Source organism: Salinivibrio sp. HTSP (genome assembly GCF_003390965.1).
GTDB classification, from domain to species: Bacteria; Pseudomonadota; Gammaproteobacteria; order Enterobacterales; family Vibrionaceae; genus Salinivibrio; species Salinivibrio kushneri.
The window spans coordinates 1-57,671 of record NZ_PXUD01000032.1 but is presented as its reverse complement, the minus strand read 5'-3'; the positions used below and the strand labels follow the sequence as shown (position 1 = coordinate 57,671).

General features: G+C 49.9%; 48 protein-coding genes (1 of these 48 running past the window's edge). 26 read left to right on the top strand and 22 right to left on the bottom strand.

Annotated features, from left to right (window positions below):
* On the top strand, positions 1 to 46 hold the final stretch of the coding sequence (locus C7A19_RS07045) for a DUF406 family protein (protein WP_077486834.1). Its footprint begins 251 nt before the window's first position; the window shows 46 of its 297 coding nt (coding positions 252-297); its start codon lies beyond the left edge, outside the window; the stop codon is at positions 44 to 46.
* Positions 47 to 127: 81 nt separating this feature from the next.
* Here the strand turns inward: C7A19_RS07045 and C7A19_RS07040 are convergent, their stop codons facing one another.
* Positions 128 to 742 carry a DNA-J related domain-containing protein gene (locus C7A19_RS07040; RefSeq protein ID WP_077486833.1) on the bottom strand — a complete coding sequence of 205 codons (615 nt, stop codon included), beginning with the start codon at positions 740 to 742 and terminating at the stop codon, positions 128 to 130.
* Positions 743 to 1,139: 397 nt separating this feature from the next.
* Between C7A19_RS07040 and C7A19_RS07035 the strand changes: the two genes are divergently transcribed.
* Positions 1,140 to 1,913: an EAL domain-containing protein gene (locus C7A19_RS07035; RefSeq protein ID WP_116644544.1), complete on the top strand. Its 774-nt coding sequence runs from the start codon at positions 1,140 to 1,142 to the stop codon at positions 1,911 to 1,913.
* A 128-nt stretch (positions 1,914 to 2,041) separates the two neighbouring features.
* Positions 2,042 to 3,442, top strand: a complete 1,401-nt coding sequence (locus tag C7A19_RS07030) for a multicopper oxidase family protein (protein WP_077658979.1) — start codon at positions 2,042 to 2,044, stop codon at positions 3,440 to 3,442.
* Between the two features lie 79 nt (positions 3,443 to 3,521).
* Here the strand turns inward: C7A19_RS07030 and C7A19_RS07025 are convergent, their stop codons facing one another.
* Positions 3,522 to 5,477: a methyl-accepting chemotaxis protein gene (locus C7A19_RS07025; protein WP_116644543.1), complete on the bottom strand. Its 1,956-nt coding sequence runs from the start codon at positions 5,475 to 5,477 to the stop codon at positions 3,522 to 3,524.
* A gap of 240 nt (positions 5,478 to 5,717) precedes the next feature.
* On the opposite strand from C7A19_RS07025, the gene C7A19_RS07020 reads away from it, so the two are divergent.
* Complete coding sequence (locus C7A19_RS07020; protein WP_077457262.1) at positions 5,718 to 6,065, top strand: carboxymuconolactone decarboxylase family protein; 348 nt, start codon at positions 5,718 to 5,720, stop codon at positions 6,063 to 6,065.
* 72 nt (positions 6,066 to 6,137) lie between these two features.
* Here C7A19_RS07020 and gcvT read toward each other — a convergent pair whose 3' ends face one another.
* Entirely contained in the window at positions 6,138 to 7,265 is a 1,128-nt protein-coding gene (gene gcvT, locus C7A19_RS07015) for a glycine cleavage system aminomethyltransferase GcvT (protein WP_201264070.1), read from the bottom strand.
* A gap of 52 nt (positions 7,266 to 7,317) precedes the next feature.
* A complete protein-coding gene (locus C7A19_RS07010) occupies positions 7,318 to 7,920 on the bottom strand; it encodes an XRE family transcriptional regulator (RefSeq protein ID WP_069361010.1) in 603 nt (200 codons plus the stop codon).
* Positions 7,921 to 8,500: 580 nt separating this feature from the next.
* Between C7A19_RS07010 and C7A19_RS07005 the strand changes: the two genes are divergently transcribed.
* The 4 genes from C7A19_RS07005 to gcvP all read left to right on the top strand — a co-directional run bounded on the left by C7A19_RS07005 (position 8,501) and on the right by gcvP (position 14,647).
* On the top strand, positions 8,501 to 9,901 hold the full coding sequence (locus C7A19_RS07005) for an L-serine ammonia-lyase (RefSeq protein WP_116644542.1): 1,401 nt from the start codon (positions 8,501 to 8,503) through the stop codon (positions 9,899 to 9,901).
* 26 nt (positions 9,902 to 9,927) lie between these two features.
* Positions 9,928 to 11,226, top strand: a complete 1,299-nt coding sequence (locus C7A19_RS07000) for a serine hydroxymethyltransferase (RefSeq protein WP_116644541.1) — start codon at positions 9,928 to 9,930, stop codon at positions 11,224 to 11,226.
* Positions 11,227 to 11,392: 166 nt separating this feature from the next.
* Entirely contained in the window at positions 11,393 to 11,770 is a 378-nt protein-coding gene (gene gcvH, locus C7A19_RS06995) for a glycine cleavage system protein GcvH (protein WP_116644540.1), read from the top strand.
* A gap of 15 nt (positions 11,771 to 11,785) precedes the next feature.
* Positions 11,786 to 14,647, top strand: coding sequence for an aminomethyl-transferring glycine dehydrogenase (gcvP, locus tag C7A19_RS06990; RefSeq protein WP_116644539.1), 2,862 nt, complete (start codon positions 11,786 to 11,788; stop codon positions 14,645 to 14,647).
* A gap of 190 nt (positions 14,648 to 14,837) precedes the next feature.
* Here gcvP and C7A19_RS06985 read toward each other — a convergent pair whose 3' ends face one another.
* The gene (locus C7A19_RS06985) at positions 14,838 to 15,272 is read right to left on the bottom strand and encodes a hypothetical protein (protein ID WP_116644538.1); all 435 of its coding nucleotides are present in this window, start codon (positions 15,270 to 15,272) and stop codon (positions 14,838 to 14,840) included.
* 196 nt (positions 15,273 to 15,468) lie between these two features.
* On the opposite strand from C7A19_RS06985, the gene C7A19_RS06980 reads away from it, so the two are divergent.
* A complete protein-coding gene (locus C7A19_RS06980; protein ID WP_106406585.1) occupies positions 15,469 to 15,642 on the top strand; it encodes a DUF6435 family protein in 174 nt (57 codons plus the stop codon).
* Here the strand turns inward: C7A19_RS06980 and C7A19_RS06975 are convergent.
* Positions 15,639 to 17,450: an ABC transporter transmembrane domain-containing protein gene (locus C7A19_RS06975; protein WP_116644537.1), complete on the bottom strand. Its 1,812-nt coding sequence runs from the start codon at positions 17,448 to 17,450 to the stop codon at positions 15,639 to 15,641. The two genes, C7A19_RS06980 and C7A19_RS06975, sit on opposite strands and share 4 nt — an antisense overlap.
* Positions 17,451 to 17,560: 110 nt before the next feature.
* On the opposite strand from C7A19_RS06975, the gene C7A19_RS06970 reads away from it, so the two are divergent.
* The 3 genes from C7A19_RS06970 (at position 17,561) to arfB (ending at position 20,558) form a co-directional block, all read left to right on the top strand.
* Positions 17,561 to 19,183, top strand: coding sequence for a methyl-accepting chemotaxis protein (locus C7A19_RS06970; RefSeq protein ID WP_116644536.1), 1,623 nt, complete (start codon positions 17,561 to 17,563; stop codon positions 19,181 to 19,183).
* A gap of 163 nt (positions 19,184 to 19,346) precedes the next feature.
* Positions 19,347 to 20,042: a pirin family protein gene (locus C7A19_RS06965; protein WP_116644535.1), complete on the top strand. Its 696-nt coding sequence runs from the start codon at positions 19,347 to 19,349 to the stop codon at positions 20,040 to 20,042.
* 102 nt (positions 20,043 to 20,144) lie between these two features.
* Positions 20,145 to 20,558 carry an alternative ribosome rescue aminoacyl-tRNA hydrolase ArfB gene (arfB, locus tag C7A19_RS06960; protein WP_116644534.1) on the top strand — a complete coding sequence of 138 codons (414 nt, stop codon included), beginning with the start codon at positions 20,145 to 20,147 and terminating at the stop codon, positions 20,556 to 20,558.
* A 14-nt stretch (positions 20,559 to 20,572) separates the two neighbouring features.
* Here the strand turns inward: arfB and C7A19_RS06955 are convergent, their stop codons facing one another.
* The 3 genes from C7A19_RS06955 to C7A19_RS06945 form a co-directional block, all read right to left on the bottom strand.
* Complete coding sequence (locus tag C7A19_RS06955; RefSeq protein WP_077486821.1) at positions 20,573 to 21,703, bottom strand: HlyD family secretion protein; 1,131 nt, start codon at positions 21,701 to 21,703, stop codon at positions 20,573 to 20,575.
* Positions 21,703 to 22,086 (bottom strand): DUF3302 domain-containing protein, encoded by a 384-nt coding sequence (locus C7A19_RS06950; RefSeq protein WP_116644533.1) that lies wholly within the window; start codon positions 22,084 to 22,086, stop codon positions 21,703 to 21,705. The genes C7A19_RS06955 and C7A19_RS06950 overlap by 1 nt, the downstream gene beginning before the upstream one ends.
* Before the next feature lie 144 nt (positions 22,087 to 22,230).
* Positions 22,231 to 22,752, bottom strand: coding sequence for a gluconokinase (locus C7A19_RS06945; RefSeq protein WP_116644532.1), 522 nt, complete (start codon positions 22,750 to 22,752; stop codon positions 22,231 to 22,233).
* Positions 22,753 to 22,874: 122 nt separating this feature from the next.
* On the opposite strand from C7A19_RS06945, the gene C7A19_RS06940 reads away from it, so the two are divergent.
* The 3 genes from C7A19_RS06940 to C7A19_RS06930 all read left to right on the top strand — a co-directional run bounded on the left by C7A19_RS06940 (position 22,875) and on the right by C7A19_RS06930 (position 27,222).
* Positions 22,875 to 23,483: a bifunctional 4-hydroxy-2-oxoglutarate aldolase/2-dehydro-3-deoxy-phosphogluconate aldolase gene (locus C7A19_RS06940; RefSeq protein ID WP_116644531.1), complete on the top strand. Its 609-nt coding sequence runs from the start codon at positions 22,875 to 22,877 to the stop codon at positions 23,481 to 23,483.
* A 160-nt stretch (positions 23,484 to 23,643) separates the two neighbouring features.
* Complete coding sequence (locus C7A19_RS06935) at positions 23,644 to 25,569, top strand: RecQ family ATP-dependent DNA helicase (protein WP_116644530.1); 1,926 nt, start codon at positions 23,644 to 23,646, stop codon at positions 25,567 to 25,569.
* A gap of 225 nt (positions 25,570 to 25,794) precedes the next feature.
* Positions 25,795 to 27,222, top strand: a complete 1,428-nt coding sequence (locus C7A19_RS06930) for a sensor domain-containing diguanylate cyclase (protein ID WP_077520576.1) — start codon at positions 25,795 to 25,797, stop codon at positions 27,220 to 27,222.
* 3 nt (positions 27,223 to 27,225) lie between these two features.
* Here the strand turns inward: C7A19_RS06930 and C7A19_RS06925 are convergent, their stop codons facing one another.
* Together C7A19_RS06925 and C7A19_RS06920 are read right to left on the bottom strand one after the other, a co-directional pair.
* The gene (locus C7A19_RS06925) at positions 27,226 to 27,411 is read right to left on the bottom strand and encodes a DUF2798 domain-containing protein (RefSeq protein ID WP_255565871.1); all 186 of its coding nucleotides are present in this window, start codon (positions 27,409 to 27,411) and stop codon (positions 27,226 to 27,228) included.
* Between the two features lie 287 nt (positions 27,412 to 27,698).
* Positions 27,699 to 28,946, bottom strand: a complete 1,248-nt coding sequence (locus C7A19_RS06920; RefSeq protein ID WP_077658966.1) for an aromatic amino acid transport family protein — start codon at positions 28,944 to 28,946, stop codon at positions 27,699 to 27,701.
* A 462-nt stretch (positions 28,947 to 29,408) separates the two neighbouring features.
* Here C7A19_RS06920 and C7A19_RS06915 point away from each other — a divergent pair, with 462 nt between their 5' ends.
* Positions 29,409 to 29,612 (top strand): nucleoside hydrolase, encoded by a 204-nt coding sequence (locus C7A19_RS06915; protein ID WP_116644529.1) that lies wholly within the window; start codon positions 29,409 to 29,411, stop codon positions 29,610 to 29,612.
* An 87-nt stretch (positions 29,613 to 29,699) separates the two neighbouring features.
* On the opposite strand, the gene C7A19_RS06910 is transcribed toward C7A19_RS06915, so the two are convergent.
* From C7A19_RS06910 to C7A19_RS06900, 3 genes are all read right to left on the bottom strand, one after another.
* Positions 29,700 to 31,283, bottom strand: a complete 1,584-nt coding sequence (locus C7A19_RS06910) for a S8 family peptidase (protein WP_116644528.1) — start codon at positions 31,281 to 31,283, stop codon at positions 29,700 to 29,702.
* 373 nt (positions 31,284 to 31,656) lie between these two features.
* Complete coding sequence (locus C7A19_RS06905; protein WP_077658964.1) at positions 31,657 to 32,160, bottom strand: hypothetical protein; 504 nt, start codon at positions 32,158 to 32,160, stop codon at positions 31,657 to 31,659.
* A gap of 149 nt (positions 32,161 to 32,309) precedes the next feature.
* Entirely contained in the window at positions 32,310 to 33,746 is a 1,437-nt protein-coding gene (locus tag C7A19_RS06900) for a coniferyl aldehyde dehydrogenase (protein WP_116644527.1), read from the bottom strand.
* A gap of 321 nt (positions 33,747 to 34,067) precedes the next feature.
* On the opposite strand from C7A19_RS06900, the gene C7A19_RS06895 reads away from it, so the two are divergent.
* Positions 34,068 to 35,063, top strand: a complete 996-nt coding sequence (locus C7A19_RS06895) for a chemotaxis protein (protein WP_069360967.1) — start codon at positions 34,068 to 34,070, stop codon at positions 35,061 to 35,063.
* Positions 35,064 to 35,173: 110 nt separating this feature from the next.
* Here C7A19_RS06895 and C7A19_RS06890 read toward each other — a convergent pair whose 3' ends face one another.
* Positions 35,174 to 36,556, bottom strand: a complete 1,383-nt coding sequence (locus C7A19_RS06890; RefSeq protein ID WP_198534734.1) for an amino acid carrier protein — start codon at positions 36,554 to 36,556, stop codon at positions 35,174 to 35,176.
* Between the two features lie 402 nt (positions 36,557 to 36,958).
* Between C7A19_RS06890 and C7A19_RS06885 the strand changes: the two genes are divergently transcribed.
* From C7A19_RS06885 to C7A19_RS06875, 3 genes are all read left to right on the top strand, one after another.
* Positions 36,959 to 37,939, top strand: a complete 981-nt coding sequence (locus tag C7A19_RS06885) for a rhodanese-related sulfurtransferase (RefSeq protein ID WP_069360965.1) — start codon at positions 36,959 to 36,961, stop codon at positions 37,937 to 37,939.
* Positions 37,940 to 38,066: 127 nt separating this feature from the next.
* The gene (locus C7A19_RS06880; protein WP_116644526.1) at positions 38,067 to 39,704 is read left to right on the top strand and encodes a diacylglycerol kinase family protein; all 1,638 of its coding nucleotides are present in this window, start codon (positions 38,067 to 38,069) and stop codon (positions 39,702 to 39,704) included.
* Between the two features lie 170 nt (positions 39,705 to 39,874).
* Positions 39,875 to 40,726: a DMT family transporter gene (locus C7A19_RS06875; RefSeq protein WP_116644525.1), complete on the top strand. Its 852-nt coding sequence runs from the start codon at positions 39,875 to 39,877 to the stop codon at positions 40,724 to 40,726.
* Between the two features lie 88 nt (positions 40,727 to 40,814).
* On the opposite strand, the gene glpD is transcribed toward C7A19_RS06875, so the two are convergent.
* The 4 genes from glpD to C7A19_RS06855 form a co-directional block, all read right to left on the bottom strand.
* Positions 40,815 to 42,356: a glycerol-3-phosphate dehydrogenase gene (gene glpD / locus C7A19_RS06870; RefSeq protein ID WP_077485218.1), complete on the bottom strand. Its 1,542-nt coding sequence runs from the start codon at positions 42,354 to 42,356 to the stop codon at positions 40,815 to 40,817.
* 306 nt (positions 42,357 to 42,662) lie between these two features.
* On the bottom strand, positions 42,663 to 44,186 hold the full coding sequence (gene glpK, locus C7A19_RS06865; RefSeq protein WP_116644524.1) for a glycerol kinase GlpK: 1,524 nt from the start codon (positions 44,184 to 44,186) through the stop codon (positions 42,663 to 42,665).
* Positions 44,187 to 44,307: 121 nt separating this feature from the next.
* Complete coding sequence (locus C7A19_RS06860; protein ID WP_116644523.1) at positions 44,308 to 45,171, bottom strand: MIP/aquaporin family protein; 864 nt, start codon at positions 45,169 to 45,171, stop codon at positions 44,308 to 44,310.
* 281 nt (positions 45,172 to 45,452) lie between these two features.
* Complete coding sequence (locus tag C7A19_RS06855; protein ID WP_116644522.1) at positions 45,453 to 46,151, bottom strand: riboflavin synthase subunit alpha; 699 nt, start codon at positions 46,149 to 46,151, stop codon at positions 45,453 to 45,455.
* A gap of 152 nt (positions 46,152 to 46,303) precedes the next feature.
* On the opposite strand from C7A19_RS06855, the gene C7A19_RS06850 reads away from it, so the two are divergent.
* Together C7A19_RS06850 and C7A19_RS06845 are read left to right on the top strand one after the other, a co-directional pair.
* Positions 46,304 to 48,478: a TonB-dependent receptor gene (locus tag C7A19_RS06850; RefSeq protein ID WP_116644521.1), complete on the top strand. Its 2,175-nt coding sequence runs from the start codon at positions 46,304 to 46,306 to the stop codon at positions 48,476 to 48,478.
* Positions 48,479 to 48,642: 164 nt separating this feature from the next.
* Positions 48,643 to 49,656 (top strand): 2-hydroxyacid dehydrogenase, encoded by a 1,014-nt coding sequence (locus tag C7A19_RS06845; protein WP_116644520.1) that lies wholly within the window; start codon positions 48,643 to 48,645, stop codon positions 49,654 to 49,656.
* Between the two features lie 96 nt (positions 49,657 to 49,752).
* Here C7A19_RS06845 and yiaY read toward each other — a convergent pair whose 3' ends face one another.
* On the bottom strand, positions 49,753 to 50,901 hold the full coding sequence (yiaY, locus tag C7A19_RS06840) for an L-threonine dehydrogenase (protein ID WP_116644519.1): 1,149 nt from the start codon (positions 50,899 to 50,901) through the stop codon (positions 49,753 to 49,755).
* Positions 50,902 to 51,186: 285 nt separating this feature from the next.
* Here yiaY and C7A19_RS06835 point away from each other — a divergent pair, with 285 nt between their 5' ends.
* Positions 51,187 to 51,825 (top strand): OmpA family protein, encoded by a 639-nt coding sequence (locus tag C7A19_RS06835; RefSeq protein ID WP_116644518.1) that lies wholly within the window; start codon positions 51,187 to 51,189, stop codon positions 51,823 to 51,825.
* Between the two features lie 48 nt (positions 51,826 to 51,873).
* On the opposite strand, the gene C7A19_RS06830 is transcribed toward C7A19_RS06835, so the two are convergent.
* Entirely contained in the window at positions 51,874 to 53,430 is a 1,557-nt protein-coding gene (locus tag C7A19_RS06830; protein WP_116644517.1) for a cryptochrome/photolyase family protein, read from the bottom strand.
* A gap of 143 nt (positions 53,431 to 53,573) precedes the next feature.
* On the opposite strand from C7A19_RS06830, the gene C7A19_RS06825 reads away from it, so the two are divergent.
* Entirely contained in the window at positions 53,574 to 54,152 is a 579-nt protein-coding gene (locus C7A19_RS06825; protein ID WP_235614273.1) for a hypothetical protein, read from the top strand.
* A gap of 89 nt (positions 54,153 to 54,241) precedes the next feature.
* Positions 54,242 to 54,904: a glutathione S-transferase gene (locus tag C7A19_RS06820; protein ID WP_069360954.1), complete on the top strand. Its 663-nt coding sequence runs from the start codon at positions 54,242 to 54,244 to the stop codon at positions 54,902 to 54,904.
* Positions 54,905 to 54,956: 52 nt separating this feature from the next.
* On the opposite strand, the gene C7A19_RS06815 is transcribed toward C7A19_RS06820, so the two are convergent.
* Positions 54,957 to 55,577, bottom strand: coding sequence for a glutathione S-transferase family protein (locus tag C7A19_RS06815; protein ID WP_069360953.1), 621 nt, complete (start codon positions 55,575 to 55,577; stop codon positions 54,957 to 54,959).
* A gap of 321 nt (positions 55,578 to 55,898) precedes the next feature.
* Between C7A19_RS06815 and C7A19_RS06810 the strand changes: the two genes are divergently transcribed.
* Positions 55,899 to 57,506, top strand: a complete 1,608-nt coding sequence (locus tag C7A19_RS06810; RefSeq protein ID WP_116644516.1) for a peptide ABC transporter substrate-binding protein — start codon at positions 55,899 to 55,901, stop codon at positions 57,504 to 57,506.
* Positions 57,507 to 57,671: the final 165 nt, after the last annotated feature.

Sequence of the window (57,671 nt, the reverse complement as noted above, 5' to 3'; positions counted from 1 at the left end):
AAAGCTGATCTTTGAATTGCGCAGTCGTGGGCTGAATAACGCGTAAGTATTACACGAAAACCACAAGCATGTCAGCGGTTAAAGCAACAGGGTGCTTTCTCACACCCTGTTGCTTGCTGACAGCCATTTATAAGCGCAAGCTTTGCCAAGCTTCACACATCTCACGGAAAGTGGTTGCATCTCCTTCGGGCCGATCTGGGTGCCACTTGAGCGCCATTTTGCGCCACTGACGCCGAATTTCATGCTCACTGGCATTCTCATCCAAACCCAACACTTTTAACGCCTTATTGCGCTCCAACATCGCCTCGCCCGACGCCTCATTGCCGATATGACGCTGGTAGTGCTTCCAAAACGAAGACAACAGTTCTTTAACGTCATCTTGGCTGGCGTCATAGTTATTCCAGTCCATGTAGTAATCACGCAACGGATCCTGGTAATCAATTTCTTTGGCCACAAAGCCACTGTTGCCAACCCGCCATTGTAGCTGGATATCCATTGACTCAACCTGCAACCACTGCTGCGGCAACAACATTTCTTGTAGTTGATACAAGGCATTCATGATCAGGAAGTTGCGTTTAAATAAATCAAGGTGGGGGTCAGCATCAAGCTGGGCCATCATGGTGTCTTTTTGCAGCTCACCTAATAGATGGTGCACTTTCCAACTTTGTCGCGTTGATTCTAGAATACTGAGTATTGGCCAAATCAGGGGGTTGTCTATTTCATCCCGTTTTTCAGCAAGCATGACGTTCATCCTCTGTCACTGGCCAGCTACCTTGAACCGGCATCTCGTGGGGTTGGTTGTAAAGCCACCTTATTAAGGTATAAACCAATTCTGGCTATTTTGTAGCAAATATTGGGAAGTCCCTTTTCGCGGCACGCATTTTTAAGCGTGCTTTCCGCCATCATAATGACACTTCCAACGTTGCCGGTTAAATATTAAGCATATCCGGTGCCAACTTATGACGAAAAAGAGACCGTTTTGGCCCATTTAAGCCCAGTCTGATCGGTTTATATAGAATGCTCACGACTAGGCCTGTACCTTAAACCGTGCAAACCCCATAATTTTTGTCATCTCATTCGCATTCTGCCCAGAACTCCATTAATCTCTCTACAAGGACAGACTAAATAACCACTTTTCTATGACAGCATCTTCAACACAATGTGAGGCCTGCAGGGATGCGCAGGCACTCGCATTCGATTTCACCATGGCATTCCAACCCATTATTCGGCTTTCCACGCATTCCATTTATGCTTACGAGGCGCTTGCCCGAGGCAAGGACGGTAGCGGCGCGGGCAGCGTGTTTAAGCATGTTAACGCAGAGAATCAGTATCAATTTGATCAAACCTGTCGGATCAAGGCAGTCAAACTCGCGGCCGAACTATCTATCCCTTGTTATCTCAGCATTAACTTTATGCCCAATGCCGTGTACGAGCCAGAGCGCTGTATCCGCACCACGCTGAAAGCCGCGAATGACTATAATTTCCCACTCGAACGGATTCTGTTTGAGTTCACCGAAGGGGAAGAAATCCTTGATTACAGTCATATTCAGCGCATTATTCGTTATTACCGCTCACAAGGCTTTTTAACTGCAATTGACGATTTCGGTGCCGGTTACTCCGGCCTTACCGCGCTTGCCAGCATTAACACCCATATGATTAAACTGGATATGGCGCTTGTGCGAGATATTGACACTGACGTCACCAAGCAAACCATTGTGCGCCACAGTGTCGCCATGTGCCACGAGCTAAGTCGTCAAATTATTGCCGAAGGTGTTGAAACAGAAGCCGAGCTTCAATGCCTGATTGATTTAGGCGTCGACTTCTTTCAAGGCTATTACATTGCTAAGCCAGGTTTCGAAAGCTTACCGCCTATCAATCAAGTACCTGGGCTCGAAGCCTTCCACTGTCAATAAGCTGACGGCTCAACGAGTCTTGGCACTCGCTGTTTTAACTGCCTCACAAACACAATTGATAATCTTTCTCAGCAACCATTTTTCGAGGTACACTGTTACGCAATGACGGCGTTGAAAAGGTATTAAGAATGAATGGTGAATCACTGAACGCGCGTGGCCTCTCCCGGCGTCAATTTTTACGAACGACCGCAGCGGTGGCAGCCCTTTCCACTTTGCCTGCTTGCTCCTTAGTCTCTGCCTCTCGGCAAAACGGGCAGTGGGAATACCATTTAAGCGCTGAGCCCAGTCAGGCTGAGTTGGTTCCTGAGCATCAGACCGATGTACTGGCCTTCAATGGCGAGACGCCAGCCCCCACTATACGCTGCCGCCAAGGTGAGCCAGTGACCATTCACTTCACCAATAACCTCAATGAACCCACCACCATTCACTGGCATGGGCTACGCATTCCCATTGAAATGGACGGTGTTCCTTTCTTGTCCCAAGCGCCTATTCAGCCCGGTGAAACCTTTACCTATCGTTTTACCCCACCGGATGCCGGCACCTTTTGGTACCACCCGCATATGAACTCAGTGGTGCAGTTGGGTAAAGGGCTGGTCGGTGCGATTGTGGTCGAGGAAGCCACACCGGTTGTGTTTGATGAAGAGCACACACTGACACTCAAACACTGGCATCTTGATCGTCAAGGTAACTGGAAAGATCTCGCTATCCCTCGCTATAGCGCGCGTATGGGCACGCCTGGCGAGTGGGGCACCGTAAATGGTATTCACCATCCCGAATACACACTGCAAGAAAAGGCAACCACACGATTGCGCTTAGCCAACGTGGACAATACACTCACCTATCCCATTCAAGTGCGCGGCGCAGAAGCCTGGATAATCGCTATCGATGGTAACCCGATTGCCACACCACGCCGCTTGGAGACGCACAAGATAGCCCCAGGGATGCGGCTAGATATTGGTCTGATAGCACCCAATGCTGGTGAAACAGTTGAAATAATGCACATGAAAGGTGACTTTCCTTTCTTGCTGGCAAGCTTTACCGCCACACCGTCAACGTTAACAGAGAAGCCCCTACCCACTCTGCCGCTCAATCCCGTTGCAAAACCAGATTTAGAGAATGCTGAAACCCGTCATTTTGTGTTTGAGTGGGCTGGCGCCATCACGCCTGCTGATAAGCAAGGGAAGGGAAAACACGAGTTTTGGTTGATGAATAAACGCGCCTGGGAAGGAATGAGTAAAGGTAATATTCCTGAGCCGATCGCCAAACTGGAACGCGGAAAGACCTATATCTTCGATTTAAAAAATGTCACCCAGTACCATCACCCTATTCACCTGCACGGACACACCTTTACTGTGCTGGAAATGGATGGCAAACCAGTCACACCATTTCACACTGACACCGTGTTGTTGGGTAAAAATGGCCACGCCAAGGCAGCGTTTGTGGCCGATAATCCGGGCCGATGGATGTATCATTGCCATGTTATTGAGCACATGAAAACGGGTCTGATGGGGTTTGTCGAAGTCACCTAACGAACAAATCACACACATGAAAAACGGCGAGCACTTGGCTCGCCGTTTTATGTCGTCACTCGGTTTTCACCCGCTGCGATTAACTGTCCTTTTCCGTTTTAAAACGATTAACTAACTCTGATAGCTCTGAGGCCACCATACGCAGCTCGGCAGCTGTGGCATTGGTTTGCTCTGCCGTTGATGCTGCACTGTTGGCACCTTCTAGCACACTGGTCACATTCTGATTAATATCTTCCGATACTGAGTGCTGCTCCTCGGTGGCCGTGGCAATTTTTGCCGCCATGTCGTGAATTTGCCCTACCAAACTTTGGATGGTGTCAAAGACGCTCAAGGCCTCTTCCGTCGCCTCCGTGGTGGTTTGTGAGTGCTCAACACTGCCTTTCAGCTTCTCGGAAAGCTGATTCGTGCGCTGGGTTAAGGCCTGCAACAGCTCATCAATCTCTTCCGTTGATTTGGTGGTTTTTTGTGACAGCACCCGTACCTCGTCGGCCACCACGGCAAAGCCTCGCCCATGATCACCCGCACGCGCTGACTCAATCGCCGCATTAAGCGCAAGCAAATTGGTTTGTTCGGCAATGCCTCGAATGGTATCTAGCATGGCGGTGATATTATCGTTCTCTTTGGTCAGCTCAGCCATCGCGCTATCCGCTTCGTTTAGCGTGGTGGCCATTTCTTGCACCGCTGCGCGCGTATTATTCATCAAGGTCATGCCACGATCGACCTCCGACTGACACTGCTGGGCAGAATCCGCCGTTTGATTGCAGTTTTGAGAGACTTCGTTGGCGGTGGCCACCATTTGGTGGAAGGCGGTGGCGATTTGTTCTAACCCTGAGCGCTGTTGGTGACTGGCGCCGTCCAGCTGTTCAGCAAATTGAGTGGTTTGATCGGCATGAGACGACAGCGTGGTGGATCTGTCCTTGATACCGACGATCAACTCTTGAATCACATCCACAAACTGATTAAAGGCACCCGCCGTTTTACCCAACTCATCCTGGCTGCGAACCGGTAAACGCTTGGTCAAATCACCATCACCGCTTGCCGCATCACTCAGCCCATCACTGACGGCAATGATAGATGCAGATATACGTTGAATCATAAAGTAACCAAGCACACCAAACACGACAACAAGGATCAGACTGATGGATAAAATAACGGTTTGCAGCCGGGTAACCTGGCCTAGAACTTCTTGCTGCGGCACAACCCCAATCAAACGCCAGCCACTTTCTGGTGCTTTGTATTGGTTGACAAAGTAATCTTCACTACCAAAAGAGACGGCGGTAAGTGACTCGCTAAAATTGCCGCCGCTGTAAACACTGTCGACACTCTGGGCAGGTTCAAAGTTATTGTCTGGGTTGTTCGGGTCAGCAAGCACCGTGCCTGTGTCTTCCACCAGCACAATATACCCCGACTCACCGAGGGTGACGTCACCTAACATATTTGTCAGTGCTTCTAGCGTGACGTCCACACCAATCACACCACTCAGGCCGTCTTGGGCTTGAAATTCCATGACATAATCAAGGAGGGGGGCACCCGTCGTCGCGTCTTGATAGGCAGGCACCCTAACTGGGTCATTTCCGCTTCCCTGGCCCGTCTGGTACCAAGGACGCTGACGAGGATCATAGTTGCCAGACTCCCCTTGCGGCCACTGAATGTACCCACCATCACTTAGCCCAAGGAACACATACGCAAAATCTTCTCGTGACTCGCCCATCGCCTCTAGTAACCCATACGCCCGTGCCTCAGCAGGACTATTTTGCTTGGAGGTCATGGCTTTAGTCGATCCCATGTATTTGGTGACAGAGCTGTCTAAACGTTGAAGGGCGTCGCTGTTACCCAGCATCTTGGCGTTTGCCGCCAACCCTTCTAAGTAAAATTTAAACGCGTTGCCGATGTGCTGCATTTCTTTGTACGAGCTTTGCTCATAGCTTTGCAACGTACTCGTTCGGAACTGATAGAGTGATACAATAGCGACGATAAGTGTGGGCAGGATAACGCCTGTCAGGACGACAACGAGTAAGCGCTTTTTAATACTCATACTGACCTCCGTCAGTGACAGCACATAGGAACATGTTGGTCAAAAGGTTAAGTGTGTTGTTTTAAATTAGAACAACCATTAATGACAATCTAATAAATAACTTATTTTCTCTCTCTTTTACCACGAAACGGTATCGAGATGATTGCTTTTTTAGACAAATGCAGTGGCTAGGCAGACACGGATTGCATGATGGCCAAAAAGCCATTACATTAGACAAGACTAAATTAAAAGGGCAACTTCATGACCAAGAAAAACTATCAGGAAATCAATCAGCAACAACTGGCGCTCAATAAACAATTTAAAGCACACAGCAGTGACACCCTGTCCGCATTCGGACAGCTGCATCGGGCAGCAATGGCTGAAGGTGATCTCGATGTAAAAACCAAAGAGTTGATTGCACTAGGGATTGGTATTGCCGCGCGCTGCGATGGCTGTATTGGTGCCCACGTGGCCGCCGCCCTCAAACATGGCGCGACCAAGCAAGAATGCGTAGAGGCCATTAACGTCGCGATCGTAATGGGTGGCGGCCCGTCATTGATATACGGCTCTCAAGCACTGGAGGCGGTCGAGCAACTGAGTGAAGCGTAGCACTTGAAATAAACAACATAAAAAAGCGCAGTCGCTGCCAACTGCGCTTCTTCATCTATATAAGCTACCGATTTAGCCGCGATAATACCGCTGCGGTACAAAGGGCATTTTTTCGACTGTCATGGGCAGTTTTTTGCCACGTACTTCCGCGTATACCTCGGTGCCGGGGATAATAAACTCAGGTGGGAGGTAACCCATCGCCACGGGCATCCCTTTAGTAGGGCCAAAGGTGCCGCTGGTGACTACGCCAATTTCATTATCGTCTGCATCAAATAGCTTGCTGCCTTCACGCACAGGGGCTTTGCTTTGGCCCACCAGCCCAATGCGCTTGCGGCTCACCGCTTTGGTCGCAATTTGTTCAAGGATTTTCGCCTCACCGGGGAAGCCACCCGCACGCTCACCATCCGCACGACGCACTTTACTAATGGCCCAAATCAAGGTTGCTTCAACCGGCGTCGTGGTGGTATCCAGATCGTGCCCATACAGGCAAAGGCCGCACTCAAGGCGTAGTGAGTCACGCGCGCCGAGCCCAATCCATTCCACCTCATCGTGGGCTAACAGGGCTTTGGCGAGTGACTCTGCATGTTCGGCCGGTACAGACACTTCAAACCCATCTTCGCCGGTGTAACCTGAACGACTCACCACGCAGTGAATGCCATCAATCTCAACAGGCTGAATGTCCATGAACACCATGTCATTCACCTTCGGGTTGAATGTCGCCAGCACTTGCGCCGCCTTCGGGCCTTGAAGCGCCAGTAAGGCGCGATCTTCAACCACCTCGACAGAGACATCCCCTTTCAAGTTGTCGCGCAGGTGCTGAATGTCTTGTGCTTTGCAGGCCGCGTTGACTACCAGAAAGAGGTGATCGCCGAGGTTGGCAATCATTAAGTCATCCAAAATGCCGCCCTGCTCATTGGTGAATACGGCATAGCGTTGTTTACCTTGAGGGAGATCCAACACATCAACTGGGACGAGCGCTTCCAATGCTTTGGCCGCGTCCGTGCCATGAAGACGAATTTGCCCCATATGGGAAACATCAAACAACCCTGCATGCTCACGGCAATGAAGGTGCTCTTTGCGCACACCCAGCGGATACTGAACTGGCATGTCATAGCCAGCGAACGGAACCATTTTTGCGCCCATATCAAGGTGCAGGCGGTGTAACGGGGTCGTGAGTAACTCTGCCATTATTCTCTCCATATTGTGCCCGCAGGCATCTTGCCCACGTTAAGCAATGCGTTTATGTGGTTAGTTAAGACGCTGTTACCCATAAGATCAGTGCATCGTCATCACTGACGGAAGCTAGCATGTGCCCCATGGTGGCGTCGTAATATACGCTGTCACCCTCATTGAGAGTGATCGCTTCATAAAACTCAGAAAAAAATTGGATGCTGCCTTCCAGCACCAATAAAAACTCTTCCCCGTCGTGTCGAATCCAGTCGCTATAATCCTCAAACGCACGTGCCCTGACCCGCGACTTAAACGGCATCATCTTTTTGTTGCTTAGCTGTGTTGCCAATAACTCATGTTCGTAGGTACCCGTAGGGTGTGCTTTTCCTTGACCCGCTAGCGTCACATCTCGCCGACCTGTTGCTTGCCGCTTTTTTGGTGGGGCAAACAGTTGCGGAATATCGATATCCAAGCCGTGCGCGAGTTTCTGCATCGCTTGGAAAGTCGGGGATATCTGTTCATTTTCAATTTTGGATAAGGTTGAACGCGCCAAGCCAGTGCGCTGGCTTGCCTCCTCAAGCGTCAGCCCAAGCCCGACCCTGACGGCTTTTAAACGCGGGCCCAGCCGCAATGGTGCAATGGGTTCGCGCGCGTCACCCTCGCGTTGCGATCGCTCAACCTGCATCGACGGGTACACATCCTGTGTTGATTGGTCTGTTGTCACCTGCTTTCGCCTCTATCGGTTGTCCCGCTGTATTTGCCGCTTTAACACTTTTAACAAAAAAGTTTCCTATCGGAAAATACCGATATCATAAACGTGACCTAGCCAGCGAATTGATCAAGGACGCCAACCTGTCACTCTCACCCGGCACCTTGAGTCCATCATGCTCTTCCTCGTAAAAACAAGGTATTACAGAGATATTAATTAACCATTCACTTAATAAAAAGCGAGTATATTCCCCGGCGTTACTGGCATTGATTTGCAATTTACCCTCGCTTAGGATAAAAAGGCAAACGTTTGCGCCGTTGTTAGATAGTATCAACAGGAGGAGGTTTTGTCTCCAGGATCACAACATAGGTTTCTTATTGGAAATTTATTTTGCGGAAAAGTGAACGCTTAGGTACGTTAACAAAATGTTTAAATCAACAGTAAGCGCAATCATCGCCAATCTGTTGAATGCTACGTGAAGCAATGTCGGCATCGTCGATGTCAGGACAACAATAATCAAGACAACAACGTACCTTACTGATTGAGGAGACAGGCCATGAGTCACAGCATGTTTGACCTGTTTAAGATAGGCGTCGGGCCATCTAGCTCACACACCGTTGGTCCGATGGTGGCCTGCGCACGCTTTAGCCACTATGCGGCGCAAACACTGTCCATGACCGAGATCGATAGCGTCAGAGTCGACCTGTATGGCTCGCTGGCGTTAACCGGCAAAGGCCATGCGACTGACGTGGCGTGTGTCATGGGCCTAATGGGCGAAATGCCTGCCACCATCGAGTCAGATGAAATCGATACCATGACCAAAATGGTCAAAAATGGTAGCGAGCTTCCTTTTACAGGGCGCCACTATATTCGATTTAACTGGGAGGTAGATATTGCCTTTCACTATGACAAGGTGCTGCCCGAGCACCCCAACGGCATGACGGTAAGCGCCTTTAACAAAGCAGGAGAGTGCCTTGCTCACAAAACCTATTTCTCGGTAGGCGGTGGTTTTGTGGTGGAAGAAGGCGAAACCGATGCCCTGGCGACCGATTTCACTCCACCGTATCCATTTGAGAGTGCAGCGGAATTACTTGAGCAATGTACAAAGACGAATATGACCATCAGCGAGCTGATGTTTACGAACGAGGTCGCACGCGCCCAATACCACGATAGTCACGCCACACGTGACACGGTTAACCAGGGACTGGATCATATCTGGCAAGTGATGCGTGAGTGCATCGACAGAGGCATTAAACAAGGTGGCGTACTGCCAGGCGGTTTAAACATTAAGCGACGTGCCAAAGGCATGTACGACGCCATTCACGATAAACAAGCCCATGGGTTACCGACAGATACCAATGATTGGGTCAACCTGTTTGCCATGGCGGTCAATGAAGAGAATGCCGCCGGTGGCCGCGTGGTCACCGCCCCGACCAATGGCGCCGCGGGTGTGATCCCTGCCGTGCTTGCTTATTACGATAAGTTTGTCTCGCCCAATAACCCAGATGGCATCCGTACCTTTATGGCCACCTCCGCGGCTATCGGCTCTTTGTACAAGACCAATGCCTCTATTTCGGCAGCAGAAGTCGGTTGTCAGGGAGAAATTGGCGTGGCGTGCTCGATGGCAGCGGCAGGATTAGCCGCCGCTATGGGCGCAAGCAACCAACAAATTGAAAATGCGGCAGAAATCGGCATGGAGCATAACCTCGGCCTTACGTGTGACCCGATTGATGGCCTGGTGCAAGTCCCTTGCATAGAACGCAACACCATGGGCGCCGTAAAAGCGATTAACGCGACCCGATTAGCCATGGGTGGCGACGGCGAGCATCACGTCTCGCTTGATAGCGTAATTAAAACCATGCATGAGACCGGGCTCGACATGATGAGTAAATACAAAGAAACCTCACAAGGTGGCCTCGCCACCAATGTGATCCCGATTAACGTCGTGGCCTGTTAGCCACCATCGCCAATAAGGAAAGCGCAATGAAACCGAGCTACCCAAATGTAGAATTGGAGCAGTTTTTCTCCACCAACTTATCGGAGTCCGATGGTGCCGTGATGTCGGCCGTGCAGGCCGAGCACAAACGTCAACAACAGCAGATTGAGCTGATCGCCTCAGAAAACATCGTCTCGCAAGCCGTGATGCAAGCGCAAGGCACCTGCCTAACCAATAAGTACGCCGAGGGCTATCCGGGCCGTCGCTATTACGGCGGCTGCGAGCACGTCGATGAAGTCGAAGCCATCGCCCAGGCCCGCGCCAAACAGCTGTTTAGCTGCGAGTATGTCAATGTTCAGCCGCACTCTGGCGCACAAGCCAACGGCGCGGTGATGCTGGCGCTGCTGCAACCTGGCGACACCATTTTAGGTATGTCTCTCGATGCCGGGGGGCACCTCACCCACGGGGCGCGCCCAGCACTATCGGGTAAGTGGTTTAATGCCGTGCAGTACGGCGTGAGTAAAGATAGCCTAGAGATTGATTATGATGAAGTCGCGGTGCTGGCTCGTGAGCATCAACCTAAGATGATCATCGCTGGTGGCAGCGCGATCCCGCGTCCGATTGATTTTGCCCGTTTCCGCGCGATTGCCGATGAAGTTGGCGCGTACCTGATGGTTGATATGGCGCATATCGCTGGCTTGGTTGCTACTGGCGCCCATCCCTCGCCACTACCTCATGCGCATGTGGTCACCACCACTACCCATAAAACCCTGCGTGGCCCGCGCGGTGGCATGATCCTGACCAATCACGAAGACATCAACAAAAAGATCAATTCGGCGGTGTTCCCCGGCCTGCAAGGCGGTCCGTTGATGCACGTGATTGCGGCTAAAGCCGTCGCATTTGGTGAGGCGCTAGAGCCTGAGTTTAAATTGTATATTGATCAAGTCGTTGCTAACGCCAAAGTCTTGGCCGAAGTACTACAAACACGTGGCTGTGACATTGTCACCGGCGGCACCGATACTCATCTGATGTTGGTTGATTTGCGCCCGAAAGGTCTTAAAGGCAATCAAGCGGAGCAGGCGCTCGAGCGCGCTGGGATCACCTGTAACAAGAACGGCATCCCCTTTGATACCGAAAAACCCATGATCACCTCCGGCATTCGCCTCGGCACCCCCGCGGGCACCAGCCGCGGTTTTGGTACCCAGGAGTTCCACCAAGTTGGTCAATGGATTGGGGACGTGCTCGATGCCTTAGTCGAGGCACCAGAAGGCAACGCCGAGGTTGAGGCACGCGTGCGTAAAGAAGTACAGCAGCTGTGTGCCCGTTTCCCGCTTTATCGCCAATAAATAGCGACCCGACGCCATAAACAGTCTTGCAACGACTTAGCCAATACCATTGACACGCACGTAATCAAGACACAGGAGGCGGTATCTTCATCCACAAACCGCCTCATTTTACATTGTAAATCGCTCAACGATTGAGCAGCTCGTATTTAAAGCAGGAGAGTAACAAATGGACGCGACACTGAAGTATTCCGAAAGCCATGAGTGGGTCAAAGACAATGGCGATGGCACTGTCACTATGGGGATCACCGATCATGCCCAAGGCCTACTTGGCGATGTCGTGTTTGTCGATCTACCTGAGGTGGGTGACAGTACTGAAAAAGGTGAAGGCTTTTCATTGGTGGAGTCGGTAAAAGCCGCATCAGATATTTATGCGCCGGTTGATGGTGAAGTGGTCGCCATTAATGAAGATCTAGAAGATAGTCCAGAACTGGTCAACGAAGAACCTTTTGAGGGCGGCTGGATTGCCAAGATTAAGCTGGCAGACGACACCAACTTGGATCATCTGATGGACGCGGACGCCTATACCGCCACAATCGACGACTAATTCAGGACGAATACCATGACGCAGACTCGTTTACTCGATAGCCTGGTGGCCGATAATGATTTTATCGCGCGCCATAATGGCCCAAATACCCAACAGCAAGATGCCATGCTGGCGGCGATCAATGCCACCAGCCTTGAGCATGTGATTGAAGAAACCGTTCCTGCGGATATCCGTTTGCCAAAGCCGCTTAATCTGGGCGCGCCGAAAAGCGAAACCCAGATGCTGGCGGAACTGAGCGACATTGCCGCGCAAAATACCATTAAGCGCAGCCTGATCGGCCAAGGTTACTATCACACACATACTCCACCGCCTATTTTACGCAATGTGTTGGAAAACCCGGGCTGGTATACCGCTTACACGCCTTATCAGCCCGAGATCTCGCAAGGCCGACTCGAATCCTTGCTGAACTTCCAGCAAATGGTGATGGACTTAACGGGGATGGATTTAGCCAACGCGTCGCTGCTCGACGAAGCCACCGCGGCTGCGGAAGCCATGACCCTGTGTAAGCGTGGCGGCAAGCACAAAGGCAACGCCTTTTTTGTTGCCAGCGACGTGCATCCACAAACCTTGGATGTGATTAAAACGCGCGCCAACTTCTTAGGCTTTGACATCATTGTTGATGACACGGACAAGCTGGATCAGCACGATGTATTTGGCGCCCTACTCCAATATCCCGGCACCACGGGTGAAGTGCGCGATCTCAGTGCGCTTATCGCGGAAGCGCAAAGCAAGAAGACGCTGGTCGCGGTTGCTACCGATCTGCTTTCACTCACTTTGCTTAAAGCGCCGGGTGAAATGGGCGCGGATGTGGTGATTGGCTCCGCACAACGCTTTGGTGTGCCTATGGGTTACGGTGGCCCACACGCGGCCTTTATGGCGACACGTGACAAGCTCAAGCGCACCATGCCAGGCCGCGTGATTGGCGTATCGGTCGATAGCAAAGGCAACCAAGCCTTGCGCATGGCGATGCAAACGCGCGAGCAACATATCCGTCGTGAAAAAGCGACTTCCAATATTTGTACCGCCCAAGCCTTGCTGGCCAACATGGCCGCTTTTTACGCGGTCTACCACGGTCCCGACGGTTTGAAGAAGATTGCCCGCCGTGTGCATCATCTGACCGCGCTGTTCGCCAAATCGGTACAAGCGGCCGGGTTGAGCCTCGCGCACGACAGCTTCTTCGATACCGTGACGTTTAACACGGGCGAGCAAACCGATGCCTTGTACCAACAAGCGCAAGATGCTGGTTTTAACTTGCGTAAACTGGATGGCCAACTTGCCGCGAGCTTTGATGAAGCGAGCACGCTGGCAGAAGTCAATCAATTGCTTACCGCACTCACCGGTCAAGGCAATGCAGAAGCCGTGGCGAGCGACATTGAAGCTGATGAATTGGCCGCGATCCCTGTCGTATGCCGCCGCAGTAGCGCGTACCTAACGCACCCTGTCTTTAACCGCTATCACAGTGAAACCAAGCTGATGCGGTATATGAAGGCGCTGGAAAACAAAGACTTTTCCCTCACCCACGGCATGATCCCGCTAGGTAGCTGTACCATGAAGCTAAACGCCGCGGCCGAGATGATCCCTGTCACTTGGCCAGAGTTTGGCGCCCTGCACCCGTTTGTGCCATTGGAGCAAGCCAAAGGCTATCAAACACTGGGCAAATCACTGCGTGACATGCTGTGTGAAATCACCGGCTACGACGAGATCTCTATGCAGCCGAACTCAGGCGCGCAAGGAGAGTATGCGGGCTTAATCGCGATTCAGCGCTACCATGAAAGCCGAGGCGACAGTCACCGCAACGTGTGCTTGATCCCAAGCTCCGCGCACGGCACCAACCCTGCCTCCGCGGCGATGGTCTCAATGAAAGTGGTGGTAGTTGGCTGTGATGACGATGGCAACATCGACATTGACGATCTGAAAGCCAAGATCGACAAACACCGCGATGCGCTCTCGTGCATTATGATCACCTACCCATCGACACATGGTGTGTACGAAGAAACCGTGCAGCAAGTGTGCGAGCTGGTGCACGAGGCAGGCGGCCAAGTTTACTTGGATGGCGCCAATATGAATGCGCAAGTGGGGCTGACCACGCCGGGTTACATTGGCTCAGACGTCTCGCATCTCAACCTGCACAAAACCTTCTGTATTCCACACGGTGGTGGCGGCCCAGGTATGGGGCCGATTGGCGTGAAATCGCACCTTGCGCCTTTCCTTCCCGGCCATGTCGAGCAAGGCGACGAATTTGCCGTCTCGGCTGCACCAATGGGTAGCGCCTCGATTTTGCCTATTTCATGGGCGTACATCGCCATGATGGGTGAACAAGGCCTGACGCGCGCGACCGAGTTAGCGATTCTCAGTGCCAACTATGTGATGGAGCGTTTGCGTCCCTACTACCCCGTGCTTTATCGCGGCAAAAACGGACGCATTGCGCACGAATGTATTATCGACATTCGTCCGCTCAAAGAGGCATCCGGTATCAGCGAAGAAGACATCGCCAAACGCTTGATGGATTATGGCTTCCACGCGCCGACCATGTCGTTCCCCGTCGCGGGCACCCTGATGGTTGAGCCGACCGAAAGTGAAAGCCAAGAAGAATTGGATCGCTTTTGTGATGCCATGATTGCCATCCGCGAGGAAATTGCCAAGGTGCAAGACGGTGAGTGGACGCTGGAAGACAACCCATTGGTCAATGCGCCCCATACCCAAGCAGATCTGATGGCTGACGATTGGTCTCACACCTATTCACGTGAGCTAGCTTGCTTCCCATCTGCACATAACAAGGCAAGTAAATACTGGCCATCGGTCAACCGTGTCGATAACGTCTACGGTGACCGCAACCTGATTTGCTCTTGCCCTAGCATTGAAAACTATATGGATTAGTAATCCGTTCCGCTCACGGAAAGAGTGATGTTAAAGGCGAGCCGCTCGGCTCGCCTTTTTATTTTAGAGACGCGAAGCAAAGCTTACACTAGACCACATGGGACAGGAACGGGTGCGCATAACATTGACCTTGCGTTGATGAGTCAATCTCGGTCAGGTGCCGTGTCGCGCGATACAAGAAGGATCAAGACTAGAAGTTAAACACTCGTACGTCTTCGTTGCGCATAATCCGGCTGATCTGTGGTGGCTTAGCCACTGAAATCCCGGATCGCAAGGCTGCTTTTCCTTTGTCGCTGTTAGGTAAAAATAATGCGCACACACTCACATTAGCGCCGCCTTGTTTCAGCTTCATCATTAGTTGTTCTGGGGTAACGTTTTTAGGCTTTAATGGCGCGTTTTCAGTATCTTTAAACGCTAATTCACCGGCTTTCCCACACAGCAACACATCAACATGCGTCCCTTGGGCCTGCATCGTATTCGCTAATACCATAGCCATTCCTTGTGTTTGCAATTCGCCACTGTTAACCATTACCAACGCTTGTTCCACCGAATCCGTCGATGCTTGAGCGGACCCCGTGAGCAAACCTAGTCCAAATAGGCTGCCGATTATTCGTTTCTTGTTCATGATGCACTCCTTTTTATAACTCATTAAAACATTAGCACATCCTAATAATTGGCATCGTTTGAATCCAACATTGTGTTAACCCACTAGAAAAAGCGTGATGCTGAATGCAATCAATTTACATACAACCAATAAATCGGTCATCTAAGTGGAGGTTGACTTCGTACCGAAAACTATTATCTATCTATAGGGATCCACTATGCTCTCATTTTTAAAGCCGAATCCAGTTAAAAAGCTAAAAAAACAGTACGACGCCAAACAACAACAAGCCTTTGAGGCCCAGCGCAATGGCGATATCAGAGGTTACTCACTACTCACCGAAGAAGCGGAAAAGATTGACCAACAAATCAAAGAATTGGAAAACAACGCTTAGCCATTTGAGACATGGCTAAACTGCCGTTTTACCAAGCGTTGATACAGAGGGCAGCGCGCCAGCAGGTCGGTATGGCTGCCTACATCCACCAACTTACCTTGATCCATCACTACAATGCGGTCAGCATGCTGAATGGTCGATAAGCGGTGAGCGATAATCAAGGTGGTGCGATCCTGCATTAAAGCCGCCAAGCCTTGCTGCACCGCATGCTCACTTTCACTATCCAGCGCGCTGGTCGCTTCATCGAGCAATAAAATACGCGGATCTTTGAGAATCGCACGGGCAATCGCGATTCGCTGGCGTTGGCCGCCCGAAAGCCGCACGCCCCGTTCACCTAGAAAGCTGTTGTAGCCGTCCGGCAATTGCTGAATAAACCCATCAGCGTGCGCTTGGATCGCCGCCTCTTTGACGGCTTGCTCACTGGCGTCTGGCCTGCCGTAGCGGATGTTACCTATCACATCATCGCTAAACAGAGCGGGTTGTTGTGGCACCAATGCCATTTGTTGGCGCAACGCTTGCGGGGATAAGCGACGAATATCTTGCCCGCCCAGCCTAATCGCGCCTGACTGCGGATCATAAAAGCGTTGCAGTAATTCAAATACGGTGGTTTTTCCCGCCCCCGACGGTCCGACTAAGGCGACGACTTCACCGGGCTGAATCACAAGGCTCAACGCATCAATCGCTGCTTGATGGGGACGCGTGGGATAATGAAAATGTACCGCTTCAAAGCGAATATCATTGCTTAGTGATTGGGCATCGACACTCGGCGAGGTGGCGGGAGTTCGAATATGGCTTTGCACGTGCAACAGTTCCACCAAACGCTCCGTCGCGCCTGCCGCGCGCTGCAACTCTCCCATCACTTCCGACAAGGTAGCCATCGAAGAGGCAACCATGATGGCGAAAAACACAAACGCACCCAGATCCCCTGCTGACATAGTACCTTGAATCACATCGCGACCGCCAACCCACAACATGCCAGTAATGGCGCTGAACACAATCACGATCACGCCGGAAATAAGAATGGCTCGTTGTTTGACGCGCTCGCGTCCGATCTGATAGGCGCGTTCCACCTCTTGACCAAATGCGGCTTTGGCGTGATCTTCTACCGCGAAGCTTTGCACGGTTTTAATATTGGTGATGGCTTCACCGGCATAACTGCCCACATCCGCCATTGAATCTTGGCTTTGCCGCGACAACGCTCGCACACGACGGCCATAAATCAAAATCGGCACCAGAATAAAGGGCACGGAGGCCAGCACAATCAAGGTCAGTTTAATATTGGTGGCAAACAGCATGATGATGGCGCCCACACACATCAACGCACTACGCATCGCCATGGAGAAGGAGGAGCCGATGATGTTTTGCAGCAAGCTGGTATCTGTGGTGATCCGCGACATGATTTCGCCACTGCCGTGGGTTTCAAAATAGCTCGGATGTAGGCCAATCACATGATCAAACACCGCTTGGCGAATATCGGCACTGACCCGTTCACCCACCGATGACACCAGATAGAACCGGAAAAAGGTACCTATCGCGATCAATACCGTGATCAGCAAAATAAACTTTACCGCATTCCCCAGCTCAACCAGTGATTGCTGTGCAAAGCCTTGGTCGATCAAAAGGCGAACGCCGTGTCCGACCGAGAGCGTCAATGAAGCGGTAAACACTAAGGCCAGCAATGCCGCGCTCACTTGCCAGCGGTAAGGGCGAATAAACGCAATCAGCTCCCACAAAACGGTCAGATTTTTACTGTTGCGATTCACGGTAGATTGTTTCGATGAGGTACTCGTTGCGGTTTGATTTGCCATCACTTCACTCGTGCTAGGTTTGCATATTCAAGGCACATTACACTTTAACTGTCTACGCTTAAATGAACATGATTATACGCCTAGTACTGTGACAATCAGGAACATAAACTATGAAAAATTTAAGTGTTGTAAAAAAGATATGGCTCAGCTTTACCGCCGTTTTTATCGTTTTTATCGCAGTAGCTGCCATGCTTATGGTTGGCTTATCGACACTAAGTAAAGATATCTCCCTGCTTTCAGACAAAAGCTTACCCTCGGTATCATTATTAAAGGGGATTCAAGTTAACATTACTAAAGTGCGCAAAGATGAGTTTTCACTCCTCCCCAATAGCAATAACCCTAAAATATCGCAATGGCTCGACGATTTAGACCAATGGCGAGCGGACGTCCAAACAGGGATAAAAGCCTACGAATCTCTAGATTTAACCCAAAAAGAAAAACAATCCTTTGATGTTTTCAAAACCACGTGGAATCAATACATTAAGGAAACAAAATCCTACAATCAGCTTTTAAGTAATAATGATCCTGACGCAGCCAATGACGTTGTTTTATCCAGTTTCGATACCTATTCAAAAGCATTAGAAAGTTTAGATAAGACACTCGAGCTCAACGACGAGATTGTGCAGACAATCGGTGAAGAGGCACAACACGCAGCCTCCTCCGCTCAAATTAACGCGGCCATAGGCACAGGCGTCATTGTTTTAGTTATTGTTGGTTCCTCAGTCATGCTTGCGCGTATCATCTCTCGCCCAATTGATAAAGCACTCGCGTTTGCCTCGAATATTGCCAAAGGGCAGCTCAACAACAAATTTGATGAAAAGGACTTGTCTAAAGATGAGCTTGGTAGCCTACTCAAAGAATTGGTGACGATGCAAAACAATCTTCACGGATTGGTATCAGAAATTAACGATTCTACTATTCAGTTAACTGCCGCCGTTGAAGAAGTGAGTGCGATTTCATCTCAAAATGCGTCAGGTATGCAAAACCAGCAGCAAGAGCTTGGATCGGTGGCGTCTGCGATGACCCAGATGCAAGCCGCTGTCAGTGAAGTGGCACAAAATACCGAAGAAGGCGCAACATCAGCGCATTCGGCAGCAGATATAGCAAAAAAAGGGAGTGGTTCATTAGCCGATGCGATTAGCATTATTGAACGCGTATCTGGATTGATGCAAGACTCAGAGACGTTAACAGAGCAACTTAAAACAAGCTCCGAAGACATTAATGTCGTAGTTGATGTGATTCGTGGTATTGCCGAGCAGACTAATTTACTTGCTTTGAATGCGGCGATAGAAGCAGCCCGTGCCGGTGAGCAAGGCCGAGGGTTTGCTGTGGTAGCCGATGAGGTTCGCTCACTGGCACAGCGCACTCAAGAATCGACCGAGCAAATTGTTAATACCATCGAGACACTGCAAATAAACACGACTAAGGTCCGCGAATCCAGCCATGAATGCCAAGCAGGCATTACGCAATGTGTAGAAACGGTCAGCGATACCGGCGAACAAATGCGGGAAATTGAAGTCTCTGTTGATGATATCGCCCAACGCAGTACCCAAATTGCTACCGCCTGCAGTGAGCAAAGCTCTGTCTCTAACGAGCTTAACCGCAGCGTTGAGAACATTAATAGTGCCTCAACGGAAATGGCCGAGGGGGCAACGCAAACAGCGATTGCCTGTGACCAAATCAGCAATCTTGCGCATAACTTAAAAACACGCATGGAAACATTTAAGCTTTAGTACATTATCTGATGCGTGCTATTTCTCCTGCACGATACTCGTTCAATGTTTTAGAACAAGATGCACAAGATTACGCCGTGTTCGCACGGCGTTTTTGTTTCTACACTGCATCTATTGTTCAGCGTCACCGCTGTTCAACATCGAATCAGTGAGGAGAAGCGTTATGATTACAGTACGTCATGCCAGCGATCGCGGTCAGGCTAACTTTGGTTGGCTACAAAGCCGCCATACCTTTTCATTTGGTAGCTATTACGATCCCCATCATATGGGCTTCTCTGCACTACGTGTGATCAATGATGATATCGTCTCGCCCGGCGCGGGCTTTGATACTCATGGACACCGTGACATGGAAATCATCAGTCTGGTGCTAGAAGGAGCAATAGAGCACAAAGACAGTCAAGGCAACCGGCAAACTTTACCCGCTGGCGAGTTCCAGCTGATGTCGGCTGGGCGTGGTATTTATCATAGTGAATATAATGCCTCGTCATCCCAGCCATTGCGCTTTTTACAGATTTGGATTGAACCTAGCGAAAGAGGCGGAGAGCCGGGCTATCAGCAAAAAGATTTTGGCAACCAACCCGGCTTTACCGTCATTGCGACGCCAACGGGTGAGAATGGCTCGTTAAAAATAAAACAAGAGGCACGTTTGCTGCAACTTGTCTTGGCGCCGAGTGAGTCTGTTACCTTCGCTTTGGGGACAGGACGCAACGCCTATGTGCATCAAGTCGCGGGCACGCTCGACGTTGAAACGACATCTCTGGGCCCCGGCGATGGCGCAAAAATTGAAGATATCCATCATCTAACCTTTAGCAATAAGAGCAACGAAACCAGTCAAGCACTGGTATTTGATTTACCCTAAAGTGTCGATTAGCGACTCAAAAAGACTCGGCCTGCTGGCTTATTTGCGCCACAGGCCTAATGCTATGTACACTGCGCGCCTCTTGTTAATATTTGAGGCCGTATGCTGACTCTATCCAACAAAGTAGCGATTCCCGACAGTGAAATTGAGCTCACGGCCATCCGCGCCGCTGGGAAAGGCGGACAAAACGTCAATAAAGTGTCGAGTGCCATTCATTTGCGCTTTGATATTCACGCCTCGTCACTGCCTGATGCCTACAAAACACGCTTAATGACGCTGTCCGATTCACGCATCTCCAAAGACGGCGTCGTGGTGATCAAAGCGCAAAACTACCGCACCCAAGAGCTAAACCGAGAAGACGCGTTAGAACGCCTCGCTACGCTAATTAAAAGCGCGATGGTGGAGCAGAAAAAACGCAAGCCAACTCGGCCAACCAAAGCGTCACAACGCCGCCGCGTAGAATCCAAAAAGCGTAAGAGCCAGACTAAGTCTTTGCGCGGTAAAGTGGCGCCATGACAAATCGCATTGGCTTAATGATCAATATAAAGATAGCTTTGCCAACTTTTCATGCGAATCAGGATCTTTCTCATTATTGATACATGATGTACACGATCCGAATAAACGGCAACTTCAAAACTCGCCCCAAGCGGTAATTGATGAGCCATGGCGTCATCGTCAAGCTTGAGGGACACCAGCGCGCGTCCGTTTTCTTTAAACGCATCGGTACCGATTAAGCTCCCTTGTGCACGAAACTGACTCTCTGCGATCGCAGGTAGTACCTCAATCACTTCACCTTGGAATACCCTCCCTGGCATGGAAGGAAAAATAAATTCAGCCTCAAATCCAGGAGCTAAGCGCTGAAGTGAATTTTGCCTAAATGCGGCAGTAAATATTCTCTCTTCGTCATGGATAAACGTCATTACAGGCGATAAAGGAAACGGCACCGCCATCATTCCAGGGCGTAACGATAATTGTGTCACAAATCCATCTGTTGGCGCCCTAGCCACCGTTTGCTCTAAATTAAACCGCGCTTTTCTGTACTCTGACAGTAAACGCGCAACAGTGGTGTTTTGACCTCCTATCTGTGAATTTAAAGCAAGGTTAGCTTGATTAAGCCGCGCCTCAGTCACATTAATGGCTTCTTCAGCGGATAAATAGGCTTGTCTTTTTGTATCAAGCTCCTGTTCAGTAAATGCACCTTTATTGAAGCCTTTTTGATAGCGCTCGTATTCTCGCTTTGCTTTGTCCCGCTCAGAAATGGTTCTTCGTCTTTCCGCTTCGGCCTCCAATACCGTGGATTCTAAGCCGAGTGCATCTTGACTCGCTTCTTTAATTTGCGCTTCTATTTTATCCACTTCCGCTTGGAACGGAGTTGGATCCAGTTTAAATAAGACGTCACCTTTTTCGAGAGGTTGGTTGGCTTTTACGGGAACATCGATCACGCGACCACGCACCCCAGGGACAATCGGGGTTGTTGAGAACGCTTGCTTGCCGAGTTGTGTAAACGGATGGTTGTAATTCATTAATAACGTCATGGCCCCCACGATCACAATGCCACCCAAAATTGCCGTAGGTATACTCCATTTGTTCAAAGGAATTTTGAATATTTTAAAGATAGCGATGCAGATCGCCGTATAAGTCATGATAAGCAGCAGGTCCATTAGCCATTCTCCTGCTTTTCTTGGGTCATCGTTTGGTCGTTTTGTTGTTGCTGTTGCTTGAGGGATTCAACGTCACTTTTCAGCTGTTCGATTCGCTCGCTCAACTGTGTAACATGATGATTAATATCATGCTGCTCTTCTTTTAATGTCGTGAACCCCCAACCGCGATCCTCACGCCATAACGTTGCCCATATCCACAAAAAAGGCCATAGCGTATGAAGTGTAAACAAGCTTATCCAGCCCGCCACATGGATAGCATCTTGTTGGGGATGATTACGCCTTTTCGCAATTTCATAAGGAATGTCATGAATCGCAATCACGCCATAAAAAATAACTAAAACCACAAAAACCAACATCCCAAGAGCAATATAATCTAACGCCATAGAACACTCACTAAACAACGAATTAACAGTCATGTTATGGTTAAACGTAGCACATACATATTCGGTATAGGGCTTTATCGAGACTCACCAGTGTCGCGACGCCCCAGAGTTAATCGGTGACAGCTTGTAACCATGTCGGATGTGTCATTCGGCATCCTCCCTGTCTCTCAAAGCGTTCACTGCGCATGTCACCACAGTATCAATGTCTGCATCAATGCCGACTCGGACCACATCAGGCTCATCGTCACCCGGCACCTCCAACGTGGCACACTGGCTATCCAGCATATGGGTTTTCATAAAATGCCCTTTGCGCGCTCGAAGCCTTGCGAGGATCAATGCATAATCTCCGTCCAAAAACAAAAAGGTAACGTTCTGATTGCCATCTCGGATCTGGTCTCGATAGCAGCGCTTTAAGGCTGAACACACAATCACGCCATATTCATATTTATGCTCCAAACTAAAAGCGGCATCGCTAATCCGGCCCAGCCAGGGAGTTCGGTCATGATCATCAAGCGGCTTACCCGTCGCCATTTTTTCGATATTCGCACGCGGGTGTAAGTCGTCTCCATCAATAAACTTTGCCCCTAAGCGCTGTGCCAACTTTGCGCCAAGGGTGCTTTTCCCCGAGCCACTGACGCCCATCACAATCACACTGCCAATTGCCATACTCACTCCTTAGCGAGATTTTAACCAGATCTCATTTTTGATAACGCATTCAATAGATGCCGATAATATTGGTCGCGTTTGTTATCGTAGCGCTATTAAGCGTTTTACTATAAGGGACCCCCATGACTGAACTGAATCAACGCCTTAAGGCAATTCGCATCGTGCCAGTGATTGCGATTAACAATGCGGATGATGCCGTGCCGCTTGCCAAAACCTTGGTAGATAATGGTCTACCGTGCGCTGAAGTTACCTTTCGCACCGACGCGGCTGCCCGTGCTATTCGTCTCATGCGCGATGCGTATCCCGATATGCTCATAGGTGCGGGTACGGTACTCACTACTACCCAAGTCGACGCTGCGATTGACGCAGGCGCCGACTTTATTGTCAGCCCTGGGCTTAACCCCACCACAGTGAAACATTGCCAGCAACGCGGCATTCCTATCATCCCCGGGATCAATAACCCCAGTTTAGTCGAGCAAGCCATGGAACTTGGGCTTGATACGTTGAAGTTTTTCCCCGCGGAAGCGTCGGGCGGCATTGCGATGTTAAAAGCGTTATCTGCCGTCTACCCCGTCAGTTTCATGCCAACCGGCGGCGTGAGTGAGGCGAATGTGAGTGATTATCTCGCGTTGCCCTCGGTGCTCGCATGCGGCGGCACCTGGATGGTGCCCGGCAAGTTGATTGATGAGCAAAGGTGGGATGAGATCGCGGTACTGATTAAGGCGCTGTGATAGCTCTCGCATCCGTTAAGAAAAGATCGGCCCCCACTTATTGAAGATAATGGGGCCGCTCGCACGCATACCGCCTGTGCTTGCAACCTCGGCACATAGCCGATACCTTTTCCCGCCTGTTCATAAACAGACACTGGGTTAAAAGTAGGGGAAAGACGGTATGTTGGCACAAGCACTTGATCACGTTTTTGGGTTTTCATCATTTCGGGCAGGACAAGAGTCGGTAATTGCTCAGATAATGCAAGGGGAGTCGGCCTGTGCGATTTTTCCTACCGGTGCGGGTAAGTCATTGTGCTATCAACTGCCCGCCACACAACTGCCCCACTTAACCCTAGTGATTTCACCTTTGCTAGCATTAATGCATGATCAAATCGCATTTATGCGCCGTAAAGGCATTGCCGCCGCTACCATTGATTCCACGCAGACTCCCGAGCAAACTAAACAAGTGATGGAGCAGATCCGTCGCGGCGACATCAAAGTCCTGATGATTTCGGTCGAACGGTTAAACAACGAACGCTTTCGCCAATTTATTGCCCCCATCCCGATCTCTCTATTGGTCGTAGATGAAGCACACTGCATCTCTGAGTGGGGCCACAATTTTCGCCCCGATTATCTCAAACTCCCCGCCTACCGAGAGCAGTTGAGTATTCCACAGGTGTTGCTTCTCACCGCAACTGCGACGCCGGCAGTGGTTGAAGACATGCAGCGAAAGTTTGCGATTCCGTCAAACAACACCACGTTAACCGGCTTTTATCGTCCTAACCTACACCTGAATGTGGTCGCCGTGGAAGAGGCGCAAAAACAGCAAGCGCTAACTAAGCAGTTGCAGCCCGACCCCCATTTACCAACTATCATTTATGTCACCCAGCAGCAGACCGCGGAGAATATCGCCGAGTGGCTACAAACCCAGCATATCCCCGCGACCGCTTACCATGCCGGCATGAATCACGAGACGCGTGTATCAATACAAGAGGCATTTATGTCGGGCCGTGCGCCGTGTATTGTCGCGACCATCGCTTTTGGGATGGGCGTCGATAAGGCGGACATCCGGCGTGTCATCCATTTTGACTTACCTAAATCAATCGAAAATTATAGCCAAGAAATTGGCCGCGCGGGACGAGACGGAGAAAACGCAACGTGCACAGTGCTCGCCAACCAATCTAGCCTGAATGTGCTGGAAAATTTTATCTACGGCGATACACCCGACAAGGCAGCGATTCAGGGCGTACTGGAAGAAATAAAACAAGCGGGTCAACAATGGGAAGTTATGCTGCACAGCCTGTCACGGACGTATAATATTCGCCTTTTACCGCTAAAAACCTTGCTGGTTTATTTAGAAATGGCCGGCGTGATCACCAGCCAATACAGTTACTTTGCCGATGTGAAGTTCCAATGTGTTGCGTCGCCAGACACCATTACGGCTAAATTTCAGGGTGAGCGGCGCGAATTTGTAGCCCAGCTATTTGCATGCGCGGTCAAAGCCAAAACCTGGTACAAGATGGATTTCCAACAACTGTGGCAACGCTTTGGGGCAGAAAGAAAGCGCGCGTTAAAAGCACTGGAATATTTTCATGAACAAGGTTGGCTGTCACTTGCCACTCAACAAGCTACGCAAGTCTTTTCGGTCAGCCCCAATGAGATTGATGTTCAAGCGCAGACCGAACAATTACATAATCTTTTTGCTAAAAAGGAAGAGAGCGAACTAGCCCGCATCAACCAATTACTGGCTTTATTGGCCTCTTCAACCTGTATTAGTCAGCGCCTTGCCGACTACTTTGGTGATCGCGACGCACCAACTACCTGTGGTCACTGCTCGGTATGCCAAGGACATATTACTCATTTACCTCCCCGTCCTGAGTTACCCGCGATCGACGTGCAAGCATTATCATCATGGTGTCAGCATTTTGCCGCCGCTTGCGATGAAACGCCAAGCCACGCGGCGACCACGCGCTTTTTACTCGGTCTATCTTCGCCGCTCCATACCAAAATCAAAGCGAAGACAATACCCGGTTTTGGCGCCCTAGCGTCGTACCCCTTTCAAACGGTCAACGCTCATGTCCTCGCTGAGCACGGAGCCAAACAGTAACGGATAACAATGTGGTGCGTCGGCAGCTTGGCAACGCCCGGTGCGCCACCCCATGCCTCTAAACTACCGAAATTTTTTGCATCATCGTCAACATACTATCCTCTCAGTATCGGGGAAAAGTGACATTTATCCTCAGCCGCTGAGGTTTTAATCATATACTGATAATAATGACGTGATGCGTTGGGCGGCGTCATTTGAATTCATTACCAGATTCAAGGGTTGTTTATGAGTCATTCTGGGGTGCTATGTGTGTTGATTCGTCACATCATTGTGGTTTTGGGCGCCAGCGTACTCCTGTCCATCAGCCTGGCGCTTAATGCGGAGCAGAATGAGCAATCCAAGCCACAAAGCCCTGTATTAAAAGTCGCTAACTCACACGCTTGGCGGCCATTTTCCTATCTTGACGACAATCAACAACCGAAAGGGATCTTGATTGACTTTTGGAAAGAATTTGGCAAACGCAATGGCTATCAAATTGAATTCGTTTTGACCGACTGGCAAGACTCTATTGACGCTGTGCGAAACGGTGAAGCCGATGTTCACGCCGGCTTACTCCAGTCGCCAGAACGGCTAGCGTTTATGGATTTCGGCACTCCATTGTTCAGCATCGATACGCAAGTATTCTTTAGCCAGGCGCTCACGGGCGTATCAGCGGATTATGTGTTAGCGGGTGATACCGACCACACAGTCGGTGTTGTGCAAGGTGGGTACGAAGAAGAGTTTATGAGAACGGAATTTCCAAACGTAACGCTACAGCTTTTCCGCAATAACCAAGCCATGCTTGATGCGGCGTTATCGGAAGAGATCCAAGCCTTCGTCGCCGATCTACAAGTGGCTAATTATTACCTTTACACCACCACTAACCAAAATCTGTTTGTGCCTGTCAGACACCTGTATACAGAAATGTTGTATGCCGGTTTTGCAAAAGGGAATACGGCATTACTCAACCAGATTGATAATAAGTTTGCTTGGCTCGACGAAGATACCAAACGGCAGCTCTTAAACCGCTGGGTGTATTACGATGTCGAGACCGTCTATCCGGTGTATTTATTGCCAACGCTGTTCGTGTTTGGCGTGATCATTGCGATCAGCTATATCATGTTACTGAAAAGAACAGTTAAACAAAAAACCCGCGCATTACAAGCCGCCAACGACTTATTGCAAGACCAAGCCATTACCGACTCACTCACCTTGCTACACAACAGACGTTATTTTTATCAGTGCTTATATGGGCAAATGCGCGACATCAAGGGGATAACTCTGATGGTGTTTGATATTGATGATTTCAAAGCCTTTAACGATGGCTTTGGCCACGCCCATGGCGACGAAGTCATTTGCTTTGTCGCCCAAACAGCGCGGAGTCTATTGACCAACGACGCCGTGGTGGCGAGGATTGGTGGCGAGGAGTTTGCCGTACTACAGTATTTTTCCTCCGCTGAACGCGCCCTCGCGCAAGGTAAGCTACTGTGCAACGAGATATCAAGACAAAGCCTTGGGTTATTTAACCATCCGTCTATGCCCGTTACCGTCAGTTTGGGCGTGGCTTACTACCCAAATGGTATGCCTCATAGTGAAATTGTTGATGCCGATAAAGCTATGTATCAAGCTAAAAAGCAAGGTAAGAACTGCGCCGTTCTCAACGTGTTCGATTGATCTTTAATCGCGACTGCATAACCACTGCGCTAAACGCTGTACATGCTTTGACGAGAGAAAAATAATGGTGAATGCGATCGGCCAAGCGACGATAAAAGCCTCAACCCAACGCCAAAAAAACCCATCACTTAACCCAGTATTCACAGCCGTAATTACCGCTGTCATCAATGTCACCATTAACACTGACATTAAAAAAGGCGCAACAATAGGAAAAAATCGTTTAGGCAGCATAGCGACCTTTACATAAGAAAGAGCTAATATTTAGACTTTAGCGATACAAAAGAAAAATAGCAAGTACTGTTAGTGCTCTCTTAGTACATTACTGAGGGAGAGTTTAAGGGAGGGTTGTCAGTCACTCTCCATAAAATTCAGTAGTGACGACTCACCATATGAAGCCGTGATCGCGTTTTCTACTTGCGCTTAGAGGCCTAAAAGCGCCCATTGGACGCTTTTAACAGGTTATAACGGGTTCTTCATTAGCCTATCAAGTTATAAAGCAATGCCGAAATCGCCAACATGCCAGTCACAAAGATAAAGTACGTCCCCGCTTTACCGCGATACTGTGCCAGTGCTTTGACTTTATAGGCCGCAACCGTTGGCATAATAAATAGGATCATCGCAATCACAGGCCCAGATAATGCGCCCATCATATCGAGGATGCTGGGGTTAATCACCGCACACCACCAAATGGCAAAGAACATCACTATCACGCCAAGTTTATCAGCCTTTTTGTAGGTCAATGTGCTGTGTTTGGTCACCAGGCCATTGAGGCTCTCACGCGCGCCCAAGAAGTGGCCCAAAAACGAAGAGGTGATCGCAATGAAAGCAACTAATGGCCCCAAAGTGCCAATAAATGGATTTTGGGTGACATTAGCAAGGTATGAGAGCACTGACACATTTTGCGCTTTCGCTTCCGCCATTTGTGCTGGAGTGAGCGTCAGCACGCACGAGAACACAAACAGCAGCACAAAGGCAACTAACATCACGCCCGCGCGTTTAAGAATTTGCTCTGACTTGCCTTGTGCGTCATCACCATAGTGACGGCGTTGAATATTAGCAAAACTCGAAATTGCCGCGGCGTGGCTGAACGAAAAGATCACCACAGGCACCGCTAGCCAAAGATTCATTCCCAGTTCTCCCATCGCGGGCATCGCTAGGTTCGGCGCTTGCCATGATGGTATTAGATAGAAAGACAAAAACGCCAAGATAGCCACCAGCGGATAAACCATCGCCGCGAAGGCGCGCAGCATTAGGCGCTCACCACCCATCATGATCGCAATCATACCTGCGACTAACACACCAGACAGCATGACGCGGTTTGGCGACGCCCATCCGAGTTGATTAACCAAAAAGCTATCAACGGTATTGGTCAACCCAACGCCATATATCAACAAAATCGGGAAAATAGAAAGGAAATACAGCACGGAGATCAAACGGCCTGCCTGGCTGCCGAAGTGCTCGGCAACGACATCGGTGAAATCGGCATCTTTGTGGCGCGACGACAGCACAAAACGTGCTAGGCCTCGATGAGCCATAAACGTCATCGGAAACGCCAGTACGGCCATAATTAGGAGTGGCCAAAAGCCCCCCATCCCAAGATTAATCGGAAGGAACAGGATCCCGGCTCCCACCGCGGTACCGAACAAGCTCAGTGCCCAATGGGTATCATGTTGGGTCCAACGGTGCGATACACTTTTTGAGGAGATATCTATAGTCTGGTTCACGTCAAACTCTCTTAGTTATAATATTTTGTGCGGTTGCATACTATCGAGTTCGACTTAAAGTATCACATAAATGTAATAGGTATATGTCCTAATTGTTTTGTTAAAAACTTGTCATATAATCTAGTTTAAATTCAAAATGGCAGTTTATATAACTACATAATGGCTACAAAACTGGAATTAAACACCAAATTATTAACCGAAGTTAGATTGATTGAATTGTTTGCAAAATAATGCAACAACCACATTTTCGTTCGCAACATGTTGACAATGTGTAACAGCTCATCTCTCAGTTTTTTATGATAAATGATTCACCTGTTACATTTCGCTCGCGTGAGCAATTAGCAAGGACGATCACACGCTGCAAGTGGCAAGGCGTTTATCCTGTGCTGAGCACCATGCACGCCAATTCAGCGACAGGCCAATTTATGCGTGAATCCATTATTATCGACTGCGATCCCGGCCATGACGAGGCTAGTGATGCCTGAACTGTTTGAGTGTGAGTCCGTATGGATGGATGTCGAGACACAAGGCGCGTTGACTACTGGAATGACGGTGGTTGACCGTTATCACGTCACAGGCAATCTCGCAAATACCGAGGTGGCCATGGCCGTCGATCGAGCGGGCTTTCTCAACTTGCTATGCGATTGCTTACGCCAATACGACTAGAAAAAGCGCGACTTTCGCCGCGCTTTAACGTCATCTTGGGTCATAAAACGGTTTCGGTTATAACGCGACCGTCCTAGCGACAGCGCATTAGTATCGCGCTGTCACACTGACACCGTTAAAAGCAGTGTAACCATTTAGCATCACGTGATAGCGACCCTTTTGTGTGCTTTGTACCGTACACACTTCACTATTGCCGTAGTTGTATGGACGGCAGTCCCAGCTATTTAAAGTTGGTTTCGCCCCATAGCGTAGATACAAATCTGCATCGCCTGAACCACCGCTAATATTGACCGTTAGACGTTGCCCCGCGTCAACATCAACGTAAAAGAAGCGCTGCGCACCTTGAGCCCCAGCAATACCCGTGACTGGCTGGCCATTTTTGAGCTCGTTTTTTGGCCCTGGCGTCGGGCCACAATCAGGCTCACAGCTGCTATCCGCTTGGCTGTAGAGGAGTTTGTTGACCGAACCACGAGGATCACTGATTTTATTTACGCTAGCACGGTTGCTAATTAAGCTCTCGACTTGTGCTGGCGATAAGCTATTGTTTTCTTGTAAATACAAGGCAGCAACACCGGCAACATGAGGTGTGGCCATTGACGTGCCACTGATGGTGCGATAACCACCGTCATACCAAGCAGATTTGATTTGCGAGCCTGGTGCAAATACATCAAGACAGCTGCCCCAGTTGGAGAAGCTAGAGCGATTATCGCTGCTTGTGGTTGAGCCCACGGTGACGCCACTTGGCTCACGGGCCGGCGAGCTGTTACAGGCGTCGGCATTGGAATTGCCAGCCGCCAGCATAAAGCTCACGCCCGATTGCACCGCACTGGCAACCGCGCGATCCAGTGCTGTAGACACGCCACCACCTAAGCTCATATTTGCCACCGATGGTCCACTGGCATTGGCAGCCACCCAATCAACCCCACCAATCACACCGGACGTTGAACCTGAACCACTACAGCTCAGCACTCTCACCCCAACAATGTCGACATTTTTAGCGACGCCATATTGGCTACCACCGATAGTGCCGGCCACATGGGTGCCGTGACCGTTACAGTCTGACGCGTCATTATCGTTATCAACAAAGTCATAGCCAGAGCGAGCACGACCACCAAACTCTACGTGTGACGTTGTCACACCTGTATCAATGACGTAGGCCGTCACACCTGTGCCATCAAAATTGGTGCTGTAATTGTTATCCAAAGGCAGGTTGCGTTGGTCAATGCGATCCAACCCCCAAACTGGATTACTCTGGTTGGCGCTTGGGGCGGTTACCGGGTCCAAGGAAATCGTCTTATCCTGCTCAATAAAATCAACTTGCTCGTCCATACGCAACGCGCGCAGTTGCTCTGGCGTCAATTTGGCTACAAAGCCACTCAGCGAGCGATCAAACACTTTCTCAACTTTAACCGCGTGTTGGTTGACCATGCTTGAAACGGTCTGCTGCGTGAAGGTTTGTAGCGCTTGTGGATCGTCGCTGAGCGTCATCGGTTGTTTGAATACCACAATGTATTGGTCTTCAATCCCCTGCTTGTCTGACGCGACAACGAGTGGCGCTAGCGTTTGCTGCTGAGAGATCGCTTGTTTACCCTCTTCCTGTTTTGCGAGCGCTGCAGGCGATGCAGCGACTAATGCTGATGCAATACAGCAGCTAAGAACATGCTTTAACATATTGTATTCCTTACAATGGTTAAACGTATCAAAGATTGATTGCCTATAAATAACAACAAGCACGTTTATAAAGCTATGCATCAACAGCAACTTTTTCCGCAGAGAAAATCGCTTTATTTGTCCTACCTACCAGCATTATTTACTATTACATCAGCAGCATCACTTTTAACTTTTTGTTTACAAAGTGTTTATATAGGCCATCCGTGAGCACTTAACACTTTTTTACTAAAAATGATTGATGAACAGTTCTTTGATGCTGCTCACAGCTAAAATGAAAGTGAACTAAAACATGCAGTTAGAGAGTGAGATTGATTGGCATAAAAAAGCCAGTGACAGAGCACTGGCCGGTAAGATACTCGGTGTTCAACCTGATTTAACTTGGCTGCTCATGCACCAATACGCCGCCTTCAAGCGCCCCTATTAATACATTCGGAACGTCAGCTTCATCAGAGGTAACAGCAATACGCGTGCCCGGCCCAATCGCTGAGATGGGGGCTGCCATCATCAAAGGACCACGCTCCCCGTCATCAACAAGCTTCCACGATGGCGCGGCTGCCGCATGATCATTGGCATATAGCCGACACTTGTTTCTGTCAGGTTCAATTAAACAGTCCAGGCCATACTCAATGTCGTCATAAAAAAACGACCACTGATAATAGCCCGCATTGACGCTGCAAGGGGTTTTGATAAAACTCAACGCCTCTGCGTTATCTTGGGTTAAGGTAATAAAGCGCTGCGCATCTGGCACCATCGCTAAATATCCCAGTGATTTGCCATTGGCATCGGTGACCGAGAGCTTTACCTCTTGCTCAACCATCGCGCGCTCATGATCGCCAATGTCTGGCAACATGGAATCGGGTTGTACTGAAAACGCCATTGTGTCGCTCCTTTGGTTGCTTCGCACCACTTTTAACAGTTATGTAACAACCAAAGATATAGATCAATTTCTCGGAAAAGTTTAGCGATCCGTTCAGTTACTGGGGAAATCGCTCATATCGCTACGCCTCATCGTGAAAACTTGCAGGCTTACCGCATCAGCCACCAGCGCATTAAGCGTTTGTACCAGCGGTTGTACGGGGGTTTGACTAAAAAGCTGGTGTCCCACTTATCGCGGGTGAGGACGGTTTTACTGTGGCTAAAGGTATAAAAGCCTTCAATGCCATGGTAATGCCCCATGCCAGAGTCACCAATGCCGCCGAAAGGCGCGTCTTCGGCAGCGACATGAAACAAGGTTTCATTAACCCCCATGCCGCCGGCGTGAAGCTGTGTGGTAACCTGCGTGCGTATCTCAGCGTCATTGCTCATCAAATATAAAGCAAGCGGCCGTGGACGCGCTTGAATATAACTCAGCGCCTCGGAGAGATCTTGATAGGTGACAATAGGTAGGAGCGGGCCAAAAATTTCTTCTTGCATCACCCGCATATCATCGGTGATCTGGGTTAGCAGCTGGGTCGGCCAGCGTCGTTTTTCCGCGGTCGGTACGGCTTGCTGGTCGAGTGCACACCAGCGGCGCGCACCTTTATCGAGCGAATCTTTGAGTGTTTCTTCAAGCCGCGTCGCTTGCGTTTGGTTAATGATCTGGCTGTAATCTGGGTTGGTTTCAAAGTCAGGATACATAGCACGAAACGCGCGTTGATAGGCGTGGATAAAGGCTTCTTGCCGATGTTCAGGACAAAGCACATAATCGGGCGCGACACATATCTGCCCAGCGTTTAAACACTTGCCATAAATGAGCCGCGACACGGCCACATCCATATCAATTTGATCATCAATGATCACCGGCGATTTGCCTCCCAATTCGAGGGTCACCGGTGTTAAATTATCGGCCGCCGCCAGCATGACTTGGCGTCCGACTTGGGTTGAGCCAGTAAAAAAGAGGTGGTCGAACTCTAACTCGCTAAAACGGCGCGACACTTCGACTTCGCCCTCTACCACGGCGACTTCGTTTGGGCTAAATACCTCAGCGATTAACGCGCGTAATACCCGATTGGTGTTGGGGGTGAACTCAGAAAGCTTAAGCATCACCCGATTGCCCGCGGCCAACGCGCAAATCAAGGGACTCAGGGCCAGCATAATCGGGAAGTTCCAAGGGACGATAATCCCAACCACCCCTTTTGGCTGAAAGTGCACGACCAATTTGGTGCCTAGCAGGGTAATGCCTGGACGCCGTTTTTGCGGCTGCATCCATCGCTTTAATCGACGACGGGTGTAATCAATCTGGTGCAGCAAGGGCAAGATGTCGGCAATTTCAGTATCAACGGGCGCACGATAGCCGTAATCATCACTCAAGGCTTGTTGTAACGCAGACGATTTTTGCTTGATCGCCTGACGCAAGCGCAGCAGCGCGTCACGGCGATAGCTGTACTCTAAAAAAGGACACCGAGACACCTGCTCTTTTTGTGCGTCGAATGTCTCACGCATCTCTTTAACCGTTTCCAACCACTGTGAGCCTGGCTCCGTCATCCTTGCCTCCTCTGTCGATACAAGATCGCGACACACCACTTCTTCATTGATGACATAGTCTCACCAACAACGCAACTGGGCATACTTCACGTCGTTGTGCGGGTATAGCGACCAAGGCTTACGCTACCCGTCTAAGTCTTGACATGTTAAAGCCTTGTATCTTCATCCCTGTTATTCATCACGTTTTTAGCGCCATAGCCCACAGAAAGCAGCTTGGTTGTTGAGCAAATATTGTCGCTTTATTGATCTCAGGCTTATACTGAAACAAACTCAGTTTAACGCCAGCTTTATTCGCTGATATCGAAAGGAAATGTGGTAGGCATGAACGACGAGCCAACAAAGAACGAAATACTGACGGAAAGTGGTACGAATGAGCTAGAGATCATTGAGTTTCACTTAATCAAGCAACTTCCTGACGGCAGTACCAAAACCTGCTATTACGGTATTAACGTTGCCAAGGTTCGCGAAGTTATCCAAGTGCCGGAAACCACTGACTATCCAAACGCCCAGGCGCACATGATTGGGGTGTTTTCGTCACGCGACAAGCTAACGCCACTGATTGATCTGGCGGGCTGGTTAGGCGTCCCGACGCGGCCAGAGAAAGACAATAAATTTGTGATTGTCACCGATTTTAACAACATGACTAATGGCTTTTTGATTGACAGCATTAGTCGTATCCATCGTATTTCCTGGGAAGCCGTTGAGTCACCGAGCCAATTCTTAGAGGCAGGCGAGCAAGATTGTGTGGTCGCAGTCGTCCGCAAAGACAAAAACCTGATCATGATCTTAGACTTCGAAAAAATCATCGCTGATATCAATCCTGAATTGAGCATGGAAAAATACGATGTTACTCAGGACAGAAACGTCAACATTTCCGAATCCAGCGCGAAAAAACGCGAGGCAAAAACGATCCTAGTGGTGGACGATTCCGCTTTCATCCGTAGCTTAATTGAAAACACGCTACGCTCAGCCGGCTTTAATATTATATCGGCCAAAGATGGTGGCGAGGCCTTTGACAAACTCACCGAATTTGAACGCATTTCCAAAGAAGAAGGTGTGTCGATTAATGAGTTTGTCGATGCAATTGTGTCAGATGTCGAGATGCCACGCATGGACGGCATGCACTTGGTCAAACGCCTCAGAGAGATGGATACCTATAAAACCATGCCTATTATCATGTTCTCGTCGATCATGAGCGAGGATAACCGTGCTAAGGCCCTCCAATTGGGTGCCAATGATACCATCACCAAACCCGAGATCGGTCGCATGGTAAGCCTAGCGGATACCTATGTATTCGGCACACCGCTCGACGATTGATCAACGATAAAAACGAGCAAGGTGAATACAACAAAGGCTGCACATTGGCAGCCTTTGTGGGTTTTAGCGTGACGCCAAGGTGGGTCGTCAAGCCATTAACTGTCGGTTCATTAGCTATCGGCTACCTGTGAACGATGGCTTTCACGGTAGCGGTGACTGGCGAAATACGTTTTCGCCGCTTGGTTTACCTTAGGCGCCAGCAACAGCGCTGAGACCATGGTGGGAACCGCCATCAGTCCATACGCACCAATGAGGAATAAGAACACCACATCCAGCGATAATACCGCCCCCAGTACCACGAGCGATAAGTATAGGTACTTATAATACTGACCCGCTTGCTCGCCAAATAAATACACAAAGCATTTATAGCCGTAATACCAGAATGTAAATACCGTGGTGAAAGATAACACTAACACTTGTGCCGCCAATAACCATGCACCAGGAGCACCAAAGGCAGCTTTGAAAGCGGCCATGGTCAGGCTGACGCCTTGCATGCCCTCGGCTTGATCAAGCACACCGGTCACCAAGATCACCAGCGCGGTGCAACTACAAACAATCAAGGTATCAATGATGGGACCCAGGCTCGCGACTAAGCCCTCACGAACAGGCTCATTGGTTTTTGCCGCACTGTGCGCCATCACTTCGGTACCAATCCCAGCCTCATTAGAGAAAGCACCACGACTCACCCCCACAATAATCACACTGATCAGGCCACCGAACATGGCATCCGGTGAAAAAGCGCTGGCGAAAATCGACTGAAAGACGCCAGGCACGCGCTCGGCATTGAGCACCAAGGCCGCGATCGCCATCACCATATAGCTGCCCGCCATCAAGGGCACTAGCGCACCGGCAACATCAGCCACACGCTTCAAACCACCCCAAATCACCATACCGACGAAGACCGCCAGTACAATACCTAGCGCCCAAGAGAACGCGCTGCTTTCTAGCCAAGCGACCCCAGGAAAGAGCTGAGTTTGTACCACTGCGCCGAGTTGGTTAATTTGGAAAGACGGCACAAACCCCATTAGACCAGCAATGGCAAACATCACCGCTAGCCATTTAAATTTTGGCCCTAGACCATGCCGTACCGTGTACATCGGTCCGCCGTGCACATTGCCATTTGCATCTTTGTGACGATACATGACCCCCAGTGTGCAGGTATAAAACTTGGTCGACACCCCCAATAATGCGGTGAGCCACATCCAAAACACCGCCCCCGGTCCACCGGCACTTAGCGCCAGAGCCACACCGGCAATATTACCGAGACCCAAAGTGCCGGAGAGCGCGGCAGCAAGTGCTTTGCGATGAGATAAATCACCATGGCCACTACCATCGTCCACCTTACCGGTTAACAGCTTGATGCTGTGTGCCATATAACGAAACGGGGTGAACTTACCATAAAGGGTAAAGAAGACCCCACCGCCAACCAGTAAGATCAACATCGGCTTACCCCAAATAAAGCCGACAAAGGCATTAATCCATTCTTCAATCATGTTTTGCATCCTTTCTTGATGCTTGGCTAATTACTTTGCTTGCTAGACCACTGCCTAGCCGGTACACGCCAACTAACAAAATAATTAGACCATAAAGCAATAAACCATTCTGGCGTGACTAAAAACCCATTCAAATTAAGTCCAAATGAGGTTTCAGGCGATAAAAACACCGTTTATACGTGATGCTGATCTCACAAAAACCAGACAATAATGAATAACTATCAATGCAATTTGATTTGAACACGAAGTAGCGTGTTTGACGTGCTCTACTATCAGCGAGCTCGACATTTAACCTTACTTTTATCCGGTGTTTTGCGTCAGTGGCATTCGCTATACTCCGCGCTCACGTATACACACCACCCATGCACTGGATTTACGCTCCAGCCAGCAAGAGGAAACAAGATGTCTAAATATGTCATTTGTGCCTTATATAAATTTGTCACACTCGACGACTATCAGTCTTTGCAAGCACCACTGCTTGAAGTCATGGAAGCCAACCAAATCGGCGGCACACTCCTTCTCGCCCAAGAAGGCATAAATGGCACGGTAGCTGCGACAAGAGAAAACATGGATGCGCTATTTGCGTGGTTTAGAAAAGACCCACGCCTAGCGGATATTGACTATAAAGAGTCGTTCGAAGACAGCCAGCCATTTAGTCGCACCAAGGTAAAACTCAAAAAAGAAATTGTGACCATGGGGGTTGAAGGCATTGATCCGCGCCAAAGCGTGGGCACCTATGTCAAGCCAACAGAATGGAACCAATTAATCAGCGATCCAGACGTTTTAGTGATCGATACACGTAATGATTACGAAATCGAGATTGGTACCTTTGAGCGGGCTGTTAACCCACATACAGATAGCTTCCGTGAATTCCCTGACTATGTCGAACAGCAGCTTGATCCGACGAAGCATAAAAAAGTGGCTATGTTTTGTACTGGTGGGATCCGCTGTGAAAAATCGACCGCTTTTTTGAAAGAGAAAGGTTTCGATGAGGTGTATCACCTAGAAGGCGGGATCCTGAAGTACCTCGAAGAAGTGCCTGAGAGTGAAAGCTTGTGGAACGGTGAGTGTTATGTCTTCGACAGCCGTGTAGCTGTTAATCACGATTTGGAGCGAGGGTCTTACGCAATGTGTAATGCCTGTCGCCTACCCATCACGCAGGCGGACATGGAAAGCGAACATTATGAGCAAGGCGTCTCTTGCCCTAAATGCATCGACAAACACACCGACGCCCAAAAGGCAGCGTTTCGAGAGCGAGAGTATCAAGTCCGTCTTGCACGAGAACGGGGTGAACAGCACGTCGGCGGTGAGGCGAGAAAAATCATTGAACACCGTCGCGCCATGAAAAAATTCCGGCGCCAACGTCAAAATCAAGATAAATAATAATACAAAAACGGCACGCCAGACGTGCCGTTTTTTATGATATTGGGCAGGGCTAACGTATAGTAAAAGCTGGATTGTTTTACCGCTGGCGTCTGTGCTGAATAAAAAGGAGTGAATAAGCGTGTTGATGGGTCCCTTTTATAGCTTGGTCGCCGCGTGTTTATTCACCGCCAGCTGGTGGATGCCCAACCTCCTTCTTAGCTTGCTTTTCGCATGGTGCGCGGCAGCGTTTTTCGCCGTTAGCATCGCTTATTGGCGCAATCAGCCTCGCCTTTTTCGCAAGCGCCAATCCGGACAGTTGCCTCGCATCAGCCAGTGGATGTTTGCGCCATTTTTCGCCTTTACCCACCTGTATAACCGTTGGGCGAGAAAACGTGATATCACACCGCCCGTCCAGCAAGTCGCGCCTGGGCTCTATGTTGGTGCCCGCCTGACCGACAAAGACATACCCGATCTACAAGCGCAAGGTATTGACGGGATATTAGATGTTACCGCTGAGTTCGAAAGCATCGATCGCTTCACCCAATCACAGGCTGTTTCCTATCTCTCAGTACCCGTTCTGGATCACGCCTATCCCTCGCGTAGCCAACTGATGCGCGCGTTACAATGGCTGCATCAACAGCGACAAGCCGAACACAAGGTGGTGGTACATTGTGCACTCGGACGCGGGCGATCCGTGATGGTGGTGGCCGCCTATCTTTGGGCGCTTTCCCCTCAAAAAACGCTTGATGAAATGCTGGATGCCATCAAAACGATACGCCCTAAAGCACACTTAAACCGACGCCAGCGCCGCGCTTTAGTGCGTTTCCAGCAAAGCGGTGCGTTGAGGTTGGCGCGTCCCATTGCCTGGATCATTGCTAATCCTGCCGCAGGGGGAAAGAAATGGCGTAAGCACCGCGACTATATTCAGTCCTATTTAGGTGATGGGTATCGGTTAGTGGTCCATCAGACACGCCATAATCGTCGCAGTTATCAACTCGCTTGCCGCGCGGTTTCACAACAGGCTGATGTGGTGATCGCCGCCGGTGGAGATGGCACAGTGAACGCCGTTGCGCGAGCACTGATCAACACCTCGACCCCTTTAGGCGTATTGCCGCTTGGTACCGCAAACGCCTTGTGCCATGCACTGTGGGGAATAAAAACCAAGTTTTTAAATATTGATGCCGCTTGCGATGTGATTTTGGATGGCACGCCCAAAACCATCGATACTGCACGCTGTAACGGCAAAGTGGCGTTGTTAGTCGTGGGCGTTGGCTTTGAGCAACAAATGATTCGCCACGCCGCTCGAGAGCAAAAAAATCAACTAGGCCAGTGGGCGTATTTGCAGGGTTTATTGGGGGCCGCCAGTCAAAATCAAGCCATCGATCTCACCGTTCAATTCGACCAGCACGCGCCTCAGCTGATCCGCACCACCAGTATGGTGGTCGCCAATGCCGCGCCAATGACAACCTTATTAGCACAAGGGCAAGGCCAACCCAATTATGCCGACGGCAAACTCGACGTCACATGGCTCACTGCGAGTTCCACCAAAACAGATACCGCACTGTCCCTGATAGAACTAGCACTGGCAAGCCTGTTTGAAACACGGCTAGGGCGCTTTACACACCACCAACAGGTCACGCGCGTCTCGATAAGGGCCGCATCGGGCATTGACTATGTCATTGACGGCGAGCTGTATCGCGACCGAAAGTTGACGATTGACGCGCAGCCTCAATCACTGGCGATTCTCTCGCCTTCTCTCCCCGACGCTCATCAGACCGACTAACCGGCACTCACATCCCTCAAAGATGCCTACGACTCAGCCAAACAAAAATTCTAGCGAATACGATAGGATTGAGACAATTCGCTCCAAAATTTTCGCCGCTCTCTCATCGGAGCGGCTTTTTTTTGCCTCTATGTTAAGGTAATAACCCTATTTTACTAAAAGGAGGGATTATGCAGGCTCGTGCGCTTTTGGTGGCGATATTGAGTGTTTTTGGTGCCATGTGCGCCATTCAATTTGGCGCCTCCTTTGCTAAGCAGCTTTTCCCTCTGGTGGGACCTATTGGGACCACTGCCCTACGTGTCGGTTTTTCCGCCCTCATTTTGTGGCTGGTCTTTCGCCCTTGGCGTCAGTGGCCACGCGCGCGACATTGGCGAGCGATTACGGTATATGGTGGGTGCCTGGGTGGCATGATGATGCTGCTTTATTTGTCTATCGAGACCATTCCGTTGGGGATTGCCGTCGCACTTGAGTTTACCGGCCCTTTACTGGTGGCCTTAATCTCGATTCGTCGCGCCAGAGACAGTCTTTGGATCGTGCTCGCCGTTGGCGGTGTTATTACCCTTCTCCCCGATTTGTCGGGTGTGGATGCGCTCGACCCGCGAGGAGTAACTTACGCACTAGCAGCGGGCGGCTGCTGGGCTGGCTATATTCTATTTGGGCAAAAGGCAGGGAATTTGGCGCCAGGTGGCGGGACGGTTGCTCTGGGAATGAGCGTTGCGGCCCTCTATCTCGTACCCGCGGGCTATATTGCGACTGACGGTGCGATTTTTCAATGGCAGTTGATACCCTTGGGAATCGCCGTCGCACTCATCTCAAGTGCGATTCCCTACTCTCTGGAAATGATAGCTTTACGCAACATGCCCAAACAAACCTTCAGTGTGATGATGAGTTTAGAGCCTGCTGTCGCGGCCATGGCTGGGCTCCTCGTACTCGATGAACAACTGGCCCTGCGTCAATGGCTCGCCATTGGCATGGTGATCAGCGCATCACTCGGCAGCACGTTATCGGCCAAAAGGCGTTAAAAGACAGTCGATCGAAAAGAGCGCCGACCATCGGCGCTCTTTTCTGTCATCCCATTGTGTTAGCGACACGAGCTCACTTTACCGAGTGTTAGCTCGCTTCACTCAATGGCAGTGCATGTACCTTGACGCGCTGTTGCTCGATGTACTGGCTAATCGCATCAGCCTGTTCTTCAGTCAAATAGAGACCAAGCTTAGTACGTCGCCATAACGCATCTTCCGCATGTTGAACAAACTCATGCTGTACCAAATAGTTGATTTCTACTTGATAGACACCCTCAGCAAATGGGTGGCCCATATCCGCCTCGCTCTGGCAACCTTTCAACAGCAGATGCGTGCGAGTGCCATAAGTATCGACAAATCGCTGCGCCGTCTCGGCACTCAACCATGGATAGCGCTGCTTAATCGACAGGGCTAATTCTTCACGTGTGCAGCTAAAGTCCCCGCCGGGCAGTGTGCCGTCAGCTGTCCAAGGCTGACCCATTTTGTCAAAGAATGGCTCGAGTTTACGCATCGCGGACTCCGCCAGCTTACGATAAGTCGTGAGCTTACCGCCAAAGATGGAAACCAACGGCGCTTGATTGCCTTGTTGTTCCAACTCTATGGTGTAGTCGCGTGTCATCGCCTGTGGCGAGTCCGATTCATCATCACACAATGGTCGCACGCCACTGTAACTCCAAACCACATCCTGCGGCTGAATTTGGTGAGTAAAGTGCTGATTGACGACATCAACTAAGTAATCAATCTCAGCTTCATCAATTTTTGCTTCGCGGGGATCGGCTTTATGCTCCACATCCGTGGTACCAATCAATGAAAACTTGTCGAGATACGGGATCACGAAGACGATACGGCCATCGTTATTCTGCAAAATATACGCTTGTGGATCTTGATGAATGCGTGGCACAACAATGTGAGAGCCTTTGATCATTTTGATCCCGCGCGGCGATTTTTCGTGGAGGCTGTCATCGTAGAATTGCTTCACCCAAGGGCCGGTCGCATTCACCAACGCCTTGGCCTTGCGCTCAAAACGCTCGCCTGTCTGCGCATCCTCTAGTGTCACCCGCCATATGGTGTTTTCACGCTCTGCCGCCACCACTTGACAGTAATTACGGACTTCCCCGCCTTTCTCGCGCGTGTACTGGGCGTTTAACAGGGTTAAACGCGCATCATCAACCCATGCATCCGAGTACTCAAACCCAATTTTCATGTCTTTGTTCATGTAGCCGGTTTTGCGTAAATCAACCTTGTGGCTGCTCGGTAACGTTGAGCGCTTGCCTAGGTGATCATATAAAAAGAGCCCACAACGGATCATCCAGGCTGGGCGCAGATACGAGCGATGAGGTAAGCGGAAACGCATCGGAAAGGCAATATGGGGGGCCTTGTTGATCAATACCTCGCGTTCGGCCAGTGCTTCCGAGACCAAACGAAACTCATAATGCTCGAGATAGCGCAACCCACCATGAATAAGCTTCGAGCTCGCGGATGACGTTGCTGATGCGAAATCTTTGGCATCGTACAGACCCACATTGAGTCCACGACCCGCCGCATCGGCAGCGATACCGGCACCGTTAATTCCGCCCCCAACCACGAGGATGTCGAGAAGTACGTCTTGATGAGAATTATGCGTAGTCATTTTTAGCCGACCTTGTTCAAATATGAGCGAACGAACATTTACTGATGGGTATAACTGTATATCAACTTTCGTTTTCGGTCACTATCTATGTTCGAAAAATTATTATTGAGTGTGACAGGTGTAGAATAAGTGTTAATAAAAAAGCCTTCATGTGAACTAAAAAGCCGTCTAGCGAGTAGCGTGACACGGTGATAGGCAGAGAAAAGGCGCAGTAAGAGAGAGGGATACGATCCATAGACCGGTGAAAGAGCAATATGAAAAAAGGCGCGAAAACGCGCCTTTCATTAAGAAAGAGTGATACCAGGCTTACACATCCTCTTCTTCATTATGCAGCTCGGCCCACGCTTGTGCACATTTTACGGCACGCTTCCAACCACGATAGCGACGATTGCGTTTTTCTTCGTCTCGATGTGGTTCAAAGCTTCGGTTCAGTTTGGCTTTATCTTTTAATTCATCCAGGCCATCCCAGAAACCGACTGCCATACCCGCAAGGTATGCCGCGCCTAACGCGGTGACTTCTGTCACTTCCGGACGATGAACGTCGGTGTCGAGCACATCGGCTTGGAACTGCATCAAGAAGTTATTGGCAACCGCGCCGCCATCAACACGCAAGGCTTCAAGTTTAATACCTGAATCCGCCTGCATGGCATCCAATACATCACGTGTTTGATAGGCAATGCTTTCTAGGGTTGCGCGAATGATATGGTTAGAGTTCACACCACGGGTCAGCCCTACAATGGTACCGCGAGCGTAGGCATCCCAATAGGGTGCTCCCAAACCGGTAAACGCCGGGACAACATACACGCCATTCGATGTATCAACTTTGGTGGCAAAGTATTCAGAGTCATGGGCGTCTTCCACCACTTTTAGCTCGTCACGGAGCCATTGAATTGAGGCACCACCCATAAAGACCGCGCCCTCAAGCGCATAGGATGGTTCGCCCTGCGGGCCACAACCAATGGTAGTCAACAGGCCATGGCTCGATGTCACCTTCTCTTGCCCGGTGTTCATTAGCAAAAAGCAGCCCGTTCCATAGGTGTTTTTCGCTTGACCGGCTTCAACACACATTTGTCCGAATAGGGCTGCTTGTTGGTCACCCGCAATCCCCGCGATAGGAATACGCGTACCGCCTTTACCACCGATGTTCGTTTGTCCATAGACTTCGGAAGAGCGGCGCACTTCAGGGAGCATTGAAGCAGGGATCCCAAGCTCATCGAGCATTTTTTGATCCCAACACATATCATTGATATTGAACAGCATGGTGCGCGAGGCGTTAGTATAATCGGTCACATGCACACGCCCTTGGGTCATCTTCCATACCAGCCAGGTATCAACGGTACCGAATAACAGCTTGCCCGCTTCTGCGTCTTCGCGCGCTCCTTCTACGTTGTCCAAAATCCATTTGACCTTGGTACCAGAGAAGTAAGGGTCAAGGACTAACCCAGTATTATCACGCACGTAAGATGCTAACCCACGCTCACGCAAGTCATGACAAATGTCGGCAGTACGGCGACATTGCCACACAATGGCATTGTAAACTGGCTTACCGGTTTCTTTGTTCCACACAATCGTGGTTTCACGTTGGTTGGTAATCCCGAGCCCAGCAATCTCATCGCTACGAATGCCGGTTTTGCCCAGCACTTCCACCAGCGTTGAGCTTTGGGTGGCATAAATTTCCATGGGATCGTGCTCAACCCAACCCGCTTGCGGATAAATTTGCGTAAACTCGCGCTGAGACACACCGACGATATTAGCATCGTGATCCATCACTACTGCACGGGAGCTGGTGGTGCCTTGGTCGAGAGCAACAATATACTTGTTCGCTGACATAATAGGGTTTCCTTCTATCTCTCTTATTTTAGTCTGTATCGCGACATTTCGCGTCAAGTGTCATTTTGGACGTGGCTCAATGTCGCGCATTGCTTTATTTCATGTTGCGTACAGTACTGGGTTATGCGTTGACTTCTCGCGTTTCCGTCTCAACCAGCTCATCATCGTCACACTGGTTGGGAATCGTACAACCATGGCCTGCCTGTGGCAGATACGGGGCAATCGCTTTCGGATACAACCAACCGCCAAAGCAGGCACCCAAAATAGGGGCGACGATAGGGACAATGAAGTATGGAATGTCACGCGCCCCCGTCAGGGCGTAGTCCCATCCAGCGAAGTAGGCGAACAGTTTCGGACCAAAGTCACGCGCTGGGTTCATAGCAAACCCAGTCAATGGACCCAAAGAGCCACCAATGACGGCAATAAGAATACCAATTAGCAGTGGGTTCATTGGGCCACGAGCCGCACCATTGTTTTCATCACCCAGTGCGAGAATCCCGAACATCAATACTGCCGTGATCACAAACTCAACCGCCATAGCCCCCATGAAAGACAAGGCTTGATGCGGATAGGTTGAGAAGATACCTGCGGTTGCTAAGGCTTCAGGACTGCTCCGCACAACATTATTGGCCATTTCCCACTCGACAAAAAGGTTACTATAAAGGCTATACACGAGTGCAGCCGAGGCAAACGCGCCGAGCATTTGCGAGATGATATAAGGAACAACTTTACTTTTCTCAAAGCCATGGAAAGCCGCAAGCGCAATGGTAACAGCTGGATTAATATGCGCGCCGGACACCCCTGCGGTGCAGTAAATGGCGATGGCGACACCAAAGCCCCATACAATACTGATTTCCCACTGACCAAAGTCAGCACCGGTGAGCACTAAGGCGGCCACGCAGCCCACACCAAAGAAAATGAGTAAGCCCGTGCCGATAAACTCGGACACGCACTCTCCTAATAGAGTCGACGATGCTTTTTTCATATGATTATCCTTGTCACTGTTAGTAGGGTTATACGTTCAAAACCACACTGTCATTTTGCATAATCACAGCATCTCGAAAACAAACTCACAACAAAAATGAGCGTTCGAGCATAATTTTGTGTCGCAATACTGACATTTTTGTTAACCACATCATCATTTGAGCAAGTTCGCGCACAAAGTGAACAAGGAGAGTTTAAGGAGCTTGGAAGGCAGGCAGCGCGTCGTTCGCCCCGCCTGTTGCGGTATTAGCCGGCTGGAGAGAATGTTTGCTATTTGTTAATTCATGGTTGCTTAGCGATACCGATTGCATCTAGGTCAATTCCCTGCTCTTTCGCAAGCGATTCAAGGACAGGAAGTAAAGGGCCCAGTTGCTCATTGAGCGTTTCGCGCACCGTATCTACCATGACTTGCGTCTGGCGTTCGATTTCAATATTGACTTGATCCCCTTCCGACTTTCGCTCGAACGTTGTCATGCGACGCGTTTCAGGAATAAGCCAAACATCAAACCAGCCTTGGTCTTTGTTCACCTCGGCGATGGTCAAACTCGCACCATTGATGGCAATATAGCCTTTGGAAAAGACATAGCGCATCCATTCAGGCTGTACCGAAAAGCGCAAACGATAATTTTCTTCTTGTACCAGCACATCCGATAAGGTCGCACGGCAATCGACATGCCCCGATAACGGATGCCCGCCAATTTCAGCGCCATCTTTCGCGGCACGTTCAGCATTCACCGTATCCCCAGCTTTGATGCTGTTTAGCGTCGTAATCGCGAGGCTTTGTACCATCACATCGAAGCGAACCAGCGTCTGTTCAAGCTGCTCAGTCACTGTCAAGCACACACCATCAATAGCAACGCTGGCTCCTACCGCCAACCCCTCACAAAAGCCATCAGGGAAACGAATATCGAATGTTCGAATACCTTGATGATCGCGACAAACTTCAATATTTGCCACCGCTTGAATAATTCCGGTAAACATGGGCATATCCTATTGAGCATTTCCCAGTATCATACTGCTTGGCAACAAAAATGGCCAATAAACATAACTGATAATCAATCTCATTAGCATTGCTATTTATCAAGCGCTGGCGTATAGTGCGCACTTTTATATGTCAGTAAAGTATTATCAGTATGCCGTATCACTCTCTACGCTTTACCGTTTTGGCAGCCTTTGCCGTGGGTGCCCATACCGCCGGTGCAGCCACAAACCCCTCATCCAACAGCATTGAAACCATTGAGATACAAGGAGAGCAGTTAAACCACCCTATCACTCTTATATCCCCCGGCCAGTCGACGTTAGAGCTGGACGATATCCAACGTGAACAGGCGCATAACATCAGTGAGTTGGTCATGAAGATGCCCGGCGTCTCACTCGACGCTGGCGCACGGCCAGGCAGTGAACGTATCAATGTGTGGGGCTTTTCTCATCCTTCGGCACTCTCTGTTCGGGTCGATGGTGCCCCCGTCGGTTTTCAACAGTATCGCTACGGTAGCTTTTTCCTTGATCCTCAGTTACTGCGGTCCGTGCGCGTGGTCAGAGGCGATCATAATGTGCGTGCCAGTGTGGGGGCCTTTGGTGGCAGCTTTATCATGGAAACCAAAGAAGCGGCTGACTTTCTTGATCCTGATTCGTCGATTGGCGCGACGGCGCAAGCCGGCTTCAACAGTGTCAACGAACAATGGAAACGCAGTGTGACCACCTATGGTGCCTCTGACTCTGGCTGGTCAGTACTGTTGCACGGCTCTCGACGTGATGCCGATGATATCGAACTGGGCAACGGTGATGTTTTTACGTTCTCTGGTTACCGTCAGCACAGTTTGTTGGGTAAGATTCGCTACCAGTCAGACGCGCACAGTATGATGCTCAGCCACACCCGCTATGACGATAAGGGAAGAAAGCCATGGGCGAATCGTCGCGGTGCCATGCCTTCAATCAGTGATTATAAAATCAATAAATATGGTAGCTACCAAGCGGCAGTGTTCGCCACTTCAGTAGACAATCATTATCGCGAATACACCAGTACGTTGAATTATCACTATCAACCGTTTAACGACAATATCGACACCCGTGTCGTGATCGCGCATTCACAAAACCATCGCTATTGGGAGCGCCCAGATAGTACCTATCAGTCTTACATCACATCAGGCCAATACGGCCACCAAGTTTGGTTGTCCTATGAGCGTTGGTTTGCCGAGCTAACCAACACCAGTCACATCGGTGATCATGAAATCATGGTGGGGGCGCAGTACCAGAACCAGGACAGAAACTCGCACGTTTACAATCACACTTATCGTAACAGGCCGGCGAAAAACAACGGCTACTACACGCCCAACTTTGAGCCATCAGGGGAGCAACAAACCGCCAGTGTGTTTGTACAAGATAAGTACTTTATTACCCCAGATCTCGAACTTACCGCCTCGCTGCGCTATAACCATATTCGTTCACAAGGTGTGCCAAATCCGGCGCCTGATTATAACGATCCATCGGTAGGTCATGATTATAGCGCGATAAGTCATCAGGGTTGGGAGCCGCGTGTTGCCTTAACTTATGATGTCAGCGCATCGACGCAGCTCAAAGCCGCGTATGCCTACGGCATGAAAGCGCCAACCATCGATGAGTTATATACGGTGCAATATGCCAAGGCCTCAAAACGGGCATCATCGAGTCGCGATCTTTCCGTCACGCGTATCAACGCGTATCTATTGGGTCTGTCTGATACACGTCAAAATGTGTTGACTGAAGGCGATCATCTCGCTTCCGAAGTCACACTATTCTGGAATGATATTATTCATGATGTTGCCCAGCGCCGGGGGGTCAATGCGACCAAACAAAAACAGGGCTATTACACCAACCTGGACGGGCGCTATACTTACGGCTTCGACGCACAACTGCAATATCGTCTTCGCGAGTGGTTTACCGACGCGTCTGTTTCCATGGTGAGAGGTAAACACAAAGGTTCATTGCGCGATAGCACCGGCGAGGACGAATACTGGTATGAAAATCCACCACTCAATGCCAAGTTAGGGATTGGACACCAATTGACGGATACCGTCCAACTCGGATGGCAAGGCCAATACTGGGATGAGCAGGACCGAGTTCCCGACGAGCCTTCTTTGCATACAGCCAACGTAGCCAGTGACGCCTACTTTTTTCAAAACCTGTACGGTGAATGGAAACCCAGCGATGATCTTGTGCTTCGCGCGACCATCGTTAATCTTACCGATCAGTATTACACGCCTTATCTGTCTGCCGGTGTGCCAGCCGCTGGCCGAGATATCCGTATTAATGCCACGATGCGTTTCTAACCCAGCGGGAAAGCCCAATTGTCAGAGCCGGACATAGGTTCGGCTTTGTTCGTTGATACATAACAGGCACGATTATCCTGACAAATTTAAGGGTTTATTTTTGATAGAAATCACGTTATTGATACACATCACATTTCCTCCTCGACAGCTTCGGAGGCCAGTTAATGACGACCATTGCCGTATTTAGTGCCAAATCGTATGATAAATCCGCCTTCTCCCATGTGAATGCGGCGTTTGATTATACGTTTGAGTTCCATGATTTCTTACTCACTGAAAAAACCGCCAAGATGGCGCAAGGTGCACAAGCCATTTGTGCTTTCGTGAACGACGATCTTTCTCGGCCCGTTTTAGAAATTCTTGCCGATTTAGGGGTTTATTTAGTTGCATTGCGCTGCGCGGGATACGATCGCGTCGATTTAGATGTCGCCAAATCGCTGGGCATCACCGTGGTACGAGTCCCCGCTTACTCGCCTGAATCGGTCGCCGAACACACGGTTGGCATGATGATGTGCCTCAACCGCCGCTTCCATAAAGCCTACCAGCGCACCCGAGACGCTAACTTTGAGCTGGAGGGTTTAGTTGGGTTTAATTTCCATGGTAAGACAGCTGGGATCATCGGCACGGGCAAAATCGGTATTGCTACCATGCGCATTCTTAATGGGCTAGGCATGCGTATTCTCTGCCACGACCCCTATGAAAACCCCGAAGCAATGGCGCTTGGTGCTGAATATGTCTCGAAAGAAACACTGTATGCCCAAAGCGACATTATTTCCCTGCACTGCCCGATGTCTCAGGATAACTACCACTTGCTTAGCGCCGACGCCTTTGCGCAAATGAAAGATGGCGTGATGGTGATTAATACCAGTCGGGGCGAGCTACTCGACTCGGTTGCCGCGATTGAGTCGCTCAAACAAGGACGGATCGGATCATTGGGACTTGATGTTTACGATAATGAGCGTGAATTGTTTTTCCAAGATAAGTCGAATGATGTGATTGTCGATGATGTGTTCCGTCGCCTTTCAGCGTGCCATAATGTCTTGATAACTGGCCACCAAGCGTTCTTGACCAAAGAAGCACTGCACAATATCGCCGAGACGACGTTAACCAATATTCAAACCGTTCTGAGCGGGCAAGCCTGCCAAAACCAGATTGCCGAAGTGGAAGATCGTAGTGATTAATCGAGACTGGACCATTGATTAATCTTGACCTCTAACTAAGAAAGCAGGCCTGAATCATCAGGCCTGCTTTATAATGGGGCGATACGCTTTGATACGTTACATGGCTTCCATGAAAATCTTGGCGATTTCGTCGTGTGTTGCTTGTTTCGGGTTAGTGAAACCACACGCATCTTTCAACGCATTTTCAGTCAGCACATCAATATCTTCTTGCTTGGCACCTAATTCGTTCAAGCCCGCAGGAATGCCTACGTCCGTTGAAAGCGACTGAATCGCTTGGATGGCGGCTTTCGCGCCCTCATCAGCCGTCATATTCTCCGTATCCACGCCCATTGCAGTGGCGACATCACGCAAACGCTCAGCACAAACCTGCGCGTTATAGCGCTGAACATGAGGCAGCAATACGGCATTGCACACGCCGTGCGGCAAGTCATAAAAGCCACCAAGCTGGTGCGCCATGGCGTGGACATAGCCCAAAGACGCATTATTAAATGCCATGCCCGCCATGAACTGGGCATACGCCATTTGCTCGCGCGCTTCGATGTTTTGTCCATCAGCGACAGCAGTACGCAGATGCTGTTGAATTAACGTCATCGCCTTTAATGCCACTGCATCCGTAATCGGCGTCGCCGCGGTGGATACATAGGCTTCAATCGCGTGAGTGAGCGCATCCATACCTGTGGCCGCGGTTAATGACGCAGGCTTAGCCAACATTAACTCAGGGTCGTTGACAGAAATAATAGGCGTGGTGTGCTTATCGACAATCGCCATTTTAATGTGGCGTGCCTCATCGGTAATAATGCAAAAACGCGTCATTTCCGATGCGGTTCCCGCCGTGGTATTGATTGCGATTAACGGCAACTGAGGTTTAGCTGATTGATCAACCCCCTCATAATCACCAATTTGCCCGCCATTGCTGGCCACCAAGGCAATCCCTTTTGCACAATCGTGTGGAGAGCCACCGCCGAGTGAAATCACGCAATCACACTGGTTCTCTTGTAACAGTGCCACCCCTTGCGCCACGTTTTCGGTGGTCGGGTTTGGCTGCGTGCCATCATAGACCACACTGTCGACCTGTCGGCTATCAAGCAGGCCTGCAATTTGTTTTACCACGCCAATTTCGTTCAGCACCTTATCTGTCACGATCAGCGCTTTTTTGAATCCATGTGATTGAATCGCGTCTGCCGCTTCTGCAAGGCAACCGGCTCCCATCAGGTTAACGGCTGGGATAAAGAAAGTGCTCGACATAATCGTTGGCTCCTTTTGTAGGGATAATCGGGTTAGCACGAAAACGGTGCTCCCCTTTTGCTTTGATGCCTTTTTGTAACACGTGGTTTGTTCGTCACATTTTGATCCAGCGCAATTCGCTTGGCAGGATGCAGAGATAAAAAGGCAAAATTGAGAGTTATGTCATCGGCGCGCACCATATCGTTTAAAACGGCAGCAACCATTCATTTTTTTGACACTTTCTTGAAGAACACTGTCTAACGTGCGATAGGTTATGGAAGCTAACGCGTAAACAGAGAGAAAACCATGGGAAAAAAATACACACTAACCGCTGTGGCAGTATTGACGGCATCTTTGGCGCTCACCGGGTGTGAATCAATGTCCAACGCCCAAAAAGGCGCAGCCATTGGTGCCATTACTGGGGCTATCGCGGGTAAGTCAACATCCAACCACAAAGACAAGCGCGCATTTATTGGCGCCGCGATTGGTGCCATTGGGGGCGCAGCGGTCGGCAACTACATGGATAAACAAGAGCAGGCTTTCCGTGAGGAATTGGCTGGCTCTGGCATCCAGGTCGTTCGAGAAGGGGATAATATTCGCCTGATTATGCCGTCAAACATCACCTTTGGGCTTGACCAAGACGCTATTGCCGCTGACTTTTATCCGACCCTGAACGCCGTTGCTAACGTCATGCGTCAATACGATAAAACCTTTTTAAGCATCGAGGGGCATACGGATAACACTGGCGCGGCGTCGTATAACCAAGGCCTGTCTGAGCGACGTGCGATGAGCGTTAAACGCTATCTTGCTAGCCAGTCTATCGACAATGCGCGCCTTTATACCTCTGGTTTTGGTGAAACGCGTCCTCTGGTCGCCAACAACAGCGCCTCTAACCGCGCCTTGAATCGCCGTGTGGAAATTCAAGTCGTGCCTAATACGCAATAAGCGTGCGCGTGGCGCGTTCATAGGATGTGCACGCGCCATTTCCCAGCACTAGAGCGCATCCAGGTTGTCGAGTAAGTCATCTGCATGACTAATGATCTTGTCTCGCTGCCCCTCATCCATTTTGTCCCAATTTCTATAAGGCATTGCTGTGCGTGGATTATGCGCAAATCGCTCGCGATGGCGATGCATAAAGTGCCAATACAAGGCGTTGAGCGGGCACGCCTTCTCACCAGTTTTTTCCTTCACAGAATAGTGACAGTCACTGCAATAATCACTCATGCGATTAATGTAGGCGCCACTGGCCGCATACGGCTTGGTCGCCACCAGTCCATTATCGGCAAACTGTGTCATCCCACGGGTGTTTGGCATCTCCACCCACTCAATCGCATCGATGTAAATCGACAAATACCAGTCATCGACCTCATCCGGCGCGATACCCGCCAAGAGGCAAAAGTTGCCCGTCACCATTAAGCGTTGGATATGATGCGCGTACGCGGTCTGCAAGGACTGAGTGACAGCTTGGGAAACACAACGCATCTTGGTATCGCCAGTCCAAAAAAAACGAGGAAGCGCCCGCTGCGCGGATAACGCGTTTTTGTTGGCGTAAGCAGGCATATTTGCCCAATATACCCCGCGTACATACTCCCGCCAGCCTAGAATTTGTCGCACAAACCCTTCAATCTGCGCGAGGTTGACGTCGTCGGTTGCGCGAAAGTGAGCGATGGCGGTTTCAATCACCTGCATCGGGTGCAATAGCTTGGCGTTTAAAGCAAAAGACAGACGGCTGTGATAGAGGCTCCATTGGTGTTCGCTTCGCCCCGTCATGGCGTCTTGAAATTGACCGAACATAGGCAGGCAGTGACGACAAAAATGGTCTAGCAGCGATTTCGCCTGTGTACGAGTCACCGGCCAGAGCAAGTCTCGCGCTGGCTCGCCGATCGTCGCCACGTGATGCCGTTCGATACGCGCCAAAATATCGCGTACATCATTGCTAAATACTAAGGGGGTGGGAATGGCCGCTAATTCGCTTTTCTTGAGTTTATTACGATTGTCTTGATCGAAGTTCCACCGCCCTCCCTCTGGTGACTCTCCCTCCATCAAAATGCCAAACTGGCGTCGCATATCACGGTAGAAATACTCCATTTTGCGATGTTTATCGGCAGTGAACTGCTTGGGTATTTGGTCGTACGGCAGTAAAAAGTGCTCGGTGTCCACACATGTCATTGTGACAGCCTGGGGTAAAGCCATCTCTTTTAATTGCTCGTCTAGCCGATATTCGTCCGGGCGTTGATATTCAAACGTTTTGATCTGATAGCGCTCGCACAGATCAACCACTAACGCCGGTAAGTTGTTGTAGTGTTGCGTGTCATCCAAAGTTAGGTAGCAAACATGATGGCCTGCTTGGCTCAGGGCATGGGAAAACGCTTCCATGGCAGCAAAGAAAGCGCTCACCTTTTGGATATGATGTTTGACATAAGTTGCTTCTTGCTTGAGTTCGGCAACAAGATATAGCACCTCTTCATCCGTCTTTTTATACCATGAGTGGCTGGCGTTGAGCTGGTCCCCTAACACAAGACGCAATGTTGAATACTGGCGGTTAGTCACTGGTACCTCGATATTTGTTAAATCAACCTTAAGCGATACGCAGCAAACCACATTTTCGATGATTAACCCTGGCGAGTGCTTGAATCTTAGGGAAAACCCTCTACATTAGAGCCAGTATTGATCACCCATGTGGCGGCGAGGCGATGAGAGCATTCTTTGTCGGGCTGTTTTTACTCCCAATTGCAATGATAGTGGCTGAGCCAGCACGTGCCATTAATGAACCGGCCAGCCAGTTTGTTCAAGATCTTCGCTTTCATGGCTATATCGACAATTATGGCAATGTGAAACTTCGCTTTGCCCCGATCACCGCTCTACCGGCAGGATTCAAGACCAAAGGTTACTTGGATATTGAAGCCAGTGATATCGTTCGTCTCCCGCGTGGGCTTGATGTTGGCGGTTACTTTAATGCCGCCAATACAGCGATTCGGCAACTGCCGAGAATGAAAGTGGGTGGATATATTAACCTTACCAACACCGCGATTACGCGTCTCCCCCCAAACTTAGTCGTGCGAGGGGATTTAAGCCTCGTCAACACGCCGCTCACCCAATTGCCGCGCCGTTTATTCGTCGAGGGAAACTTGTACCTGACAAATTCGCCCATCGAGAAGATTCCTGACGACATCTATGTAGGCGGCAACCTCTACATCCGCGGTACCGAGATCCAGTCAGTCAGCCCCGATCTTCGTATTGAAGGCCAGGTACTTCCTTCGGTAAGTCAATGATATCACGCTAGGCGTTGATCGAATTGGGTGCCAAGCCGTACCTTAGTTCCGAGCCTAGTTTTTAAATTACAGTCAAAAAACGGTCCATTATGATTATCTTGCATCATCTAGAACAATCGCGGTCGCAGCGGATTGTGTGGTTATTAGAGTCGCTTGCGATTCCTTATCAGCTGGTACGGCATCAACGGGATCCGAAAACCAAGCTCGCGCCCCGCGAGCTAAAAGAAATACACAGTTTGGGGAAAGCGCCTGTTATTGAAGACGGCGATGTGGTGATTGCCGAGTCAGGGGCGATCATCGAATATCTTATCGACAAGTACGGCGATGACACGCTCACCCCTACCACTGATAATGAAAAAGGCCTGTATCGTTATTGGATGCACTATGCGGAAGGCTCACTGATGCCGCCGCTAGTAATGTCTTTGATCTTTAGCAAGATCCCAGAATCACCGATGCCATTCTTTATTCGCCCCGTGGCAAAAAAGCTGATGAAGGGCGTGACTGAACAGTTTCTCGCCCCACAGCTTCGCGATCATTTCTCAATGATTGATAAGCATTTAGCCAAACATACCTGGCTGTGTGGCGATACGCTGACAGCAGCCGACATTCAAATGAGTTTCCCATTGTTGGCAGCACGCAAACAACTCGACGCTCAGCAGCACGCCAATATTCTTCGCTACCTTGAACGCGTTGAACAACAACCCGGCTATCAAAACGCCTTGTGTGTTGTCGGCCCACTCAAAGCGATGTAGTTTGCCAAAGCGAGATCATTTGCCAGAACGCTTGCCCGGATCAATGGCTGAATCATGTGGGCAGCGTTGACGCTGCCTGCATCACCCAGCGCTGGTAACCGGGACGCTCAACCAGTTGCTGATACCAACGTTCAACATTAGGCGGTAATGCCCAATCACTTTGCTGACTCAGGCGATGAATTAAGCTGCCTACAGCGATGTCTGCCAGGGTCATCCGATCGGAGGTAAGGTAACGCTGATCGTCCAACGCATCATTGATTCTATCAAGCTCATAGCGGCATTGTTCCCACGCTCGCTGCTGTGTTTGACGCTCCTCGGCGCCATTCGCTGAAGGCATAAATAACGCAGCCTTAATCACGGGCTGGAACGAAGACAAGCACCAATCCATCCAGCGCTCATAACAGGAACGTTGAAAGGCACAATCGGGATACCACATTTTATTGCCATAACACGCGACCAGATAGCGCAATATGGTATGCGACTCCCAAACACTATTAGGGCCATCTTCAAGTACGGGCACCTGGCGCATCGGACACCGCTGTGCGAGCGCTTGTGCGTCATGTCGATTATGATGAATATCGACTTCTTCTAGCGCGATACTTAAATCTAACTCATCGATTAGCCACATCACTTTCTGAACGTTAATCGATAGCGGATGCCCATAAATTTTCATTTTGCTCTCCTTGTCACGCTACAACGCTTTTCCTTGCTCGTCTGCGTCTTCGAGGCTCGCATAATCCTCTATCCATAGCAAGTCATCGGGAAGACCTGCCAAAAACCTTAAGACTTAACCCATGATGTCCGGCAAACGCCATACGTTACACCTCGCTATACGCGTTTTGTGATGTTTCCTTCTGAAACGGATATGCCGAATGACGGAGGGCTTATCCCGCTATGTCACATTTCTTTCATTATGTATTGGCCTGCCAGGAAATCAGCGTTAATCTATTGATTGTTAAGGCTTATTAACAAAACACTCAACCAAGGAAGGATTATGAAAAAAACAGTATTAGCCAGTGCGCTAGCACTCGCATTAAGCGGATCGGCGTTTGCTGCACAAGTCCCTGATGACGTCACTCTTGCCGAGAACCAAACGCTGATCTGGGGCGTGGCGGGGGAAGTACCCACGTTAGACCCCACCAAGTCCAGTGATACCGCCAGCAATAAAATCATCTCCGATTTGTTTGAAGGATTGATGGTACGCAATCCAAATGGCGACGTCGTCCCGGGGCTGGCGAAGGATTGGGAGGTCAGCGAAGACGGGCTAACCTATACGTTCCACCTTCGCAAAGCCAAATGGTCTGACGGTGAGCCCATTACCGCCGCCGATGTGGTGTATACACTACAGCGTGTGGTTGACCCGGTCACTGGCGCACCTTATGCCTGGTACCTAGGGACAGCCAATATCCAAAATGCCAAGGCGATCACCGACGGCGAAAAACCCGCGGAGCAGCTTGGCGTCAAAGCCATCGACGATCACACGGTGGAATTTACCCTTGAGCGCCGCACGCCCTATTTCCCGAATATGCTCACCCACTCGTCTACTTATCCGGTGCCACAGCATGCGTTGGAAGCCTTTGGTGATAGCTGGACGCGTCCAGATAATATGGTCAACTCTGGCGCGTATAACCTCACCAACTGGGTGATTAACGAACGAATTGATTTAGCCCGTAACCCGCTTTATTGGAATAACGACGAAACGGTGATTGATAAAACCTCTTATGTCGCCTCCAGTGATGTCAACGCTGAATACAACCGCTACCGTACCGGTGAAATTGATATCACCTCGAGCTTTCCACTTGAGGCCTTTGATCAGATTAAAAAGGAACGCCCTGATGAGTTGATCACTATGCCGTCTTTGGGGACCTATTATTATTTGTTTAATACAGAGAAAGCGCCGTTTGACGATGTGCGAGTCCGTAAGGCTTTGTCGTATGCGATTGATAGAAACATCATTACCGACATTATTCTCGGTCAAGGCCAGCTTCCGGCATATAGCGCCACACCGCCAGCTATCAACCATTTTGAGCCACCTAAGCTCGAATGGGCGGAAATGAGCCAAGATGAGCGCTATCAAAAAGCCAAAGCCTTGTTGGCAGAAGCCGGCTTTACCCAAGATAACCCTCTGGAGTTTGAGCTGGTTTATAACACCATGGAGTCACACAAAAAACTGGCGTTAGCCGTGACGTCTATGTGGAAGCGTCACCTTCCTGTCAATGTCAACTTGGCCAACCAAGAATGGAAAACCTTCTTGCAAAAAGTCTTGCAAAAAGACTTTGATGTCGCCCGTGACGGTTGGATAGGTGATTATAACGAAGCGTCCACTTTCCTGAGCTACTTCAGCAGTGATGGCATGAATAAAACTAGTTGGGGCAACAAAGACTATGACAAGGCACTTGATCAGGCATTAACGGTCGCAGAGCCCGAGAAACGCAAAGCTTACTACCAAGAAGCAGAGCGGATTTTCGCCCGCGATATGCCGGCGATCCCACTGTATTTCTATACCCGCAGCGTGATTAAAAACCCGAAAGTCGGTGGGTATAACATCGATAACCCTAACAAGCTTCGGTATACACGTAACCTATATATCACCAAAAATTGATCGCCACTGAATGAGCCGTGATCGATCACTAAGACCCACGCCACGCTTTGACGCGTGGCGTTTTTATTCATAAGCACAAAAAGAAGCGCCAGCCTTTCGGCTAGCGCTTCTTATCAATTTGGCTCCCCCAACTGGACTCGAACCAGTGACATACGGATTAACAGT

Coding starts and splice junctions, on each gene's coding strand:
- C7A19_RS07040 (WP_077486833.1), bottom strand. CDS start 742: ATGCTTGCTGAAAAACGGGATGAAATAGACAACCCCCTGATTTGGCCA.
- C7A19_RS07035 (WP_116644544.1), top strand. CDS start 1,140: ATGACAGCATCTTCAACACAATGTGAGGCCTGCAGGGATGCGCAGGCA.
- C7A19_RS07030 (WP_077658979.1), top strand. CDS start 2,042: ATGAATGGTGAATCACTGAACGCGCGTGGCCTCTCCCGGCGTCAATTT.
- C7A19_RS07025 (WP_116644543.1), bottom strand. CDS start 5,477: ATGAGTATTAAAAAGCGCTTACTCGTTGTCGTCCTGACAGGCGTTATC.
- C7A19_RS07020 (WP_077457262.1), top strand. CDS start 5,718: ATGACCAAGAAAAACTATCAGGAAATCAATCAGCAACAACTGGCGCTC.
- gcvT (WP_201264070.1), bottom strand. CDS start 7,265: ATGGAGAGAATAATGGCAGAGTTACTCACGACCCCGTTACACCGCCTG.
- C7A19_RS07010 (WP_069361010.1), bottom strand. CDS start 7,920: ATGCAGGTTGAGCGATCGCAACGCGAGGGTGACGCGCGCGAACCCATT.
- C7A19_RS07005 (WP_116644542.1), top strand. CDS start 8,501: ATGAGTCACAGCATGTTTGACCTGTTTAAGATAGGCGTCGGGCCATCT.
- C7A19_RS07000 (WP_116644541.1), top strand. CDS start 9,928: ATGAAACCGAGCTACCCAAATGTAGAATTGGAGCAGTTTTTCTCCACC.
- gcvH (WP_116644540.1), top strand. CDS start 11,393: ATGGACGCGACACTGAAGTATTCCGAAAGCCATGAGTGGGTCAAAGAC.
- gcvP (WP_116644539.1), top strand. CDS start 11,786: ATGACGCAGACTCGTTTACTCGATAGCCTGGTGGCCGATAATGATTTT.
- C7A19_RS06985 (WP_116644538.1), bottom strand. CDS start 15,272: ATGAACAAGAAACGAATAATCGGCAGCCTATTTGGACTAGGTTTGCTC.
- C7A19_RS06980 (WP_106406585.1), top strand. CDS start 15,469: ATGCTCTCATTTTTAAAGCCGAATCCAGTTAAAAAGCTAAAAAAACAG.
- C7A19_RS06975 (WP_116644537.1), bottom strand. CDS start 17,450: ATGGCAAATCAAACCGCAACGAGTACCTCATCGAAACAATCTACCGTG.
- C7A19_RS06970 (WP_116644536.1), top strand. CDS start 17,561: ATGAAAAATTTAAGTGTTGTAAAAAAGATATGGCTCAGCTTTACCGCC.
- C7A19_RS06965 (WP_116644535.1), top strand. CDS start 19,347: ATGATTACAGTACGTCATGCCAGCGATCGCGGTCAGGCTAACTTTGGT.
- arfB (WP_116644534.1), top strand. CDS start 20,145: ATGCTGACTCTATCCAACAAAGTAGCGATTCCCGACAGTGAAATTGAG.
- C7A19_RS06955 (WP_077486821.1), bottom strand. CDS start 21,703: ATGGACCTGCTGCTTATCATGACTTATACGGCGATCTGCATCGCTATC.
- C7A19_RS06950 (WP_116644533.1), bottom strand. CDS start 22,086: ATGGCGTTAGATTATATTGCTCTTGGGATGTTGGTTTTTGTGGTTTTA.
- C7A19_RS06945 (WP_116644532.1), bottom strand. CDS start 22,752: ATGGCAATTGGCAGTGTGATTGTGATGGGCGTCAGTGGCTCGGGGAAA.
- C7A19_RS06940 (WP_116644531.1), top strand. CDS start 22,875: ATGACTGAACTGAATCAACGCCTTAAGGCAATTCGCATCGTGCCAGTG.
- C7A19_RS06935 (WP_116644530.1), top strand. CDS start 23,644: ATGTTGGCACAAGCACTTGATCACGTTTTTGGGTTTTCATCATTTCGG.
- C7A19_RS06930 (WP_077520576.1), top strand. CDS start 25,795: ATGAGTCATTCTGGGGTGCTATGTGTGTTGATTCGTCACATCATTGTG.
- C7A19_RS06925 (WP_255565871.1), bottom strand. CDS start 27,411: ATGTCAGTGTTAATGGTGACATTGATGACAGCGGTAATTACGGCTGTG.
- C7A19_RS06915 (WP_116644529.1), top strand. CDS start 29,409: ATGACGAGGCTAGTGATGCCTGAACTGTTTGAGTGTGAGTCCGTATGG.
- C7A19_RS06910 (WP_116644528.1), bottom strand. CDS start 31,283: ATGTTAAAGCATGTTCTTAGCTGCTGTATTGCATCAGCATTAGTCGCT.
- C7A19_RS06905 (WP_077658964.1), bottom strand. CDS start 32,160: ATGGCGTTTTCAGTACAACCCGATTCCATGTTGCCAGACATTGGCGAT.
- C7A19_RS06900 (WP_116644527.1), bottom strand. CDS start 33,746: ATGACGGAGCCAGGCTCACAGTGGTTGGAAACGGTTAAAGAGATGCGT.
- C7A19_RS06895 (WP_069360967.1), top strand. CDS start 34,068: ATGAACGACGAGCCAACAAAGAACGAAATACTGACGGAAAGTGGTACG.
- C7A19_RS06890 (WP_198534734.1), bottom strand. CDS start 36,556: ATGATTGAAGAATGGATTAATGCCTTTGTCGGCTTTATTTGGGGTAAG.
- C7A19_RS06885 (WP_069360965.1), top strand. CDS start 36,959: ATGTCTAAATATGTCATTTGTGCCTTATATAAATTTGTCACACTCGAC.
- C7A19_RS06880 (WP_116644526.1), top strand. CDS start 38,067: ATGGGTCCCTTTTATAGCTTGGTCGCCGCGTGTTTATTCACCGCCAGC.
- C7A19_RS06875 (WP_116644525.1), top strand. CDS start 39,875: ATGCAGGCTCGTGCGCTTTTGGTGGCGATATTGAGTGTTTTTGGTGCC.
- glpD (WP_077485218.1), bottom strand. CDS start 42,356: ATGACTACGCATAATTCTCATCAAGACGTACTTCTCGACATCCTCGTG.
- glpK (WP_116644524.1), bottom strand. CDS start 44,186: ATGTCAGCGAACAAGTATATTGTTGCTCTCGACCAAGGCACCACCAGC.
- C7A19_RS06860 (WP_116644523.1), bottom strand. CDS start 45,171: ATGAAAAAAGCATCGTCGACTCTATTAGGAGAGTGCGTGTCCGAGTTT.
- C7A19_RS06855 (WP_116644522.1), bottom strand. CDS start 46,151: ATGTTTACCGGAATTATTCAAGCGGTGGCAAATATTGAAGTTTGTCGC.
- C7A19_RS06850 (WP_116644521.1), top strand. CDS start 46,304: ATGCCGTATCACTCTCTACGCTTTACCGTTTTGGCAGCCTTTGCCGTG.
- C7A19_RS06845 (WP_116644520.1), top strand. CDS start 48,643: ATGACGACCATTGCCGTATTTAGTGCCAAATCGTATGATAAATCCGCC.
- yiaY (WP_116644519.1), bottom strand. CDS start 50,901: ATGTCGAGCACTTTCTTTATCCCAGCCGTTAACCTGATGGGAGCCGGT.
- C7A19_RS06835 (WP_116644518.1), top strand. CDS start 51,187: ATGGGAAAAAAATACACACTAACCGCTGTGGCAGTATTGACGGCATCT.
- C7A19_RS06825 (WP_235614273.1), top strand. CDS start 53,574: ATGAGAGCATTCTTTGTCGGGCTGTTTTTACTCCCAATTGCAATGATA.
- C7A19_RS06820 (WP_069360954.1), top strand. CDS start 54,242: ATGATTATCTTGCATCATCTAGAACAATCGCGGTCGCAGCGGATTGTG.
- C7A19_RS06815 (WP_069360953.1), bottom strand. CDS start 55,577: ATGAAAATTTATGGGCATCCGCTATCGATTAACGTTCAGAAAGTGATG.
- C7A19_RS06810 (WP_116644516.1), top strand. CDS start 55,899: ATGAAAAAAACAGTATTAGCCAGTGCGCTAGCACTCGCATTAAGCGGA.